The sequence below is a fragment of the Undibacterium pigrum genome (assembly GCF_003201815.1).
Taxonomy (GTDB): domain Bacteria; phylum Pseudomonadota; class Gammaproteobacteria; order Burkholderiales; family Burkholderiaceae_D; genus Undibacterium; species Undibacterium pigrum.
This window is the reverse complement of sequence record NZ_QJKB01000013.1, coordinates 2390-60060: the sequence shown is the minus strand read 5'-3', so window position 1 is coordinate 60060 and position 57671 is coordinate 2390. Positions and strand designations below refer to the sequence as shown.

Below are 57671 nucleotides of genomic sequence, written 5' to 3'. Positions count from 1 at the left end.
TCGCCTTGTCATGCACCTCAATTACCCTCGCGCGACCTGACCTTTGGATGTGAATGCAATGCTTAAAAATTCCATGTTGCGCCTGCATAGAAACTTCATCATCGCAGCCTGTGTAGCCTTGATCAGTTTTATTTTCCTGTATGCCTATATGGGGACGCCGAAGCCCTTCATTAAATGGAAGTGGATGGACATCGTCGGTGAGGGCGGCACATCGGCCATGTCTGGCCTGTGGTTGCTGATCATGCTGAGCAGTCGCCCCAAGGGGCTGGTGACACGGCTGTTTGCCTTCGGCCTGGCAGCCATCATGCTGGGCTCATGGGCAGATTGTCTGGATGAGTTTTTTGCCATACCCAAGGAAGATATCTGGGACAATCTGCTGGAATCCATGCTGGTGTTTGCCGGTATGCTGATAGTCACTGCTGGCATGTATTACTGGCGTGAAGAGCAGTTCACGCTGAATGAACATTTGCAAAAGCGTGAGCGCCTGTTCCGCGATCATCGCGCCTTTGACCGTGTCACCCAGCTCAGCAATGCGGATTATCTGCGCCTGCAAATCAAGCTGGAGCTGGAGAGTAATCCAGGCAAGTCTTGTGCCCTGGTGTTGCTGGACATAGATCAGTTCCATCTCATCAATCGTCAATATGGCCAACACGAAGGTGACAGAGTCTTGCAGGCAGTCAGCCATATGCTCTTGCTGAACCTGCATAATCAGGATGTGCTTTGCCGCTATGCCGGTGACAGATTTGCCCTGGTCTTGCATGACCGCAGCCTGGAAGAAGCCGAGGCGCTGGCACTACATCTATGCCATATGGTCAGGCAAATGCGCTATTGTGCGCAAGAGCAGACACTGACTATCAGCATGCGACATGCCTGTACCTTGGCAGATGATGTACCCGATACTTTGCTAGCAAGGCTCAGTAAAAACCTGGAAGCCAGCGCGCATCAGTTTACCGAGCCTTCATTGGCCGCGGGTGTACTGTAATGCGCTTCCATCAGGTAGCCGATACCTGCCTGCCAGCGCAATATCATGCCGCCCAGATACTGGCTTATACCCGTAGCCGCGAGGTGGATGATGCGTTTATCCTGCGCGGCAGTGCGCTTGATGCAGGGAGTATCACACAGGGACAATGCCATATCAGTCCCCAGCAATACCTGCTGTTGCTGGGTAATGCTTTGCAAGCCCTGCGTAGTGCCGACAGCAGTTTCATGCTGGGCCAGCAAATGTTGCCCGGGCATTTTGGCAGTGTCAGCCATGCCTTGTTGCAGGCGCAAAACCTGCGCCAGACACTGGATATTTTATGTCTGCATTCCACCCGCCTGTGTCCTTTGCTGAAACCCAGATACAGTGTGGGACAGGACTTCAGTATTCTGTACTGGATGGATAGCTATGGCGCTCCCAGCTTGCGACCCGCGATTGTCGAGATGCATATGACAGCCGTGGTGGCCATGTGCCGCTGGCTGAGTGGCAGGCGTTTGCCCTGGCGTTTTTGCTTCAACCGCAGCACTGCCCGGCATACCGAGCAACACGAAGTGCATCTGGGAGGCGAGTTGCGCTTCAATTGCCATCTTGATGCCATGCTCATCCCTACCGAATATCTAGACTTGCCCTGGCCGCGCGGCAATGCGCTGGCGGCAGATGTCGCCTTGCAACAGGCACAGCAAGATGCCCGGGCTGCAGATGAAACACCAGGCTTGCTGGATGCCGTCTACGACTATTTGCTGACCAATATACGATGTACCCCCAGCCTGGAACAACTGGCGGCGGCATTTGCTGTCAGCCCAGCCAGTATGAAACGCTACCTGGCCAGGCATGGCACGCACTTTCAGGCTGAACTGGATCAGGTACGTACGCATGTGGCCTTGTATTTATTCCAGAGCCGCCAGTACGACAATGAAGCCGTGGCTCAGCATCTGGGGTTTCATGACGCAAATAATTTTCGCCGCTCTTTCAAGCGCTGGACTGGACTGACCCCAAGCAGCTTGAAAGAAAACCTGATGCAAGATTTCCCAGGCCTGAATTTCAGTGTTGGAATCCAGGCTTAAGTAAGCTCACTTCAATTGCTATCCCTCATGCCGTCTACATGATTTTTCATGCTTCTATTAGTATTGACATTAATTAATTCAGCAATTAACATATTAGTTAATTATTGAATTATTGTTCTACCTTGAAGGAGTATGAAATGAGCATGGAACTTAGTTATCTGGTCTATTCAATTGTTTCTATCGTCATGACAATCTGGGTCGCAAGGACTTTGTCAAAAAACGGTGAAGTGTTCCTGGTGAAATGTTTTGGTCAGGATGAAGTGCTCGCAAAATCCACCAATCATTTACTGGTCGTCGGTTTTTATCTGATTAACATAGGTTTGATCGCGATTCGTCTGGATGGCTGGCATATCTCTCCTGGTGACGGCTTGATCCCCTTTGTTGGTAGTAAAATAGGCGTTTCTGTGCTCAGCATTGGTGCCATGCACTTTTTTAATATGGTCATGATTGCCAAATTTGGCAGAACTGTCAGTGCCTGGGTGAGAATCAACGACAGGCGTGAAGCTGAAAATTTTTCTGCCCCTGCATAAGCAATAATGAAATAGATGTTGTCTGTGCTTTAGTAGGGAACTGTCTTTAAGTTTTGGCCTGAGAGCGAGTCCTCAGAGATTGTTCTCAATGTAATTAGCAAAGTACAGATCGGTTTACGTAATGCTATTGCCGCGCTTAATTGGCGTGGCAATAGTCTTTTGAAAATGAATAATGTCGTCTGATAAGATTTTTGAGGCTTTGGCATCATCGCCACGCAGGCAGATTCTTGCTTATTTATCTGAGCAGGAACTGACTGCGGGAGACATTGCTGCGCGCTTTAAAATGAGTGCGCCAGCCATTTCCCGCCATTTGTCGGTGCTGGAAAATGCTGGCCTGATTTCTGGTGAGCGTCAGGGGCAGTTTGTGATGTACAAACTAAATGGTGACAGCCTGGTTAATACCTTGACCCAATTCGCTTTTTCTATTTGCCCGGTCGGCGCTCCTCTGAAACGCGAAAGCAAGGCAAAAGCAAAGTCGGGTGTCACCAAGGCTAATGTGGCTGATAAAACCTGATTACTTCAAACTCTTATTGCTTGCCGCAACTATAAAATTTCTTTTGCCAAATCAATCAATGTATATCTTTGATTCGTCTTTCATTCGGCACGCTAGAATCTTCCCCCCGGTTTTGCCGCACGCTCATAGAGATCATCTTCAATAATATCCTGATGAGAACAAAGGCAATAAACAAGGTAATGATCAGCGGAATAATGGTGATCAACAGTGCAATAGCAAGAATAATAACCAGGATTTTTGGCAGGGGCGTGCGCAGCAGGCGTACGCCCACTTTTTGCCCTATCTGGCGAAATTCTTGTGAAACCTGTCTGAATACTGAGTACAGGTATTGGCTGGTGCTACTTTTCATAGGTCACTCCTGAAGATGGTGCTTGCTTTAAATGAAGAAGTGTTGTCATTATCGGTATGACAGTCAAAATAGTCTACGGTAATTTTAAAATGACATTGCCGATAATTGTATCCATATCATTTCGCTCATTTGACCAGTTGTGACTCATAAAATTTCAGTGACTCTGGAAATTTGAGGCAGGTTTTATAAGTGCGTGTGCTTGCAAGCTCACGTTTATCCACTTCTTCAAGTTTTTTCCAGACAGCTGCGATAGCCGCAGGCATATCCTTTTTCGACGCACCTTTATCATTGATGAAGTGCTGTTCCAGTGTGCCGATGGAACGGGCCATTACCGCAGCATGTAGATTGCGCCATTTGGTTTGCTGTGGAATTGCCTGTATGTGCAATTTATTTTCGCAATATTCGCTTTCACTTTTTGCTGTCTGGAAGTACATGAGGTTCCTGTAGGCTTCCTTGTCATTCATTGCATTTGCACTGAAGCTGATGGCCGCAAGTGCAAAAAATAAGAGCAGGGGCGTTGGAAACTGGGACATTTTTTTAAGAAAAAGATGAGTATTGATCAAGGCTGCATTATATGAATCAGAATATGCCTGTGCTACGGTAATCCAGTGCAGGCATTACCATATATTTTTGTGGATCAATTTTTTTCGAGCACCAATAAAAAACGGCTGAAATTACTTCAGCCGTCCTTTGATTCAACAATCAATACAATTATTTTGCCTTACCCAAATGTTGCAGGAAATAGGCTTCATACTTCTTGTGCCAGGCCTTGGCTTTGACTGCACCACCCATGCCGTGTTCACCATCCGGATCAAGGAAGAGGTCGACCAGGGTTTCCTTGCCGTTTTCCAGCAGGGCGCGGTAGACATTGACTGTATCCTGATACAACACATTCGGGTCTTGCATACCGTGGACCAGCATCAGCGGTTTTTTCAGGCCAGCAGTCAAAGGTAGTAGCGAGTATTTACGCAAGTTAGGCTTGCTGCGCTCGGTCTTGCCTATGGTGCGGCCGCTATACCAGCTATTGTAGTTTTCCCATTCTGTCGGGCCAGCACCGGCGATACCGGCAGCGAAGGTGTCAGGGCTGGTGTACATGGTGTATTGAGTCTGGAAGCCGCCGAAACTCCAGCCTGTCAGGCCTATGCGCTTGCCGTCGACGCCCAGGTTTTTTTGCATGTATTTTGCCAGGTCTTCCAGGTCTTCTGTCTGTGGCTTGCCTACCTGTTCCCAATTGGCATCGCCAAACTTGCGGCCATAGTTGGAATGACCACGCGGGTCAACCGCCACAGTGACATAGCCATGTTTAGCTGCCATATACATCCCAAACATATAGGCAGTTTGCTGGAAGCTGTCAGTCTCGACGATGTGCCTGTCATTCAAAGGGCCGCCATAGGTGTAGACAATGGCAGGGCGGTGGTCGGATGAACTCAAGCCGGCTGGTTTGAAGACATAGGCCTGTATCTTGTCGCCATGGCGGTTGGTGTAGCTGAAGCGCTCAGGGCGTTGCAGGTCGATTGCATTCCATTGCGGGTCATGGCTTTGCGTCAGCGTGACGGATTTCGTTTTAGTGATATCCACCAGTTTCAATTCAGGACGGCTGGACCATTGGCCTGCCATGCTGGCCAGCTTGTCACCACTTTCCGTCACTGCGCTGTTGCGATGGAAATCACCTGCCTGACCTATCGCTTTCATGTCACCTGTAGTCAGATCGACTTTATAGGCATTCATGGCAGCAAAATCATCCTTGTTGGCAAGTACAAACATGGATTTGCTGTCTTCACTGAAGCCTATGATACTGTGCGCTTCAAAATCACCTTTCAGTATCTGTCTGGCACTACCATTGCTGACATCAATGACATAGGGCTGGCGATAACCCTGTTCATCAAGTACGGCGATCAATTGTTTGCTGTCAGGCGTAAAGCGGGGGGCCAGCACGTTGACGACTTCATGACCGACATTGCCACGTCTTTCCAAAACCATTTGTGGTTTGGCACCTTCTTCTGCCTTGCCTACATAAATGCGCAACAAGTCTTTTTCGCGTTCCCAGGTAGAGAAGGTGTAACGGCTGCCATCCTTGGCCCAACTGACCGGGCTCATTTCAAACCAGACATCACCACCGTCATTGGTGAACACTGGTTGAGGCTGGCGTGCTGAGGCGTCGCCAACGCGGCGTATGTACAGGGCCGTAGCGAGTATTTTGCGTTTGTCGTCGGATACTTCGCGCGATACTTTTTTAGCAGTGGCAAAACGTTCGCTGTAATTCATGATCTCGACCTGGCGCTCGGCTGGTGGAGTTGGCTTGCCGCTTTCTGGCTTGGCATCTGGTGCCTCGGCAGAAATCGCCATCCATTGCTTGTCTTCACTCAGCACTGTATTGGCTATGCGGTATTTTTTATCTGCATCGTCAGGATGTATCAGTTCACGGTTCAACTGGCGTATCGCGCTGCTACTAAAGCTGGCATTGAACAGGCGTTTTTCATCCATGTAGATATAGCCATTGTCGTCTGCCTGATAGGCGACGATGCGTTCGGTTTTGTCAGTCTGTGTCAGACGTTCTATCTTGCCGTCAACTGCATTCAGGCGGAACAGGTCACCGCGGTATTGGAAGATCAGTTCATTCTTTTTATTCGCCCAGACCAGTGCATCTACACCTGGATAGAGGTCGCTAGGCTTGAGTTTTTCTTTTTCCAGTTTCTTTTTCAGTTCATCACGCAGTTCCCAGATTTCCTTGGCCTTGTCGTCTTTTGCGTCTTTCTTTTCATCTTTCTTGTCGCTGTCATTTTTGGCTACACTGGCAGTGCCGGTTTTTGCTGCGGCTGCCGCGGCTTTTTCTCTGGCGGCTTCAGCATCTACTTCAGCTTTCTTGGCAGCGTCCCTGGCTTTTTTCTCGGCCAGTTCACGTTTTACTTCTTCCAGTGCTGCTTCTTCCCATTGCATCAGATTGACTTTTTCACCACGCAGATAGGCTGCATGTGCTTCTGCCTTGGCTTGACGCTCAGCTTCTTCTTTTTCTTTTTGTTTGGCTTTTTTATCGAAGCGCTCCCAGTCTTCTGGCGCATCATAGGTTTTCATCAAGGCTGGCGAAGTAATGCGTTTGGTTTCACCAGTCTGGGTGTCATGCACATATAAATCAAAACCATTTTCACCAAACGGGTTCCAGGTGTAGGCCAGGTAGCGGCCATCCTTGCTGAACTGAATATGACGGGCGGCCTGACCAGCATAGGTCTTGGCGCGGAATACCTGTTCCAGCGTCAGGTCAGCTGGCTTGATCTTGGCGACATTATTGATAGCCGGTGCAGCTTGTGCTGTTTCTTGTGGAAATAGCAAACTGGCTGCGCCGCTGAAAGCAAGTGCAATACTGACGGTGAGAATTTTCGGAGACATAGTGAAAACCTTGGTTTTAGTTTAATTAGCAGGTATGGGATTGATCAGGAGGTGATGCGCAAATACCGATGTTATCAAGCAATAGGCGGAATTAACGCATTTTCCATAGACAAATGCTAGAGAGGACAGTTCCACAGGAAAACAAATTCTACAAAAATCGGTAGAAAATTTGCTTTTGCCGTGTTAAAGCGAAGATAGGCTCAGTTTTTTACAGAAATAATCTTCAGACAGATAGTTTGCGATATTGCTGAGGGCTGAGTCCCAGCCTGGATTTGAAGGCACTGCCCATATGCGATTGATGAGCAAAACCACAATCTGCGGCGATATCTGCTATGGATAAATTGCTATCACGAATAAGCAAGCGCGCTCTTTGCAGCCGACGTTCGGTGATGTAGGCATGTGGTGTGGTGCCAGTGGCATGGGCAAAGCTGCGTAAAAAACGCAGCAGCGGCATATTTGCCATTGTTGCCAGTTCTTCCAGATTCAATGTGGCGTCGAGTTGATCTTCAATGTAATCCAGTACATGGCCATGCAAGGGTTTGTCTTGCGCATATAGGCTACCCGCTGTTGCCGGGGTACTGCTCAGTGCCAATCCACGTTGCAAAAACAGTCCAGCTTTTTCTTGCAGAAGCAGGCTATCTTTGTCTTTTTGTAAGAGCAGGCTGCGCAGTTGCCAGGCCAGCATGACGACCTGTTTGTCGCCATGGAATATTTGTCTCGGCGATGATGCATGCATGTCTGCCAGAAGATCAGGATTGCTGATGTGCATGAGCAGGTATTCACCGCCATGTGCAGATTCTGAAAACATAGTCAGTCCAGCATTGCTGATGGCAAAGTCGCCTGGCCAGGCATCAAAGTCATGGCGAATATCGCAGCCTATGGCATGTACTCCCGTCTGACGTGCAAATGCCAGACCCAGGCTGGTATGGGGCGATGTGCTGCTGATGGAATAGGGCAGGGCTGGCAATAATTCCAGTCTTGCCCAATTAATATCGATGATAGCCGTGCTCATTGCAAAAACTCTTTGCTGAAATTTCTTGATAGCCTGGAAAATGCTGTCTGCTTATTATAGAGGCATTCAAGCACCTGGCTAGTCCACTGGCCTTTAATTCACAGACGGAGTTGCAATGAAAACCATAGGCCTGATCGGCGGCATGAGCTGGGAATCAACCATCCCTTATTACAAGCAAATCAATGAAACCATCAAGGAAAAACTCGGTGGCCTGCATTCTGCAAAAATCATCCTGTATAGCGTCGATTTTCATGAGATAGAAAGACTACAGCACGCCGGTGACTGGGATGCCGCAGGTATCATCCTGGCGCAAGCAGCCCGTTCACTGGAGCTGGCAGGGGCTGATTTTCTGGTGCTGTGCACGAATACCATGCACAAGCTGGCCAATGTTATAGAAGCTGCTGTAGCGATCCACCTGTTTCATATCGCTGACCCGACTGCGCAGGCTATCAGGGATGCTGGTTATGGCAAGATAGGTTTACTCGGTACCCGCTTTACCATGGAGCAGGATTTTTACCGTGAGCGCCTGCACAGCAAACATGGCTTGCAAGTGCTGGTACCTGAACTGGCAGACCGTGACATTGTTCATCAAGTCATTTATGAAGAGCTTTGCATGGGCAAGATTAACCCTGCATCTCGCCAGCACTATCGCCGCATCATGGCAAGCTTGAAAGAGCAGGGGGCTGAAGCGATTATCCTTGGTTGTACCGAGATCAGTTTGCTGGTTGGCCAGGATGATGCCGGTGTGCCGCTGTTTGATACAACGGCGATTCATGCCCGCAGTGCCGCATTATGGGCACTGGAGCACTAGACTCAATTGACCTTGCGTAAGGCTTCTCTCAAGGCAGGCAAGAGATTTTCTTTGATCGCAGGGTCTGTGCTTTCCCTGACCGAGAAATACAGCGGCAACAAAAAGGCGCTGACATTATGTCTTTGCGCCAGCCTGGCCTGAGTATAAGGACCGGCTTGTATGCTGTTGTCCATGAGTTTGTTGAACCACAAATCCCAATCGCGCTTGTTGAAACTGGGTGTCCTCGCCAGGTAAAACACGGCTGTCATCAGTCTGACGCCTTCGCCATACTGGTAGAAATGGGAGGAGGGGGCAATCTGCGATGCGATGGCCGCCAGCATGGCTTCATGTTGCGGCTTCTCTATTGCCGGATTCATGGCCAGTTGCAGCATCAGATCAGCGCTATGGGCAATGCCATGACGCCAGCCATCTTTGGCATCGAAGCCGCGATAGTCGCGCAGGTTCGTCAGGTAATGGCTGCCTGCATTGACAATATCGACTCTCTCTTCTGCGCTGAGATAAGGTTTTTTCCTGTCTACCCGCACCAGTTCAGCCAGCGTCAATATCGCAAATGGTCTTAGAAAACTGCTTCCTTCTGCCGCAGGTGCCTGCACGGCATTCAGCATTTTGATGCGCAAGGCTGTCAACGCTGGAACACTCAGTTTCTCTGCACGCATCCAGAAAGATAGTCCTTCAAATGCCAGTTCATCACGTAATTCTGTATCCGTCACTCCGAGACAATCAGCCGCAGAGAGTGCCAGGTCTTGTCGCTTGCCATCATCGTCCAGCTTCCAGCCAGCAGATTTGGCAGACTTTAATTCTTGCCTGGTTGCTTCATCACAATCGGCAAATGCTGCTGTGCTTGTGATCATTAAAGCGAACAGGTAAAAAGAAGAGATCAGGCGATGCATGAGTGCTATCCATACAGAAGAGGAAGGGTTGATAAGTGTGCCATGCCAAATTTTTCTTGTCATGCACCACAAAAAAACTTGCACAAACCACATTGAGTTAGTGTTATAGTTAACTACAACACTAATTTACTTGTGAGATGGCGTTGCAGAAGCATTAAGCTCGCTGTCCCGGGTATTCACAGGAAGGTGCAAAGCATGAGTGTTAACTGGAATGACCAAACGCCAATTTACCGGCAATTGAAACAGCGGGTGCTGGGCATGATGCTGGATGGCTTGTTGAAGCCAGGGGATGCCTTGCCCTCGGTCAGGCAGGTGGCCGCAGAGTATCAGCTCAATCCGATTACGGTCTTAAAAGCCTATCAGGAATTGGTAGATGAAGAACTGGTCGAAAAACGAAGAGGGGTAGGCATGTATATGACCGAATCAGCGCTTGATAAATTACTGGCGAATGAACGCCAGCGTTTCATTGAAGAGGAATGGCCAGCCATGCTGGAACGCATACGCAGGCTGGGACTGGATGTGGGGCAATTGCCGGGTCTGATGACGACAGGAGGCGGCAAATGAGCAGCATTACCGATACCATAAGCAGTAGCGTAATTTCCGCCCGTGGCATCAGCAAACAATATGGCAAACAGCGGGTGCTGGATGACATCAGCTTTGAGATTGCTCCCGGTCGTATCGTAGGACTGATAGGGCCGAATGGTTCAGGTAAAACCACTGCCTTCAAAGCAATACTGGGTCTGGGTAATTTTGAAGGTGAAATGCAGGTACTGGGACTGGACCCGCGTACCCAGCGTAATGCGCTGATGAATGAGGTCTGCTTCATCGCCGATGTCGCCATTTTGCCGCGCTGGATCAAGGTGAAGCAGGCTATCGATTTCATTGCTGGAGTGCACCCCAAATTTAACCGTGCCAAGGCTGAAAAATACCTGGCGAATACCAAGTTGATGCCGGATATGAAGGTCAGGGCCATGTCCAAGGGCATGGTGGTGCAATTACATCTGGCGCTGATCATGGCCATCGATGCGAAATTACTGGTGCTTGATGAGCCTACCCTGGGCCTGGATATTTTGTATCGCAAACAGTTTTATCAAAGCTTGCTGGAAGATTATTTCGATGAAAACAAGACCATCATCATCGCCACACATCAGGTTGAAGAAGTTGAACATATTCTCAGTGACGTGATTTTTATTCAAGAGGGAAAAATCGCGCTGGAAACCAGTATGGAGCAAATGGCCGGGCGCTTTGTTGAAGTGATGGTTGCACCGGAAAACATGGAGAAGGCAGTTGCCTTGCAACCCATTGATCAACGTGCAGTATTCGGCAAAATGGTAATGCTGTTTGATGGCGTTGCGCAAGAGTTGCTGGCCAGTCTGGGAGAAACACGCATACCCGGCGTGGCAGACTTGTTCGTCGCCAGTATGAAAGGAATCGCTAAATGAAAACCATGATCAGTCTTTTAAAGCGTGAATTCTGGGAGCACAAGGGCATGCTCCTGTGGACGCCATTAAGTGTGGCTGCTGCGATGATATGTGCGTTCATTGTGCCGTTTTTATATGGCAGCAAGTGGATCAGTGCTCACACAATAAGCAGGGTTGGGCGGATGAAGGATCATACCCAACAAGTCGGGGATGCATTGGCCAATACTTATATGTTTTCGTCTGGTCCATTGTTGGCAGTCATGAGCATCATCATCTTCTTTTATTGTCTTGCCTGCCTGTACGATGACAGACGTGATCGCAGCATATTGTTTTGGAAATCTTTGCCGGTGTCAGATTTTCAAACTGTCTTGTCTAAACTGCTGGTGGCCTGCCTGCTCATACCTTTGATTTTCTTGACGATTGCAACGCTGATGTCACTTTGTATGTTGATGATAGTCAGCATTGCATTTTCTACGCAAGAAGTTTTCATCTTCAAAGATTTGCTGGCAAATGAAAAGCTGTACCTGTCTCCGTTGCAGATAATAGGGATTTTGCCAGTATATATTTTATGGGCATTGCCAAGCTTATGCTGGTTGATGCTGGTATCCAGCTGGGCTCGTTCCAAGGCATTTCTTTGGGCGGTTGGGATACCTTTACTGATCGTACTTTTAATTGGAATGCTAAAGCAGTTGATGTTTCAGGATACAGAAATGCAATGGTTTGTCGATCTCTTTTTGGGCCGTGGTATTGGTGGTTTGATTCCGGGTGCGTGGCTACGATTTGAGGATATTCCACTAAGCACTTACTTTCCCTCATCAAGAAAAGATTTCAGTTGGGGGCAAATATTTATGACTTCCTGGCAAACTTTGAGCAGTCTGCAATTGTGGGCAGGGGTGTTAGTTGCTGCATGCATGTTTTATCTGACCGTGCGTTTGCGTCGCTGGCGAGAAGCGGCCTGATGCAAGAAGAACAGGGATTGCGGCAATAAGCGCAATCCCTGCATTTCACCTTGTCGGCCTCACCACCAGCGCCACGCCCGCCAGTGCAATGACCATGCCCAGTATCGCTGTCGTCGTCAGCTTTTCACCAAACATCAGCCAGGCCATGGCCGCGGTGACGGCAGGAACCAGGTACATGTAGCTGGTAACCTTGGTCGCTTCACCATGACGTATCATGATGAACAGCACCGAGATACCAACGCCAGAAAGGACAAATACTGACCAGGCCATGGCCGCAAAAAATTGTGGTGTCCAGATGATGGTCTGGGTTTCCAGTGTCAGTGCGAATGGCAGCGTTACTAATAAGGATGCCGCAAACTGTATGACTTGCCCGGTCCTGACATCAAAGCTGGGGCAGGTTTTTTTCTGGTACAGCGTACCTATGGTCATCGCAGTCAATGCCATGACGGCCAGTGCCACACTGCTGACGGACAAACCGATGACAGAGATTTTGTTGGCGACTACCAGTGCCACACCGCAAATACCCAGTGCCAGCCCTGCCCATTGCTTGCCGTAGATACGTTCACCAATGATGGGGCCGAGGAAAGCGGTAAAGATGGGCTGGGTATTGGCAATCAGTGCTGCCACGCCAGCGGGCATGCCCAGCTTGACGGCACACCATATGCCACCCAGATACATGGCCTGCATCATGATGCCTGCGATTGCTATCGGCAGCCATACACGGCGCTCTGGCCAGGGCGCGCGCATGGCCAGCGCCAGTATCAGCATGAAGATGATCACACCCAGATAACGCAGACATAAAAAAGTCAGCGGTTCGGCGTAGGGAAGGCCATATTTGGCGACGACGTAACCGGAAGCCCAGATGAAAATGAAGATGGCGGGGAGAAAGCGTAATAGCGGTGAGGCTTTGGTCTGCATGTTGTTTAAAGGATAGGACGGTAGAGCGTGCTGGATTCTTGGGACCTGCTTACGATCTTACTGCGCGAGCGCAACAGAGTTCATGGGGGGCTCATGTGCTGCTCAAAATGCTCATGTACTCAAATACATTCCGCTTTTTGCGCTGCGTTTTTGTGGCCCTTGACCCTGCTGACGCACGCTCGCTACAGATCGTAAACAGGTTTCTGCTGCTCAGTTGAGCCCTGATCTTCGCACAAACAGCCTGGACGATGGATGAAAAAAAACCTGCGATGCTGATGCAGGCGCAGGTTTTTTTCATCTGTCACGCATATGCCATGATGAAAGCATCATGACCAGCTGGCTCAGCCCAGGTTTGCTGTTGCAAATTCCCAGTTGACCAGTGCCCAGAATGCTTCCAGGTATTTTGGACGTGCATTGCGGTAATCGATGTAGTAAGCGTGTTCCCACAGATCGCAAGTCAGCAATGGTGTGTCTTCTGTTGTCAGTGGTGTCGCTGCATTGGATGTGTTAACGATATCCAGAGAACCGTCAGCTTTTTTGACCAGCCATGTCCAGGAAGAACCGAAATTGCCTACGCAAGACTTGGTGAAGGCTTCCTTGAATGCATCGAAAGAACCCCATTTGGCATTGATAGCATCTGCCAGTTTGCCGCTTGGTGCGCCGCCGCCGTTAGGTTTCAGGCCATTCCAGTAAAAAGTGTGGTTCCAGATCTGTGCGGAGTTATTGAAAATGCCGCCAGAAGATTTCTTGGCGATTTCTTCCAGTGTGGAGTTTTCAAATTCTGTACCCTTGATCAGGTTGTTCAGATTGGTCACATAGGTTTGGTGGTGCTTGCCATAGTGGTATTCCAGCGTCTCTTGAGAGATATGCGGAGCCAAAGCATCCAGTGCATAGGGCAGTGCCGGTAAGGTATGTTCCATATCGCGTCCTTTTATCGTGAGTTTATCAATTCCGGCAATCCGGAAAAGCCAGACCAGCATTGTAAGCTGTTGTACAAAAGCTTGCACGCAAGCTGATGCAAATTACCAGCAATTACATGTATATGCGAAAAATGATGAGTTCGTAATGTAAGTCATGTTGCAACGAGGGCTGCAACATCAGTCCAGCTTGGTTTGCACACTGCTGATGCCAACTTCAGCCGTGCCGGATGCCAGCCTGACTTGCAGCAACGATTGTGGCTTAAGCTCGGCGGTATTGCGCAGGGCTTTGCCTTTGTGGTCGCTGAGGATGGCATAGCCACGTTCCAGCGTGCGTTGCGGGTTGAGCAGCTCCAGTTGGTTACGCAGGCCAGACAACTGTTGCAGATGCGCTTCCTGACGGTATCTGGATGCTTGCTGCAGGCGTCTTTGCATATCGGCCAGTAATAACCTGGGCCGGGTCAGGTCTGGTTTATGGGCTTGCCAGCTTTGTGTCAATTGCATCAGTTCATGCCTGGCCTGGCGCAAAGGCAGGCTGGCACTGTGGTTTAGATTGCGTGCCAGGTTCAGCAGTTGCAGGCGTCTGGCTGCAATCGCTGCCTTGGGGCTGAGCAGGCGGCGGCTTTGCCAGTCCAGGGTCTGGGCATGGTCATCCAGTTGCCTGTGCATGCAACGGCTGAGTATTTGTGCCTGGCGTTGCAAGAGCTGCAACCAGGCATCGCGAGGTGCGGCAGCCAGTTCTGCTGCGGCTGTCGGTGTCGCAGCACGCAAGTCAGCGGCAAAGTCAGCAATGGTAAAGTCAGTTTCATGGCCTATACCTGCAATGACAGGCATGGGACAGTTGACGATGGTACGGGCGACGACTTCTTCATTAAAGGCCCACAGGTCTTCCATGCTGCCACCACCGCGGCAGACCAGCAGGACATCGCATTCTTCACGGGCAGCAGCAGAGGCAATTGCCTGGGCGATTTTCATGCCCGCGCCTTCGCCCTGTACCGGTGTGGGGTAGAGAATGATATTGACATGGGGTGCGCGCCTGCGCAGGGCGATCAGGATATCGCGCAAGGCCGCTGCCTGCGGACTGGTGACTATGCCTATGGTTTTGACAAAGACTGGCAGGGGGCGCTTGCGTTCAGCGTCAAACAAGCCTTCCTGGGTCAATTGCGCCTTCAAGCGCAAGAATGCTTCATACAGATTGCCGACACCGGCACGGCGTATGGCTTCTACGCTTAACTGATAATCACCACGCGGTGCATATAAGGTAACCAGGGCACGTACTTCCACCTTGTCGCCTTCTTTTGGCTGGAAATCGGCATATTGCGCACGGCCACGAAACATCACAGATCTTACCTGTGCTCCACTGTCTTTCAAGGTGAAATACCAATGCCCAGATGCGGCGCGGGTAAAGTTGGAAATCTCGCCAGAAACCCAGGTCAATGGCAGGTTGCGTTCCAAAAGTTGAGCAACGGCCTGATTCAGCGCCGTAACTGTCATTACAGACGGCGTGTTTACTGGAGAATGGTAGGGCGATTCAGGATTCATAAAGCTTGGCGACGAAAAATCTGTCCACAGAAGCGTGGCGTGGTCACCAGCATGTCATTTTGCCTCTGAGATGTCAAAAGAAATGAAAGTTTACTATCTAAGTCTTTGATTTTTAATAAAAATCAATCTGCAAAAGAATGAGGCAAAATGAAAATTCCCTTTCAAATCAAGGACATTGCAGTACATCAAGCAGCTTGTGCACAAACTTATCCACAGAAATTGTGATTAAGCTGTTGAAAACTTTTGGACAGGCCTGGCTTAGCGCATTTGCCTAAAATAATGGCATGAGAGTAATTCTCAATAAAATCATATACTTAGCATATTTCCCTGCGCTTTTACACAAGCTTGTCCACATATTTTGTGCAGAATAAGAGCTTATTTGTAGAGTAAGTGATCAAAAATATAAAATTTCGATTGCAGTTGTGAATAAGCTGAGTTTGCCACTTTTTTAGGCGCGACTAAAATAACTAATAAAATCAGTAGCTTAGTAACATCCCCCATACTTTTTCACATAGTTGTCCACATATTTTGTGCAAAAGCCCTTGCACGAGGAGTTTTGTGCCCGCACATGATTGTCTTAAAGTTAATTTAACTGTGGAAAAAGTACAATTGTTCGCAAAAACCCACATTTGCCTGTTTTTCTGGCAGTGATACTTATTATTTGAAAATCAGTGACTTACAGCGTTTCTTTGCGGTAATACACAATCTTGTCCACATATTTTGTGCAAAACGCAGGGCTTTTTCTTCTGCAAAATTTTCTGATGAAATTTTGTGCAAAAATAGCTGAAATTACCGGCTTGCCTAAAATATTGGCAGCACAATAATTTTCTTTTAAATCAGTCACTTGTCATTATGTGCAAGACTTTTGCACATAGTTGTCCACAAATTATGTGTAGAAATGACGGGGCAAAAATTAGAAAAATGCTGTTTTATCCACAAAATCGCTGTGCTTAAATCTTTAGCATATCTGGAAAAATGAAATAAATCATGGACTTAGCTATATTCACTGGACTTATCCACAAGCTTGCGCACAGATTTTGTGTAAAACAGTGAATATTTTTAATCGCGATATTTGTTGTGAGCAGTGCAAACTTTATGCTTTTTGTAGAAAATTATACTTTGAAACATTTTGTGCCTAGTTTTTTGCTTTGCGCTCTTGCCCACAGGCAGACAACGCGCTACATTGCGGGCTTGGATTTAGGAACCTTCAAGGAGTTATTTTGTTCGCCATCATTCAAGCCGCAGGCTGGCCAATTTATTTTTTATTGATTGCCTCAGTTATTGCGCTGACATTAATCATAGAACGCAGCCTTTCTTTGCGTCGTAGCCGTATCTTGCCACCTACACTGGTTGACGAAGTCATCCGTGTTTATCAGGCTGGCAAAGTCAAGCCAGAAGTCATCGAGCAACTGGCAGGCAATTCGCCTCTGGGTAAAGTATTGGCAGCGGGTTTGCGCAATGTGAATGCGCCCCGTGAAGTCATGAAAGAATCCATAGAAGAAGCCGGTAGCGCAGTGGCGCATGACCTGGAGCGTTTCCTGACTACGCTGGGTACGATTGCATCCCTGGCACCTTTGATGGGCTTGTTTGGTACTGTTGTCGGTATGATAGAAATTTTCGGTTCACAAAACGCAACCGGTGCCAACCCTGCGCAACTGGCACACGGTATTTCTGTGGCCTTGTATAACACTGGCTTTGGTTTGATGATTGCCATGCCTGCGATGGTGTTCTGGCGTCATTTCCGCGCCCTGGTAGATAGCATCGTCGTCGATATGGAACAACAGGCAATCAAGTTTGTTGATGTTGTCCACAGCGCCAGGAAGTAGTCATGAATTTTCGTAAAGGAAGGGGCAGGGAAGAGCCAGAGATCAACCTGATCCCGTTTATCGACGTCTTGCTGGTGATCCTGATTTTCCTGATGGTGACAACGACGTATAGCCGTTTCACCGAATTGCAAATCACCTTGCCAACTGCAGATGCAGAAAAAGCCCAGGACAAACCAAATCAGATCGATATCGGTATTGATGCCCAGGGCCGTTACAAGATCAATAGTCAGGCCGTGTCTTTCCTCGATACCCTGACTCTGGCGGAAGATTTGAAAAAAGCGGCAGCTGCGCTGGAAGCTGGCAAGACCGGCACCCAGCCTGATCCAGTCATTATCATCAATGCAGACCGTGCTACAAGTCACCAGTCTGTGATTGATGTGCTGGAAGCGGCGCGTATTGCTGGCATGGCCAAGGTCACGTTTGCGGCCCAGGCTACAGCAAAGTAAGGGCATCATCTGACCAGTTCGTGAGCAGGAGACTGCCTCATTAATTGGCAAAGAAACCGGGGAGTGCGTAACTCCCCGGTTTCTTTTTGTAGAGAACTGCAATATGAAAACAAGAGAGTGACATGCGGGCAGTATTGGAAAAAGTCTTATTGAACACCTGGCAAAAGCGCGGGCTGCTGGCTTGCTTGCTGTGGCCAGTGTCCAGGTTATTCCAGCTTCTCGTCACCTTCCGTTTTGGCTTGTTCGTCATGGGTTATAAGGCCCAGACGAAATTGCCGGTGCCGGTTGTCGTGGTCGGCAATATCTTTATCGGCGGTACTGGCAAGACGCCACTGGTGATCTGGCTGGTGCAGCAATTAAAACAGGCGGGCTGGCATCCTGCCGTGATTTCCCGCGGTTATGGCGTGCATGCTGAGAGCGTTATTTTGCTTGATGCCATGTCGCAAGCGCAGCAAGTTGGTGATGAGCCTGTGCTGATCGCGGCGAGGGCACAATGCCCGGTCGCGGTTGGTCGTGACCGCGTTGCTGTGGCGACTTGCATACTGGCAGCCAATCCGCAAGTCGATGTCATCATCGCTGACGATGGTTTGCAGCATTACGCCCTTGGGCGAGATGTTGAACTTGTGCTGTTTGATCAGCGTGGTGCTGGGAATGGCTGGCTCTTGCCAGCCGGGCCTTTGCGTGAGCCTGTGGAAAGGCGGCGTGACTTTACTGTCTGTAACCTCGCGGGGCCGGATGCAGTATTGCCAGGCATGATGCCAGCCGATACGGTGCGCATGCATTTGCAAGCAGGGCAGGCATATCGTTTGTCTGACCGTTTGTCTGACGATAGGCAATGCAAGCCACTGGCCGGATTCTCAGGCCAGCGTTTGCTGGCAGCGGCAGGCATAGGCAATCCACAACGCTTTTTCGATATGCTGACCATGCAGGGTTTGCCATGCCAGACCAAAGCTTTTCCTGATCATCATGCCTTTGATGAACAGAGTTTTAAGGGGGTAGATGCTGATTGCATTCTGATTACTGAAAAGGATGCAGTAAAATGTAGGCAAATCCCGGCTTTACTGGACGATGCCCGCATCTGGGTAGTGCCAGTTGAAGCTCAACTTGATGCAGCTTTCGCGGCATCCCTGATACAAATGATTTCGGAGAAAAAGCATGGACGCACGTCTGCTTGATGTGTTGGTTTGTCCTTTGTGCAAAGGACCTTTGGTGCACCAAAAAGCCAGTCAGGAATTGATTTGCTATGGCGATAAACTGGCTTACCAGATACGCGACGATATCCCCATCATGTGGGCAGATCAGGCGCGTGCGCTGACAATGGAAGAAATTGACGCCAGACCCAAGGCTTAGTGTTTTATGAGTTTTATTGCCATCATTCCGGCCCGGCTGGCTTCCAGTCGTTTGCCAAATAAACCCCTGGCAGACATAGGCGGCAAGCCCATGGTGGTGCGCACGGCTGAACAGGCTTTATTGTCTGGTGCCAGCGCCATCATGGTGGCCACTGACCATGCCGATATTGTCGCTGCCTGCGAGGCCCATGGTGTCCCAGTGTGCATGACGCGGGCTGATCATCCTTCCGGTACCGACCGCATTGCCGAAGTCGCCGCCAGCATGAATCTGGCAGACGACGCCGTCATCGTCAATGTACAGGGCGATGAGCCCCTGATAGATCCTGCTCTGATCACAGCAACAGCAGCCCTGGTGAATGTGAACGTGCCTATGGCGACTGCAGCCCATCCCATTCATGCTGTAGAAGATGCTTTCAATCCCAATGTCGTCAAAGTGGTATTGGACAAGCATGGCCGCGCCCTGTATTTTTCGCGTGCCACCATACCGTGGCACAGGGATGGATTTGCCGTCAGCCGTGAACAATTCCCGCCAGCCTATGCGCCGCTGCGTCATATAGGTTTGTATGCTTACCGCAACGATTTCCTGAAAAAATATCCACAACTTGCTGTTTCCCCATTGGAACAAATTGAAGCACTGGAGCAATTAAGGGTTTTGTGGCATGGCTATGCGATTGCGGTTCATGTGACTGCTTCCAGCCCCGCACCGGGGGTGGATACAGCAGAAGATCTGGAGCGCGTCCGGCAGTTTTTTATGGATAAAAACTAAAAAAACAGGCAAATCCCCAAGTTTTCGTGGCAAAGCATCAAGAAATGCGAAAATTGTGGTAAGTTTCGTGAAAAGAAACTGTGTTATCAAGCTAAAAGAAGAAAAGCAAAAAAGAGCTGTGCCTGCAATGAAACAATGCTTGGCATGATTTGATAATACATACAGAAAAAATTCAAACTCGTCTTAGGAAATTTAACATGCGTCTTATTTTGTTGGGAGCGCCGGGAGCCGGCAAGGGTACACAAGCTACGTATATCAAAGAAAAATACAATATTCCTCAAATCTCTACTGGTGATATGTTGCGTGCCGCTATTGCTGCTGGCACGTCTTTGGGTCTGGAAGCAAAAAAAGTCATGGACACCGGTGGACTGGTATCAGATGACATCATCATCGGTCTAGTCAAGGACAGGCTGACTCAGCCGGACTGCGCCAATGGCTATCTGTTCGACGGTTTCCCACGTACCACGCCACAAGCCGATGCGATGAAAGATGCTGGCGTAACGATAGACTATGTACTGGAAATCAATGTGCCGGATGAAGCCATCATCGACCGCATGAGTGGCCGTCGCATTCACCCGGGTTCTGGCCGTACTTACCATGTCAAATACAATCCGCCAAAAGTTGAAGGCAAGGATGATGTGACAGGTGAAGAACTGGTACAACGTCCTGACGACAAGGAAGAAACCGTCAAGAAGCGTTTGTCTGTCTATCACGAGCAAACTGAAGTATTGCTGTCTTATTATGGCGACTGGGCCAAGTCTGGCCAGCCAGGCGCACCCAAGTATCGCAAGATAGCTGGCGTCGGACCGGTAGAGTCCATCCGCGACAGCGCATTTGCGGCGCTGTCCGAATAAGTAAGTAAAAAGCGGACTGTACTGTCCGCTTTTTTTATCGCTATCAAGTTACCAAGCTAGCAAGCTATTAAGTACGGCTAAGCCCCAGCCAGATTTCTCCAAAAATATGGGCTACGTAAAAGTTTCGCAGTGTGCAGGATTCATTTTTGTCATTTGATGCAAGGTAGTCTGGCATCAAAGTCTGGAAAATGAAGAATTGTCGTTGTTTCACTTTGTCGTTAAAAAAATGCATGTGCCAACAAGGCCAACATGCCTATAACATTGGAGGAGTCAACATGACAGCAAGTCTTTGGTTTGTCATTGCATGTGGAGTCATTGCCGTACTATATGGTTTGATATCGCGTAGCTGGATCCTGAAACAGGATGCTGGCAATGCGCGTATGCAGGAAATTGCCGCAGCCATTCAACAGGGCGCTGCCGCTTATCTGGCGCGACAGTACCGCACCATTGCCATCGTTGGCGTGGTGCTGTTCATCGTCGTCGCCGCAATCCCTGGTCTTGGTCTGATTACTGCCATCGGTTTCCTGATCGGTGCGGTGCTGTCAGGTGCCTGCGGCTTCATTGGCATGAATGTCTCGGTAAGGGCCAATGTCAGGACTGCACAGGCTGCGACCAAGGGCATGAATGAAGCACTCGACGTAGCCTTCCGCGGTGGCGCTATTACCGGCATGCTGGTGGTAGGCCTGGGTTTGCTGGGCGTGACTATCTTTTATTGGGTATTGGTTTGCGGTGCTACTGGCGGTAAGCTGACACAGCATGATGTCATCAAGCCCCTTATCGGTCTGGCTTTTGGTGCATCGTTGATTTCCATCTTTGCCCGTCTTGGTGGCGGTATCTTTACCAAGGGTGCGGACGTTGGCGCCGATCTGGTTGGTAAAGTCGAAGCCGGTATCCCGGAAGATGACCCGCGTAACCCGGCCGTGATTGCCGACAATGTCGGTGACAATGTCGGTGACTGCGCAGGCATGGCCGCTGACCTGTTTGAAACCTATGTAGTGACCCTGATTGCCACCATGTTGCTGGGGGCGCTGGTGATCACCAGCGATGTCACTGCTGCCATTGTTTATCCGCTGTTGCTGGGCGCAGTCTCCATCCTGGCTTCCATCGTTGGTTGCTCCATGGTGAAAGCCAAGCCAGGCAAGAAAATCATGTCTGCTCTGTACACAGGTTTGTGGTGGGCTGCCGGTTTGTCGCTGATAGGGTTTGCGGTCGTGACCTGGCAAGTCTGGCCTGATGAAGCCATGCGCATGAAGATGATGGGTTCAGCCCTGGTGGGTATCGTGCTCACTGGCCTGATGGTCTATATCACTGAATATTACACTGGCACAGACTTCGCACCCGTGCAACATGTGGCACAGGCATCGACTACTGGTCATGGCACCAACATCATTGCCGGTCTGGGGGTGTCGATGAAATCGACGGCCTGGCCAGTACTGGCTGTGTGCGTCGCCATCCTGGTTTCCTATCATCTTGCCGGCTTGTATGGCATCGCGATTGCGGCAACTTCCATGCTGTCCATGGCTGGCATTATCGTCGCGCTCGATGCCTATGGACCTATCACAGACAATGCCGGTGGTATTGCAGAGATGTCGGAAATGCCTGCATCTGTACGGGCCATTACTGATCCTCTGGATGCCGTTGGTAATACCACCAAGGCAGTCACCAAAGGTTATGCAATTGGCTCCGCAGGTCTGGCTGCACTGGTACTGTTTGCTGATTACACCCACGCACTGGATTCTGTCGGCAAGAGTACATCGTTTGACCTGTCCAATCCGCAAGTCATTGTCGGCCTGTTCATCGGCGGCCTGATTCCTTACTTGTTCGGTGCGATGGCGATGGAAGCTGTGGGTCGTGCTGCCGGTGCCGTGGTGGTCGAAGTGCGCCGTCAGTTCAAAGAGATCAAGGGCATCATGGACGGTACGGGCAAGCCTGAGTATGACAAGGCTGTCGATATGCTGACGACCTCTGCCATCAAGGAAATGATCATTCCTTCACTTTTGCCTGTTATCGTACCCATCGTGGTTGGCTTGTTGCTGGGGCCAGCAGCACTGGGTGGTTTGTTGATGGGGACTATCGTGACTGGTTTGTTTGTCGCCATTTCCATGACTACCGGCGGTGGTGCCTGGGACAATGCCAAGAAATATATAGAAGATGGTCATTTTGGTGGCAAGGGTTCGGAAGCACACAAGGCTGCTGTAACTGGCGATACTGTCGGTGACCCCTACAAGGACACGGCTGGCCCCGCAGTCAACCCGCTCATCAAGATTATCAATATCGTGGCACTATTGCTGGTGCCCTTGCTGCCAGCAGCAGGACCGACAAGCGCAGCCGGTAGTCATCTTAGCCAGCCTGTACAGACTGCTGCTCCGCCAGCATCAGCATCCTCTGCCTCAGCCAAAGTTGCCGCACCCGTCGCATCTGCAGTGTCAAGTCCGGCAGAGGTGCCACCGCCTCCGGCCATGGCTGATCCGGCATCTGCTACTTCGTCCACGTCGGCCAGCAAATAAGCAGCAGCCTGTCTGAAAGAAAGTAATACAGAAGTGGCAGCGAATATATATCGCTGCCACTTTTTTATTTTTGCCCGGACATGAATATTCGCTACAATAGAAGGATGTGACGTTTACGTAAACGTCATAGCGTAATGATGTAGTGACGTAATAGTGGGGTAGGTAATGCCACCCTTACAATCCGATTAATGTGCTTATAGACAATAGCTTGGAGAGACAAACATGCAAATTCAAAATCATGTATTTATTATTACTGGCGGTGCTTCCGGTCTGGGCGCAGCTACTGCAAAAATGATCGTTGCCAATGGCGGCAAGGTCGTGCTGGCTGATGTGCAGGTAGAAGCAGGTGAGGCGCTGGCCGCTGAGCTGGGTGGCAAGTTTGTCAAATGCGATGTGACTGCCGAGGCCGATGGCAAAGCAGTCGTCGAGGCGGCAGCTTCTCTGGGTACTCTGCGCGGCCTGGTCAATTGCGCCGGTGTTGCTCCTGCCATCAAGACAGTGGGCAAAGATGGCCCGCATCCACTGGATGTATTCCAGCGCGTGGTCAATATCAACCTCATCGGTACTTTCAATATGTGCCGTCTGGCAGCAGATGCCATGGGCAAGACAGAAGCTGCGGAACATGGTGAACGCGGCGTCATCATCAATACAGCATCGGTTGCTGCTTATGATGGCCAGATTGGTCAGGCAGCTTATGCATCCTCCAAGGCTGCAGTGGTTGGCCTGACTTTGCCTATGGCACGTGATCTGTCACGCAGCGGCATCCGCGTCATGACGATTGCGCCTGGCATTTTTGAAACACCCATGCTACTGGGCATGCCGCAAGAAGTGCAGGATGCGCTGGGCAAGATGGTGCCGTTTCCTCCTCGCCTGGGCAAACCGGATGAGTATGCGAATCTGGCCAAGTCGATTATTGAGAATGTGATGTTGAATGGGGAAACTATCCGCTTAGACGGAGCCATACGCATGCAACCCAAGTGAAGTGTTGATAAAGCTACTGCGCGACCTTATTTTTAGCCTGCGATGCTCACCGTACTAAAGTACGGTTGCGCTTCTTAACTAAAACTAAGGCCGCTCGCTACGCTTTCTCAACGCTTCACGCGCCTCAGTATGTTGAGAGCAGAACATGCGATTCAGGATGGTTGTTGTATTTGCAGAGCATGATTCTTTCACTGTGCCGTGCAGCATGACAAATTGCTAGGGGGCTACTACACTAGGGCAAATCTGGATTTGCCCTTTTTTTATGCCTACACAAACGAGTAATAATGCGGGAACAGGATTGATCTTGACTGGCGGTGGGGCGCGTGCGGCCTATCAGGTTGGTGTGCTTCATGAAATCTCGGCGATACTGGTGGAGTCTGGCTGGCATCCTGCCAGCAATCCTTTTGGCATTATCTGCGGTACTTCGGCTGGGGCGATCAATGCCACCTCGCTCGCTTGTGGCGCTGATAATTTTGCTGATGCAGTCGGGCGCATGCTGCATATCTGGGAAAATTTCGAAGCGGCGCAAGTGTACCGGGCGGATTCTCTGGGGGTCATGCGTAGTGGCGCACGCTGGCTAACGCTGTGGTCATTTGGCTGGCTGCTGAATAAATGGCGCAAGGCGCCACCCAACTCATTGCTTGATAATTCTCCGCTGGAAGCACTGCTGACCCGCATGCTGGACTTGAGTAGTCTGGATGCTGCATTCAGCAATGGCAGCCTGCATGCACTGGCAGTCACGGCATCTTCTTATACCGCTGGCCAGCATCTGACCTTTTACCAGACCCTGGCGGATATTGAGCCCTGGGTCAGGAGCCAGCGCCTTGCGCAGCGTGATTTTATTGGTGTCCAACATTTGCTGGCATCCGCTGCCATCCCTTTTATCTTTCCGGCCGTGCCACTGAACTGGGGCGGGCGTATGGAGTATTGCGGTGATGGTTCCATGCGCCAGCTCGCACCCATCTCACCAGCCATTCATCTGGGAGCACAAAAAGTCTTGATCGTAGGCGCAGGGCGCTTGACTGAGCCACCCAGCGTCAATACCGAGACGGCCAGATACCCCAGTCTGGCGCAAATTGCCGGTCATGCCTTGTCCAGCATTTTCCTTGACAGCCTGGCTGTGGATATAGAGAGGCTGATGCGCATCAACAAGACCTTGTCCATGCTGCCGCCAGAGTTGCTGGAAAAAACACCATTGCGGCCAGTGGACTTGCTGGTCATTGCGCCATCTGAGCGCCTGGATGAAATTGCCAGCCGTCATACCAATAGCCTGCCTTTGCCTGTGCGCACCATGCTGGGTGGCATAGGCGCGACCGAGGCACGTGGGTCGGCACTGGCTTCTTATCTGTTGTTTGAATCTACCTATACCAAGGAATTAATCGCTCTTGGGCGGCGCGATACCCGTGCCAGAATGGATGATGTCCTGCATTTCTTTGGCGTTGATACGGCGGTGCGACCTGCCTGATGCTCAGGAATTATTGCTGGATAGCATCTTTGTTGTGAATGAAACAGCTAGCTGACTTGCTACATTGTAACATCTGCAACAGTGGTTGATTCATCATCGACAAACCGTTAATCTATGCCCTGTTCAAGCATGTGCGGATAGACAAAATAATGATAAATCCAACATTTTTCAAAAAATGGCTGGTATTCCTGGCGCTTGCTTTTCTGGCTGTAAGCAGTTTTGCCAAAGACACTAATAATCTGGGCAAGATTGCTGTTACCGAATTGCCTAAAGAAGCACAAACTACCTTGAAACTGATCAAGCAGGGCGGGCCATTTCCTTATGACAAGGATGGTGTGGTGTTCGGTAATTATGAATCCAGATTACCGAAGCAAAAGCGTGGTTATTATCATGAGTATACAGTGAAAACACCGCGCGCCCGTAATCGTGGCGTGCGCCGCATTATTGCCGGAGCAGACCCTCAGACTTCAGGTGAATACTATTACACCGAAGACCACTATGAGAGTTTTCGCAGGATTAAAGAATAGATCTTAAAGAGTAAATTATTAAAGAGTAAATATGATCTCAGCAATCGAGGGGGAAATGGATTTATTGGCAACGGTGCCGTCAAACCTGGTGCAATCCATACGGGCTTTTCGCGTTCAGGATTTGCAGGCTGAGGCGAACAAGCTCGGCCAGCATTTCCTGTATGCCTATTGCCTGGAAGCGGCCACCAAACAGCAGGTGGTGGGCAAGATCGCCCTGTCTTTTGGCTTCCCCAAACCCATGTGCCGCAATCTGGATGCCTTGTCAGACTGCCTGACCGACATGATTTATAAGGCAGGGCCACAGCCCGGCTTTCTGATTGTGCTTGAGCAATTGCCAAATACGCAAAAATTTGACAAGGAAGCGCGTGAAACCCTGCTCGACGTTTTCCGCGACGCGGCAGATTTCTGGGCGGACAGAAAAGTCGCTTTCCGCGTGTTTTACTCTTTCGAATAGTATTTCGATGGTGTTTTAATAGTCTGTATAATAGGTGCCGGTAAGTAATTATCGGCATTTTTATTTGGGGCTAGACCCCTGTCAGCGGTACAATGCCGCCATGAAAAAGATTGTTATCCTCATTTCTGGTCGTGGCAGCAATATGCAAGCCATCGTTGAAGCCGCTGCAAAGCAGCAATGGCCTGCGCAAATCGCGGCTGTCATCAGTAACCGTGCTGATGCTGGTGGTCTGGAATATGCCGCCAGTCGCGGTATTCCAACTGCAGTCGTAGTCAGCAAGCAATTTGCCACGCGTGAGGCATTTGATGCCGCATTGCAGGCAAAGATAGATGAATTTACCCCTGATCTGGTGGTTTTGGCTGGTTTCATGCGCATACTGACGGCAGGGTTTGTCGAGCATTATGCGGGCAGGATGTTGAATATCCATCCATCCCTGTTACCTAGTTTTGTCGGTCTGGCAACGCATCAGCAGGCGATTGATGCTGGTGTCAAAGTGCATGGCGTCACCGTGCATTTTGTGACTGCCGAACTGGATCATGGCCCTATCGTCGCCCAGGCAGTCGTGCCTGTGCTTGGCGATGATACCGAAGACACGCTGTCACACCGCGTACTTGAACAAGAACATCAGATTTATCCGCGCGCCGTATTGCAATTTGTCGAAGGTAAATTGCGTATCGATGGCAACCGTGTTCATATCAGTAACTGATAAGCCAGGTTAGCCAGCATCAGTAAAACCGCTCAAGCGGTTTTTATCCGTATTACATAGTAAAAATAGTAACAAGGCCCGTCCGGGCCATATCAGCATATTAGAAGGAAGCAGCATGAGATTACCTCCAGCCATACTCGTCAATACCGAAGAAGTATTACGTGAGATTTTGCGTTTTACCGGCCCGGCAGATGGCACTTTGTCGCGTTATTTCCGTGATCACCCACGCCTGGGCTCACGTGAACGTGGCGTGGTTGCGGAGGCTGTCTATGGATTGCTGCGCAATAAAGCGGTCTACACCAATTTTTCTGAGTCTGGCATAGGTTCACCTATGCGCCGCCTCAGCCTGCTGGGCCTGGCTGATGCGGTTGGTGTCGATTCCCTGGGTGGTTTGACGGAAGATGAAACCGCCTGGCTGCAACGCGTCATGGAAATTGACCGCACGCACCTGCCTTTGATGATGAAGGCCAATTTGCCAGAATGGCTGTGGACAAAATTGCTGGAGCGCTTTGGTGAAGAAGATGCCCTGGCACTGGCCATGTCGCTCAACACTCCGGCACCGCTGGATTTGCGCGTCAACACTATCAAAGGTGATCGCGAAACCGTCATCACGACATTGGCACAGGCTCCTATCATCGCCGAGCCTACACCGTATTCAAGCACGGGTTTGCGCGTACGCAAAAAACCATCCATCCAGAATCTGCCTTTGTTTAAAGACGGCACGATAGAAGTGCAGGATGAAGGCAGTCAGTTGCTGGCCCAGTTGGTTGGTGCCAAGCGCGGTGAAATGGTGGCGGATTTCTGCGCCGGTGCTGGTGGTAAGACCCTGGCGCTGGGCGCATTGATGCGTAACACTGGCCGTTTGTACGCTTTTGATATTTCTGAAAAACGCCTGGCCAAACTGAAGCCACGTATGGCGCGCAGTGGCTTGTCGAATGTACATCCTGTCGTCATCGCGCATGAAAAAGATGCCAAGATCAAACGTCTGGCAGGCAAGCTGGACCGCGTACTGGTCGATGCTCCTTGCAGCGGACTGGGTACCTTGCGCCGCAATCCTGATGTCAAATGGCGTCAGACACCAGAAGGCGTGGCAGAGTTGAATGTCAAACAGGCTTCCATCCTGGCCAGTGCTGCGCGCATGGTGAAACCGGGTGGTCGTCTGGTATATGCAACCTGCAGTATTCTCGATGAAGAAAATGAAGGCATAGTCCAGGCATTCCTGGCTGAGCATGCAGACTATGCACTGGTGCCAGCTTCACAAGTGTTGGCTGAACAAAAAGTGGATCTGGAAATGGGTGACTATCTGAAGCTATACCCGCATCTGCACCAGACTGATGGTTTCTTTGCCGCGATACTGGAACGCAAAAAAGCGCCAGCCAAAGTTGTTGTGGAAGAAGTCGCTACAGAAGCCGAAGAAGATTAATTCTGGCGCTGACCTGAGCTGAAGACCAACTTTTATTTCCTTATCCACGAGTACGCACTATAAGTACCCCCTATGAGTACGCCCTTACTTGCCAGTTTATTGTCTGACTTATCGAAGGATTTAGGACAGCCGGATTTTTACTGGCAAATAGGGGCAGTCGCCTTGTGCTTTAGCCTGGCATGGGTCTTGTCGCGTGCGCTCAGGCGCAGCTTCAGCACTACTGACGCTAATTCTGGCGTCGTCAGGCTGGGTGTGGAAAGTTTTACCCGCGTGCTTTCGCCCGCGCTGGCCCTGATTTTTATTCTGATTGCAAAAATGATTTTAGGTAAATGGCAGCATACGCATTTGCTGTCCTTGCTATTTCCGATTATTGGCTCGCTGGCCCTGATACGCTTTGGTTTCTATGTGGTGCGCCAGACCTTTGCCCGCAATGGTTCCATCGGTAATTTCCTCGCTGTATTTGAAAAACTGTTCGCCGGCCTGGTCTGGCTGGGCGTGGTATTGCATTTCACCGGCTTGGGCCAGGAGTTGTATACCGGGCTGGATGAGGTATTTTTACCAATAGGTAAAAACAAGGTATCCATACTGACCATACTCCAGGCGGTGGCTTCGGTTGTCGTGACCCTGGTTGTCGCCATGTGGGCCAGTGCAGCTCTGGAAACGCGTTTGATGCTCTTGCCAAATGCGCACACTTCCCTGAAAGTTGTATTGTCCCGTGTCGGCAGGGCTGTGCTGATCTTGCTGGCCATTCTTATCAGTCTGACCCTGGTTGGCATAGACCTGACAGTATTGTCGGTATTTGGTGGCGCCCTTGGTGTAGGTCTGGGCTTTGGCTTGCAAAAAATTACCAGCAGCTATGTGTCTGGTTTCATCATCCTGCTTGATCGCAGCATGTCCATAGGCGATATGATCACGGTCGATAAATTCAGTGGCCGGGTTACCCAGATCAATACCCGTTATACAGTGTTGCAGGGCCAGGACGGTGGGGAAGCCGTCATCCCGAATGAGATGCTGGTATCTTCGCCAGTGCAAAATTATTCTTTGAGCGACCGTACGGTGGCAATGTGGACAGATTTGACTGTCGGCTACGAGACTGACCTGAACACGGTACTGCCTTTGCTCGGCCAGGCTGCAGCGACAGTAGAACGCGTTTGCGCCGACCCGGCACCATCAGCTTATTTATTGAAATTTGGCACAGATGGTTTTGATTTGCGGGTAGGCTTCTGGATATCTGATCCTGAAAACGGCCGCTCCAGCGTCATGTCTGCGGTCAACCTCGCTTTGTGGCAGGTTTTACAAGAGCAAAAGGTGAATTTACCCTACGCGAACAGGGTTGTGACCTTAATTAACAGTCCAGCTAAAGAAACTTGAAGCCAGGCAATAATTTTAGTTCTAAAATTGGTGGAAATCCTCTAAAACCGCGTACAATGCCGTCCGAAGTCTATAATGAACACAGTTGATAGCGTATTTGCGAAATCAACCAAGATGCCGTCAATAACAATGGAGTACATGTCATTTTGAGCACTTTTATCGATACCGCTGTTGATTTTCTGTCCAATGGCCTGACCCGTGCCACTGGCTGGCAAGTCTTTATCTTCACGATGGTCGTGACACATATCACGATTGCCAGCGTGACCATTTTCCTGCACCGCTGCCAGGCGCATCGTGCCCTGGAATTGCATGCCATCCCCAGCCATTTTTTCCGTTTCTGGTTGTGGCTGACAACTGGCCAGGTCACCAAGGAATGGGCTGCCATCCATCGCAAGCACCATGCTAAATGCGAAACAGAAGAAGATCCGCATAGCCCGGTGACCCGTGGTATCAAAAAAGTTTTGTTTGAAGGCGCTGAGCTGTATCGCGCAGAATGCAAAAACATGGAAACCATGGAGAAATATGGCCATGGCACACCCGATGACTGGATGGAGCGCAATGTCTATACCCGCTTTAGCTGGCAGGGCGTAGCACTGATGCTGATTATTGACCTCATGCTGTTCGGCGTGATTGGCGCAACAGTCTGGGCTGTGCAAATGGCGTGGATACCAATTACCGCTGCTGGCATCATCAATGGCATAGGTCACTACTGGGGTTATCGCAATTATGATTGCACCGATGCCTCGCGCAATATCCTGCCGATTGGTATCTTGATTGGTGGCGAAGAGCTGCATAACAATCACCACACATTTGGTACATCAGCCAAGCTGTCATCCAAATGGTATGAGTTCGATATAGGCTGGATGTACATCCGCTGTATGGAAATTGTCGGTCTGGCCAAGGTCAAGAAAGTGGCACCAGAACCCAAGTTCAAGGAAATCAAGGCTGTCGTCGACCTGGAAACCCTGCAGGCTGTCATTACCAATCGTTACGATGTAATGGCAAAATACACAAAATCCCTGCGTCGTACCTGGCGTGATGAAGTGGCAAACCTGCGTGAAAAAGCCATGTTTGAAGCGCAGATGTTGAAATCAACGAAGAAATTGCTGCAACGTGAACCTACCAAACTGGAAGCCCCGCAGCAACAGCAATTGTCTGAAGTGCTGGCCCATAGCCGCGCCCTGAAGACTATGCATGACATGCGTGTGGAACTGGGCCTGATCTGGGAACGTTCTACAGTCAGTCGCGAGCAACTGGTACAGCAATTGCAGGACTGGTGTGTGCGTGCCGAGGCATCTGGCATCCAGACCTTGCGTGAATTCTCGCTGAGATTACGGACTTACGCTTAAGACTGATTTGTTTCTAAAAAAACGGTGCTGATGCGCCGTTTTTTTTATGCGCTTTTACAATTTCTCAGTTACACAGTTACGTGTGATGGTTAACAATTGTGGCAGCGTAAGGAAAGTTGCTATCCAGCTTAACTAAGTGTTTTCGCCTCGCATATTTGTTGATACAGTAAAGCTGTGCCATGCAAGTCTCACGATCTGCCTGACATTTGTGCTGAAGATTAATTAACCAGAAAGGTCCTGCATGGTTGCCAGTGTTAATACAAAAAGCAGGATACTGCTGGTCGATGATGATCAGGTCACGCTAACTCTGCTCAGCAAAATTCTTGAGAAGGCTGATTACGAAGTCACTCAGGCACATAGCGGTGAAGATGCATTGAATGTCATCTTGATGCAGGAACCAGATATTGCCTTGCTTGATATTAATATGCCGGGCATGTCGGGTCTGGACTTGGCATCACGTCTGCGTACAGATACTTCCGTGCCCTTTATGTTTCTGTCGGCCACTTCAGACGCCGAAATCGTCAGACGGGCGGTTGAATATGGTGCGGTAGGTTATATGGTCAAACCAGTCGACGTATTGAACATTGTTCCTACCGTTGAAGCTAGTCTGGCGCGCGCCAATGAAATCAAGAAACTGAAAAAGAGTGAAATCAATCTCACGTCCGCTTTGGCTTCCGGGCGTGAAACCAGCATGGCTGTGGGTTTGTTGATGACTAAGTTTCAGTCCTCCCGGCAAGTTGCTTTCGACGTCTTGCGCAACCATGCGCGTTCTAACCGCAGGCCCATCCATGAAGTCGCGAATGAGTTGTTGCGGGCTGAAGAAACCATCAACCAATTCAGAGTTTTGTTCAACGGCAAATAAATAATCTGGTCTAAAAGAATGGTTAAATCTTGTTTCACTTGATTGCCTGATGGAAATTTTTGGCTATTATTCTTCCTGGGCAATCTGACCTGAAAGTTAAAGCGCCTGTTCCATAACCATTCCCCCGTTATGGAAAGTCTCATCAAATACCGTCTGTAGTCGCCATCCCATTGCGGCAAATTGACGGTTTCACCGGCCCAGAACCGCCGTCTTCCCTAATCGTATAGTTTCTGTTTTTTCGTTGGCTACCCGCCTCGTGATTACATGAATCTTGTTCTTGTCTTGCGCTTGAATGCGCGAGCAGATCGAAAGGAGCAGATATGTTCACAAATATCATCCCGCAGGATACTGCAAATGTGAATTGCCTTAGCCATGAATTTCTTTGCTTTGGACTTGGTGCCGAAGAGTTTGGTATCGATATTCATAAGATACAGGAAATCCGCAATTATGAAATCACAACGACGATAGCAAATACGCCGGACTACCTGAAAGGCGTGATTAATCTCCGTGGGATTATCGTTCCCATCATTGATATGCGTATCAAATTCAAGTTTGGCCAAGCCATCTATAACGACTTTACCGTCGTCATTATTCTTCATTTAACAGACCGCACAGTAGGCATAGTAGTCGATAGGGTTGCTGACGTAGTGACTCTTGGTAGCAGCGATATACGCCAGATCCAGCATCAGGATATCGCCGATGCCGCTTCTTATTTATTGGGCATAGGTACGCTAGATCAGCGAATGCTGATTTTGATCGATATTGATCACTTACTTGCCAATGAACTGGAATTGCTGACTAGTGCATCGATCAATTGATTGCTGCTGCGACTAATCTTATCTGAAGGAATGAAAATGAATATCAAGAATATGAAAATTGCTCAAAAACTAGGTTTGAGTTTCACCGTAGTTATCTGTTTATTGCTTGTCCTTACTGGCCTGTCATTTGTGCGGGTCACCCAGTTGAGCACTGACATAGACATTATGTCCAATGACCGTTATCCAAAAATCGTACAGGCCCAGACGATCAAGGATGAATTAAATGAAGTCGCAAGAAACATGCGTAATATCCTGCTCATGACAGACGCGTCGGCACTGGAAAAAGAATATGCCAATATTGAGGAACGTACAGGCATCATCAGCAAGTCTATGGCTACATTGGATAAAAGTATCGGCACGACTAAAGGCAGGGAATTGCTCCAGGCAGCAATTAATGCAAGAGAAAAATTTAATCCCTTGCGTGCTGGCTTCCTGGCTTTGACGCAAGATGGGAAAAAGGAACAGGCATTAGACTTGCTGTATGCTCAAGTCAGGCCAGCGCAACGTGAATTTATGGCTGCCCTGGAAAAGCTCATTGAATTTCAATCCTCACTGATGGCCGCAACAGCAGAAGAGACCGAGCAATTGGCTTCCAGTACAAAGGCCATGATTTTAATACTTGCTGTGGTGGCAAGTGTTATCAGCATATTGTTAGCTTATTTTTCCTCTCGCAGCATTACCCGTCCATTGGAAGAAGCAGTGATGCTTGCCCGTAAAGTTGCAGATGGTGATTTGAGTAGTCAGATCTCAGTGACGAGCAAAGATGAAACTGGTCTGCTGCTAAAGGCACTGTTTGACATGAATCAAGGGCTGATGAATATTGTCAGCAACGTCCGCTCAGGTACTGACACAATAGCCAATGCTTCTGGTGAAATTGCAAATGGCAATCTTGACCTGTCTTCGCGTACTGAGCAGCAGGCCAGTTCGCTGGAAGAGACCGCCGCATCCCTGGAAGAGCTGACCTCCACTGTCAAACAGAATTCAGAAAATGCGCGCCAGGCTAACCAGTTGGCAAAGACTGCCTCAGAGACTGCGATTAAAGGTGGGCAAGTCGTGGCCGACGTCGTGCACACAATGGACTCCATCAGTGAAGCCTCTAAAAAGATAGTTGATATCATCAGTGTTATTGACGGCATTGCTTTCCAGACCAATATTCTGGCACTGAATGCCGCAGTCGAGGCTGCACGTGCGGGTGAACAAGGGCGTGGTTTTGCAGTTGTTGCCTCAGAGGTCCGCAATCTTGCACATCGCTCTGCCAGCGCAGCCAAAGAAATCAAAATATTGATCAACGACACGGTCGGCAAGGTGGATGCTGGCAGCAAGCAGGTCCTGCAAGCAGGTACAACCATGGAAGGGATACTTACCAGTGTTCGCCATGTGACGGACATCATGGAAGAAATCAGCGCAGCCAGTCACGAACAAGAGCAGGGTATTGAGCAGATCAATCAGGCTGTCACTGAAATGGATACAGTAACGCAGCAAAATGCCGCATTGGTTGAGGAAGCTGCCGCAGCAGCGGGGACCATGCAGGAGCAGGCTGCGCATTTGGCACAACTTGTCAGCGTCTTCAAATTGAATGAAGTAGCTTGGACAGGGCCGTCGAACGTGGTGGATATAAAAAATGTCAGCAATCTCAAGATAATTCGCCTGGATAAGATTGGCAAAACGACTAAAGTACAAGCTGTGACACACATGCCCAAAAAACGCTTTGCTGCTGCGGGCATCAAGTCAGAGGAATGGGCTGAATTCTGATCTGGTTTTCAATGCTGGCTGAACAAGGAAAAGGATGACTGTGAAACCTATAGTATTGATTGTTGACGATAATGCCGTCAATCTGTTGTTACTGGCGACATTGACCGAGTCGGTCAGTGGTGTTCCTGCAGTCAGTTTTGATGATCCAGTAACAGCCGCAGAATGGTGTCAGTCAAATACGCCGGATCTTATTCTTGTCGACTACATGATGCCAGGACTTGACGGGCATGACTTTATCCGTATTGTCAGAAAGTTGCCCCATTGTGTCGATGTTCCCATCGTCATGGTAACGACAGAAAATGAGAAAACTGTCCGGCATGAAGCCCTCTCACTGGGGGCCACCGAATTTCTGGCAAAGCCGGTGGACGTTCCAGAATGCCGTAGCCGCATACGAAACTTGCTTGCCTTGCGGCATTCGCAGAATTTGATCAAGGATAAAGCCAAGTTGCTTGAGCACGAAGTAAGGCAAGCGACTGCTGCAATTATAGACAGGGAACGCGAATTGATAGTGCGTTTGTCCAAGGCCGCAGAGTTTCGTGATCCCGAGACCGGTGCGCATGTGCAGAGAATGGCGCACTACTCACGGATTATTGCAAAAAAACTCAATTTATCCGTCGAATTTCAGCAACTATTGCTCGATGCAGCACCTATGCATGATGTTGGCAAGATGGGTATTCCAGATCATATCTTATTGAAGCCAGGCAGGTTGAATGAAGAAGAAATGATCATCATGCGGAGACATGCAGAGATAGGAGCAGTGATACTGGCGGGTAGTTCTGCCCCGTTGATACAACTGGGAGAGGAAATTGCCAGAACACACCATGAAAAATACGATGGTACGGGGTATCCAAACAAGCTGGTGGGTGAAAGTATTCCTCTATCCGGGCGCATCGTGGCCGTCGCAGATGTCTTTGATGCCTTGACTTCAGAACGCCCCTACAAGAAAGCCTGGTCTGATGAAAGTGCTCAGCAATTTTTGCAGGATAACGCAGGTAGTCATTTTTGCCCTGTATGTGTTGCCGCATTTATCGAATCCTGGGATGAGGTCATGGAGGTGAAGGCAAAACTACTGGATTGATGTCTGTCTGTTTTTCGTGCCTGGGTGCTATTCGAATGCTAGACAATTCTTTGTCTGGAAAATTTAACATGTCTATTTCTGCGGATAAAACGAATGAAAACGGCTAGAAAACAATTTCGCCGACAGTTGATATTGATGGTCGTGCTGACACTGTTGCTGACGTGGAGTTTCGTCGTCTATGAGCTGTTTCGCAGCCGTACCCATTATCTGCAAGAAGCCAACGTTCGTACTTATGTACAGTCTCAGGTTTTCGCAGAATATTCACAGTCTGTCGTCAAGCGCCTCAATGAAATTTTGCTGGATATGCGCAGTGACTGGAATGGTAACTGGGCAGAATTTGCCGATGTGGTGCGCCGTCGTCAGGAAAACATGCAAGATATTTCCTTCCAGGTAGCAGTCATTGATAAAGACGGCATGATGCAGTTTTCAAACCTGTCTAAACCTAACGAAAAGGTGGATTTGAGCCAGCGCGAACATTTTCGTGTTCATAGTGATATGCCTGAGCGCGATACGCTTTTTATCAGCAAACCTGTGAAAGGCAAGGTGTCAGGAAAATGGTCTTTACAATTTACCCGTCCCATTTTCAGACAGGGTAAGTTTGATGGGGTACTGGTCGTTTCTGTCAGCCCGGATCAATTCACCGCACTGGCAAAAAAACTCAATGTATCAGATGAGGGCGCTGTCACTGTCTTGCGCGACAGTGGTGAGATCATGGCACGCTATCCTGCCATGGAATCCATGCTGGGCAAGGTCGTTGACACCAGTTTCCTAAAATCATCACCCACCCCAGGGTTGTCGGGAAACTTTCGGCGCGTTGCCAATATTGATGGCGTTGAACGGATTTACGGCTATTTCCGTATGCCAGAGCATAAATTGACCTTTCTGATTGGCGAATCGGTAAAAAATGTCCTGCTACCCTACGAAGCACACAGAAATATGGTGCTGAGTGTCGCCTCTGTCATCAGCCTGTGCGCCATGTTCCTGTTCAGTCTTTTGTTCAAGGCATTGAATGCCAAAGATGGGGTACAGCAGCAACTGATGGAGCGCGAAGCTATTTTGCGTCAATCGCAAGAAATAGGTCAGATCGGCAGCTATTCGCTTGATATAGCGAATAAGACATTTGAGTGTTCTGACACTATGGATGCTATCTTTGGCTTACCGGCAGATTTTGAAAAAACCTATGCCAATTGGTTGAAGATGATTTCACCTGCAGACAGAGAAAACGTGAATGTTGCCATGTCTGATTCCATAGAACTACGCACCAGATTCAGCTACGAATACAAGATCGTGAGGCCATTGGATGGGCGTGAATGCTGGATACAAACGGTAGGTGAAATAAAACAAGGCCAAGCGTATCAATCGAATCGCATGGTAGGTATCGTACTCGACGTCACGGAACGCAGGCAACATGAGGAGGAATTGCTGACCGCAAAAGAAATGGCAGAGGCAGCCAATGTTGCGAAAAGTCTGTTTCTTGCATCCATGTCGCATGAAATCCGTACCCCAATGAATGGAATTCTGGGTATGACTGAATTGGCGCTCGACACTAGTCTGAACCGGGAGCAGCGACAATATCTCAATCTGATCAAGTCATCTGCTGATTCCTTGCTAACCATTATCGACGATATACTTGACTCGTCCAAGATTGAAGCAGGCAAACTGGTATTGGAAAAAGTGGCGTTCGATCTACCTGACATGCTTGACGATGCGGTGAGGACATTAGTCATCCCTGCCGAGCAAAAGGGGCTGGAACTGGTGGCTGATACTGATGTGGACAGTCGTAGTAAGCTGATTGGCGACCCGGTTCGTATTCGACAAATTTTGTTCAATATTGTCGGTAATGCCATCAAATTCACAGACAGTGGGGAGATAGTTGTTCAAGTAAGGCAGGAAACTTTATCTGGCGGAGATGTGCAGTTGCATTTTAAAGTTACTGATACCGGCATTGGCATACCAAAAGACAAGATCGCCAGTATTTTTGATTCATTCTCTCAGGCAGACAATTCCATCACTAGAAAATATGGTGGTACTGGTTTGGGACTTTCTATTTCATCGCGTCTGGTGAAGATGATGCAGGGACGTATTTGGGTCGAGAGCGAACTCGGGCATGGCAGTACTTTTCATTTTGTTATACGTCTGACGACGGATGGAATGAACACCTTGCCTCAGAGTATCATCCTGCCGGAAGGCAAGGTGCTTATTGTGGACGACAGCACTGCTAACCGTCAGTTTTTAGCAGATTCTTTGCTTAAAATGGGCATACATCCAGTATGTGCTGAAACTGGTCAGGAAGCATTGGAAGAGATGCAGCGCGCCCAGCATAGCGGCAATGCTTATGATCTGGTATTGCTGGATGCCCACATGACGGGTATGGATGGATTTTTGGTGCAAAAGAGTATGACCGAATGTACTCCACCGCTTTCGCCAAAAGTTATTATGATGGTATCTGCAGGCATACGTGGTGATGCTGACCGTTGTCGCATGGCAGGTATTGAGTTGTATTTAAATAAACCTATTCGCTTACCTGAGCTGAAAGACGCTCTTCTTAGCGCATTTGGATTGCAGAAAGCGATGGTTTCTAAACCATCGCCACTTGCAGACAGTGCAGCGTTATCTGCGAAAAAACTCTCAATCTTGCTTGCGGAAGATAATTTAATCAATCAGCAACTTGCTGTAAAGCTTCTCGAGAAAGCTGGTCATAGCGTGAAGGTTTGCGACAATGGCAAAGATGCCGTGAATTTAATTGCAGTAGAGAAATTTGATCTCGTGCTCATGGATATACAAATGCCTGTCATGGATGGCATAGAAGCAAGCATGGCCATACGTGCGCATGAAGCGCAGTTTGGTGGTCACTTACCAATCATTGCAATGACTGCTAACGTCATGGAAGGCGATCGGGAACGATGCCTGGCTGCTGGCATGGATGATTATCTGTCCAAACCCATACAATCGACGAAGCTGATGCATAGCATTTCCTCTATGTTCAGAGATAAGTTGATCAGCATTGTTGAAACTGACCGGCAAGAAGATTTCCTGCAAATTTTGCCAGAGTTTGATTATGCCCGGGCATTGGAAAAGACAGACGTTGAGGTGTTGGACATTGTTGGCGCTTTGGCGCTTCACAATATTCCTGCTCAGATAGCAGAGATTGGCCTCAATTTGAAAGCTTGCCAATTGCCAGACCTTCAAAGAGCTGCTCATACCTTAAAAGGTGTTATCGGGTATTTTGGTGCTACGCCAATAGTGGAATATGCCAAAAGAATTGAACTATGTGCAAAGGAGGGCCAATTGGAATTGGCCAGCCGACATTTCCAGTTACTGGAATTGGAGTCGGGCAAATTTCTAGAGCATTTGTTTCATAAACTGGAAGCTCGCAAATGCTAATGAAATTGCGCGTTTATTAGTATCCGGGCATAAAAAAACCCTGCAATGCAGGGTTTTTTTATTTCTACAAAACTCACCAGAATTACTTGATTTTGGTTTCTTTGTAGATGACGTGCTTACGTGCTTTAGGATCGAACTTCATGATCTCCATTTTTTCAGGCATAGTGCGCTTGTTTTTGGAGGTTGTGTAGAAGTGACCTGTACCAGCAGTCGATTCCAGCTTGATTTTGTCGCGACCAGATTTAGCCATGATATTTTCCTAACAATAGTTTAGCTTAAACTTTTTCGCCGCGAGCACGCATGTCAGTCAAAACGGCATCGATGCCAATTTTGTCAATGACGCGCAGACCAGCATTGGACAAACGCAGAGAAACCCAACGGTTTTCTGATTCTACGAAAAAGCGACGATTTTGCAGATTAGGCAAAAAGCGGCGTTTTGTTTTGTTGTTAGCGTGGGATACGTTGTTGCCAACCATTGGCCCCTTCCCAGTCACTTGGCAGACACGTGCCATGTTTAACTCCTTAGACGATTCCGAAATTGGAAAAACGCAAGTATAAACAAAATCTCATGAAATATCAACGACTTGCGAAAAACAAGTGTGTCTTATTTGAAAAATTGATTTAACAATTTGATTTTCTGGGTTTTTCAGCTGGTAAACACTGGCGTAAACCCTGCCTCACATAAGATCAGGCCAGTGTGCCGGATTTGCCTCATCGCAAAAATTGTCATGGGGGAAAATCAAAAAAACTCACATCAGCCCATGCTCTGCAAAGGAATACACATTGGGATTGGCAACAATGAAATGATCCAGTACACGTACATCGACCAGCGCAAGGGCTTGTTTCAGTGTTTGCGTGAGGCTGATATCTGCCTGACTGGGTTCGCAAGAGCCTGAAGGGTGGTTATGCGCAAGTATGATGGCAGCAGCATTTTGTTGCAGGGCAGATTTCACAACTTCACGAGGATATACGCTGGCATGATTCAAAGTGCCGCGAAATAATTCCTCAGCCTTGATAAGCCGGTTTTTAATATCGAGGAACAGGATGGCAAAAGATTCATGGGGTTTATTGCCTATCATCAGTTGCAGATAGTTTTTGACCGCCTGCGGCGAGGACAGTGAGGCATTTTCCTGTAGTTCTTCAGAAATAGCGCGTTTGGCCAGCTCCAGCACAGCGTGAAACTGTGCATATTTGGCTGCTCCCAGCCCGTGTATGGACGAAAAATCCTTCATATTGGCAGCGAACAGGCCAGAAAGAGAGCCAAAGTGCTTGATCATATCGCGCCCCAGGTCGACTGCGCTTTTGCCCTTGACGCCAACCCGGAGAAAAACAGCCAGTAATTCAGCGTCCGATAAAGCGCTGGCCCCATGCTTGATCAGTCGCTCCCGCGGTCGCTGATCTTCCGGCCATTCCTTGATTGCCATCTAAGTTTTCTCCATAGAATTGTGAGCTTGCCTCTTAATAAGTTAAAGCTGGCTTACAATATCGAATTATCAGCCTTATTTGCACTGCATCATATTATGTCTGCCAATGCCATCCCTACCGTGACACCAAACGCTTACCTGACTCTGCATTATCGCCTTGCGACGCTGGGTGGTGAAGATATACTCAGCACCTTCAACGAACGTCCTGCGACACTGCAACTGGGGACCGGGCAACTGGCTCCAGAACTGGAGGCATCGTTGATGGGCCTGGAAGAAGGATCGCATACTACGCAAGAGCTGGCACCTGAAAAAGCCTTTGGTCCACGCAACCCGGAATTGATACAAAAAGTATCACTGGCTACACTAAAAGAAAATTCTGCTTTTGGCGAGCAATATGTGATCGGTGACCTGGTTGAATTTGCTGCACCCGCAGGCGGCAAGTTTGCCGGCATCTTGCGTGCTCTTGATGATGACGGTGCATTATTCGATTTTAACCATCCTCTGGCCGGGCAAACCGTGCTGTTTGAAACAAAAATTATCGGGATTCTTTAATCAAAGCTTATGGACAAAGAAATCTTATTAGCCCAGCCCCGCGGATTTTGCGCAGGTGTTGACCGTGCCATTGAAATAGTCGAGCGTGCCCTGCAACAATTTGGCGCGCCGATTTATGTCAGGCATGAAATTGTGCATAACGCCTACGTCGTCAATGACTTGAAAACCAAGGGCGCGATTTTTATTGAAGAGCTGGAAGACGTCCCGCCGGGCAATACCCTGATATTTTCAGCGCATGGCGTGTCACAAAGCGTGCGCCAGGATGCTGAGGCACGCGGTCTGACGATCTTTGATGCAACCTGTCCACTGGTCACCAAGGTGCATATAGAAGTAGCCAAGATGCGCAAGGAAGGCCGTGAAATCATCATGATAGGTCACCACGGCCATCCTGAGGTCGAAGGCACGATGGGGCAGGCAGAAGAGGGCATGTACCTGGTCGAAACAGTCGCTGATGTCGCCAGCTTGCAAGTAAAAAATGCCGACATGCTGGCCTATGTATCGCAGACGACATTGTCCGTCGACGACACCACCGAAATTATAAATGCCTTAAAAGCGCGCTTTCCCTTAATTAGTGAACCAAAAAAGGGCGATATTTGTTACGCTACCACCAATCGCCAGGAGGCCGTCAAATTCATGGCGCCGCAAGTCGATCTGGTATTAGTGGTTGGCAGCCCCAACAGTTCCAATTCCAACCGCCTGCGTGAAGTCGCTGAGAAAAAAGGTGTGACCGCCTATATGGTCGACAACGCCACCCAGATCAAGCCTGAGTGGCTGGAAAATAGCCTGCGTATTGGTGTCACTGCAGGTGCATCCGCACCAGAAGTGCTGGTGCAGGAAGTGATAGCCAGTTTGCGTCAGCTCGGCGCGCGCAGTGTGCGGGCACTCGATGGCGTGGAGGAATCAGTGACTTTTCCCATGCCCAAGGGCCTGGCTGCACCGAAGATTTGATGTTTGTTACTCTCTTAAGTAAGTGTATTTGATTAAAAAATTGTTTTGGCTGTTGTTTTCGATATTTTATTTTGCAAAAACGTGTTTAAGATGGCGGCACAATCAAGTTCGGTATTTGCCGGATTTGGCAAAACGTGTATGCTGGTATTCGGCACTTGTGGAAAGTACGTAGCTTGCGGTGGCTTTTTTACCACTGGGAAAACGCGCAAACTAGGTATAATCCGGCCGACTTTACTGGGATAACCTTTAAGTCAAAATATATTACAAAAACTTTTACCAAAAGTTGCTGAGGAGAGTTCTATCATGTGTATCGATTACGCCATTACTGCTTCTACTTTGATGACGCGCCTGTTCGGATAGCGCGCGTTCGAATTCCGGCGGCACCCACACAGGGTGCCGCTTTTATTATCAGGAATGATTTTTGCTGAAACCTGCTTGTTGCCACGTGCCTTTACGGGGTGGTAAGAGGGTGGCAAAACGCAAACAGTTCATCTCCTGTTTTTTCAGAAATTCGTTTCGTTCTTAAAGTGAGAAGCAAAATATGGATACCTTTATCCAACAAATTATCAACGGTCTCGTGCTGGGCAGCATGTATGCCCTGGTCGCACTTGGTTACACCATGGTCTATGGTGTGCTCAATCTGATTAACTTTGCGCATGGCGACGTACTGATGGTTGGTGCGATGGCAGGCCTGAGTATCATCAAGGTATTGCAAGTTGTCGCGCCTGATTTGCCTGGCATCATCAAACTTATCATCGCTATCCTGGGTGCCATCCCTGTCTGTATCGCAGTCAACTTGTTGATCGAACGCGTGGCTTACAGGCGATTACGGAACGCGCCGCGACTAGCTCCCTTGATCACGGCGATCGGTGTATCCATCCTGGTGCAGACTTTCGCGATGATGATCTGGGGCCGTAGTCCAATTTCCTTCCCGTCCGTGATGTCCTTCATCCCTGTGCAAATCGGTGGTGCAGTGATCTCCCAAACCCAGATCGTCTTGCTGATACTGGCAACGCTGGCGATGGTAGGCCTGGTCTTGCTGGTTGAAAAAACCAAGATGGGCAGGGCCATGCGTGCTACTGCTGAAAATCCACGCGTCGCTGGTTTGATGGGCGTTGATTCCAACAAGGTGATTGTTGCTACCTTCGCCATCGGTGCCGCGCTGGCTGCGATTGCTGGTGTGATGTGGGCCGCCAACTACTCGTCCGCACAGTTTGCCATGGGCTTTGTACCTGGCCTGAAAGCCTTTTCGGCTGCGGTACTGGGGGGGATCGGTAATATTTATGGCGCGATGGTAGGTGGTATCGTGCTGGGTCTGATTGAAAGCCTGGGTGCCGGTTATATCGGTGACCTGACTGGTGGTGTACTGGGTAGTCACTATCAGGATATCTTTGCTTTCGTCGTTTTGATTATCGTACTGACCTTGCGTCCATCCGGCATCATGGGTGAGCGTGTTGCTGACCGTGCGTAAGGAGAAAATCAATGTCAACCATATTTGATGTAAAAGCTAATCCAGCCAAGGGCTACACCAGTTTTGCGATACTGGGCCTGGTTATGGTCTTGTTCCCTTTCGTGGCGGCCAATTTTGGTAATTCCTGGGTCAGGATTATTGACTTCGCGCTCTTGTATATCATGCTGGCGCTGGGCCTCAATATCGTGGTCGGTTTTGCCGGTCTGCTGGATCTGGGTTATATCGCTTTCTATGCAGTTGGTGCTTATCTGGCGGCGATTTTTGGATCACAACAGTTTGCAACTATCCTTGAATCCTTCGTCAATAATTATCCTGTCGTGGGCGAATTCCTGGTTTCTGTTTTCGGTCCTGAGATCACCAAGAACGGTATCCACTTGTCTGTCTGGGTCATCGTGCCGTTTGCGGCAGCGATTGCAGGATTGTTTGGTGCCTTGCTGGGCGCGCCTACCCTGAAACTGCGTGGTGATTATCTGGCGATCGTGACCCTGGGCTTTGGTGAAATCATCCGTATTTTCATGAACAACATGAATGCACCGATCAATTTCACGAATGGTCCACAAGGGATCAACATGATTGACCCTATCCGTATCTTCGGTGTCTCTCTTGGTGGTGAAGAAGGTTCGAACGCGACTGTGCATTTCCTGGGCATGAGCATGCCTTCGGTGAATGCGTATTACTTCCTGTTCCTGTTCCTTTGTATCGCGATTGTTATCGTCTCCCTGCGTTTGCAAGACTCCCGTCTGGGCCGTGCCTGGGTAGCGATACGTGAAGATGAAATTGCTGCAAAAGCCATGGGTATCAATACCCGTAACGTCAAATTGCTGGCCTTCTCCATGGGTGCTTCTTTTGGCGGTGTTTCCGGTGCGATGTTTGCCAGCTTCCAGGGCTTCGTGTCTCCCGAGTCTTTCTCCCTGATGGAATCCATTGTGATTCTGGCGATGGTGGTGCTGGGCGGTATCGGCCACATTCCTGGCGTTATCCTGGGTGCGGTATTGCTGGCTGCTTTGCCAGAAGTATTGCGTCACGTGGTTGAACCAGTGCAAAACCTGATCTTCGGTAAAGTCTGGATCGAAGCCGAAGTATTGCGTCAGTTGTTGTACGGCTTCGCCATGGTTGCTGTCATGCTTAATCGTCCTGCCGGCTTGTGGCCAGCACCGAAGCATGAAGATCGTATGGCCAAGAATAACGAAGCGGCAGCATAAGGAAGATCAAGATGATTGAACAGACTATCTTAAAAATCGAAGGCGCCAATAAACGTTTTGGCGGCTTGCAGGCGCTGTCGAATGTCGGCATCAATATCAAGAAAGGCCAGATTTATGGCCTGATAGGTCCGAACGGCGCAGGTAAAACAACCTTCTTCAATGTCATTACTGGCTTGTATCAGCCTGACACTGGCACATTTGAACTGGATGGCAAACCTTACTCACCATCGGCTCCGCATGAAGTTGCCAAGGCGGGTATCGCCAGGACTTTCCAGAACATCCGCCTGTTTGGCGAAATGACTGCGCTGGAAAACGTCATGGTAGGCCGCCATATCCGTACCCATCAGGGTGTGTTTGGTGCGGTGTTCCGTCACTCAGCAGCGCGCAAGGAAGAAGCAGACATTCGCAAACGTGCACAGGAATTGCTGGATTTCGTCGGTATAGGCCAGTTCGCCAGCCGTACATCCAAATTCCTGTCCTATGGCGATCAACGTCGTCTGGAAATTGCCCGCGCTCTGGCAACCGACCCTAAACTGCTGGCACTGGATGAGCCTGCAGCAGGTATGAATGCGACTGAAAAACTTGCCCTGCGCGAGTTGTTGGTCAAGATCAAGGCAGAAGGCAAGACGATCTTGCTGATCGAGCACGACGTTAAATTGATGATGGGATTATGTGACAGGATGACTGTTCTGGATTATGGCAAACCGATTGCAGAAGGTTTGCCAGCAGACATACAGAAAAATCCGGCAGTTATCGAAGCGTATTTGGGAGGTGGTCACTAATGGCTGAGAACGTATTAAAGATAAGCAATCTGAAAGTTGCTTACGGCGGCATCAAGGCCGTTAAAGGTATAGACCTGGAAGTCAACAAGGGTGAACTGATTACCCTGATCGGTGCCAATGGTGCTGGCAAGACCACGACATTGAAAGCCATCACCGGCACGCTGCCTGCTTGTAAAGTGGAAGGCGAGATCAATTATCTTGGTGCTTCCATCCGTAACGTCAATTCTTTCGAGATGGTGAAAAACCATCTGGCTATGGTGCCGGAAGGCCGTGGTGTGTTCACTCGCATGACGATTTTGGAAAACCTGATGATGGGCGCGTATATCCGCAACGATAAAGCGGGTATCAATGCCGACGTGGAAAAATGGTTTACGGTTTTCCCTCGCCTGAAAGAACGTGCTTCCCAATTGGCAGGTACTTTGTCCGGTGGTGAGCAGCAGATGCTGGCCATGGCACGTGCCTTGATGAGTCATCCAAACTTGCTGTTGCTGGATGAACCATCCATGGGGCTGTCACCTATCATGGTGGAAAAGATTTTTGAAGTCGTGCGTAATGTGTCGGCCCAGGGTATTACCATCCTGCTGGTTGAGCAAAACGCCAAACTGGCTTTGCAGGCAGCCCACCGTGGTTATGTCATGGATTCTGGTGCGATTACCATGAGTGGCAATGCCAAGGATATGCTGAATGATCCTAAAGTCCAGGCCGCTTATCTGGGTGAAGGCTGATACGATTTACGAAGTAAGGTAAGCCCGGCACAGCGCATTCCAGTGTCAGGGCATTTCAAATACCTGCAAGTAATTGCAGGTATTTTTTTGTCTGCTGCTTTCCTGCGGAAGCTGTTGATCGTGATATCAAGAAATCGAATTCTTCCCTCATTTAAGAGGCTTGATTAGCCATAAATTCTTCATTTATTCGCCACTGATTTGTCCCGGAATAGCCGCTGATGAGCCATTAAATAGTGCATGGAAAATCGTCCTTAAAACGCTTGTTTCATAGCTGAAAAATTGCAGACGTAGTGTATTTTTATGTAGATTTTCCACTATTTTTTGCAAGCACATGTTTCCAAACTTGACCTTGATTTACATCAAGATATATACCCTTTATTTTTTATTCATTCACATAAAACAACAAAGGGAAAGCGCATGGGGATTTCTGATAAATTAAATGCAGCACTGAGCAAAGAGGCCGCTACTGCAGCCCCTGGATACAGTCGCTGGTTGATGGCCGCAGCTGCCTTGTTGATACACTTCCCTCTGGGGCAGGCTTATGGGTTTTCCGTCTTCAACGGACCATTAGCCAAAGTGCTGGGAGCCAGTCTGACCAGCGTGGGCTGGATATTTTCAGTGGCTATTATTTTCCTTGGTTTGTCGGCGGCTATCTTTGGTAAGTGGGTAGAGCGGGTAGGGCCGCGCAAGGCCATGCTGGCATCTGCCCTGTGCTTCTTTGCCGGTTTTCTGGTATCTGCGTTAGGCGTGGTTGCAGGCTCTTTGCCTATCGTGATTCTTGGTTACGGCGTGATTGGTGGTACCGGCCTTGGCATAGGTTATATCTCGCCAGTATCGACACTGATCAAATGGTTCCCGGACAGGCGCGGTATGGCCACAGGTCTTGCCATCATGGGCTTTGGTGGCGGTGCACTGGTTGGTTCACCGCTGGCTGTGAACCTGATGAAATATTTCAGTGAAGGTTCGCAATATGCCGGTATCCCGGCTACCTTCGTGACGATGGCTGTTCTGTATTTGTGCTTCCAGCTTGCAGCTGTCAGAATTGCACGACTGCCTTTTGCTGGCTATCAACCAGCTGGCTGGGTGCCCAGCAAGCTGGAAGCTGCGCATATTGCCTCCCAGGGAGCAGATGATTTCTCTGTCGCACAAGCTATACGCAAGCCACAATTCTGGCTGTTGTGGGGCATACTTTTGCTGAATGTCTCTGCAGGTATAGGCATACTTGGCCAAGCTTCACTGATGGCACAAAAGATGGTGGGTATTTCTGCTGCGGCTGCTGCTGGCTTTGTCGGCTTGCTATCGCTGTGCAATATGGCGGGTCGTTTTATCTGGTCAAGTTTCTCAGACAAAATAGGCCGCAAATGGGCTTATGCCATGTATTCCGGCGTTGGTGCGCTTGCCTATTGGGCGATACCCGGTGCTGCTGCGGCTGGCAATATGCTGTTGTTTGTTGCCCTGTTTGCCCTGGTCATGAGTTTTTATGGTGCAGGCTTTGCCACTATCCCTGCTTATCTGGCCGATATGTTTGGCAAAAAAGAAGTGGGTGCGATTCATGGTCGTTTGTTGACTGCATGGTCCATGGCCGGAGTCGTTGGCCCGCTGGTTGTCAATGCCGGGCGTGATTATCTGGTCAAGACACAAGGTCTGGCTGATGCAGCCGCATATTCGACCGTCGTATATGTACTGGGTGGTTTGCTGGTAGCTGAATTTGTCTTGAATCTTTTTGTTAAAGCCCCTGAAACAACGAGCAATCAACAAATGCCAGCGCAACTGGCAACACAGTAAATAATCGGCACCGGAATTAAAAACAATCAAGAACAGTAAGGAATAATCATGGAAGATGTGAATCAGCATATTGATCCCAGTATGACAGGGAAAATCATTTTTTACTGGACTCTGGCCTGCATTCCGCTGGGCTGGGGCGTATGGCAAACCACCATGAAGGTCATGGCCATGTTTGCCTGAGTTGCTCTTGCAAAAGCAAAAGCCCCGGGTCTTAAGAGCCGGGGCTTTTTTACTTTTCAAGTGATCAGACAGGGAGGGGGAGCTCCCTGCGATCCTTAATTGTCTGCTTTTGTGTTACTTACTTTTTTGCGACTTTAGGTGTTGCTGCTTTTGCTGCTGTAGACACGGCATTGTTCAGATTGGCTTCCAGTGCTTCTACTGCTTGCTTGGTAGATTTGCTGATGTGGTCGTAGCTGGCATTTGCGTTGTCTATCGATGTTTTGAAGAAGGAAACAAATTGCTCGGAACCAGCAGGTGCATTTTTGGATACTTCATCGATCAGTGACAAGACTTTACGATTGGTTTCGGCAATTTGTGCCTCAGCCGCATGCGTGAATTCTGCTTGTGTGGTGGAGGCGATATTGGCCAGATGACGGCTGTAAGCCAATACTTTTTCAGCTGTAGGCTGGGCTTGTGCAGCGGACAGATTGAAGAATTCCTGTGGATCTTTAGCAGCCAGCAATTGCTTGGTCGCTGCAGAGCTTTCTTCCAGTGAAGACTTGGCGGCATTCAAATTCAATTCGATGAATTTTTCTACGCCTTCAAACGCTTTGCCTGTCAGATTTGTAAACAGGGCAAGTTGTGCATCGAAATTGGCTTTGGTTGCGGCAGAAAGTTGTTCAGGTGCAGTAAACATGGAAATCTCCTAAGTAGGAAAGTGAAATACAAGAAACCTGGCGATTGCTAAGTGGAATGTTGCAGCGTTAAACTTAATTTATAAACCATGGAATTGTGCGATGCAATAAGCCACATTCTATTGATTCATTAATTGAAGTCAAGACAAATTTGTGCGTCGCAATATAATAATTATGCATTTCAAAATACTTGTTACAAATACGCAAACAGGAAAATAGAAATGAATAAACACTTTTCCTGTGGCAATTATGTATGGTAATTATGACCAGAAAATGAAGTGGCCGGGCTATGGTAGACTTTCGTTCGTAGATTTACCTCAGGGCAATTCATTTTTTTGAACATCCATAGGGCAAGCGATGGCGATAACAGCAAAAACAAGAAAAGACTTTAAGCATTTCCATACCATCACGACCCGCTGGATGGATAACGATGCATATGGCCACGTCAATAACGTCGTTTACTACAGCTGGTTTGACACGGTGGTGAACCAGTTTTTGATCGTCAATGGCGTGCTGGATATAGAAAACAGCCCCGTCATCGGCCTGGTCATAGAAACCCAGTGCAATTATCTGGCATCTGTCGCCTTCCCTGATGTGATAGAGGCTGGTGTCAGCGTCAGCAAGCTGGGTAATTCCAGCGTCCGTTATGAAGTCGGTATTTTCAAGAATGGCGAAGACAGTGCAGCGGCACAGGGGCATTTCGTACATGTCTATGTCGACAGGGAAAATCGCCGCCCGACCGCCATTCCTGCTGCCATGCGCCAGCTTTTGCAAACCATAGAGGCGTAGTCTCATGATCACTTCGACAATACAACAGGCGGTGGATGATGCCATCACTTCTCGCCGCTCCATCCGTGCATTTTTGCCTCAACCGGTGGCACGTGAAGATATCCAGCAAATACTGGAAGTGGCGGCTCGTTCACCTTCAGGCAGCAATACCCAGCCATGGAAGGTTTATGTGCTGACCGGTGCCCGCCTGCATGCACTTTCTGACGCCATCCTGGCTGCACATAATACTGAAGGGCAGGGTGGGCATGAGCAGGAATATAACTATTACCCGGTCAAATGGGTGACCCCATATCTTGAGCGCCGCCGCAAGGTTGGCTGGGATTTATATGCCCTGTTAGGTCTGGGCCGTGAAAACAAGGCTGGCATGCATGCCCAGCATGGCCGCAATTATGCATTCTTCGATGCACCTGTTGGCATGATATTTACTATAGACAGAGTGATGGAGCAAGGTTCCTGGCTGGACTATGGCATGTTTTTACAAAGCATCATGGTGGCAGCGCGTGGCCGTGGCCTCGACACCTGTCCGCAGGCAGCATTCACTCAGTATCACAAGATCATCGCGGAGCAATTGCAACTCCCAGAGGATGAAATGCTGGTATGTGGGATGTCGCTGGGTTATGGCGATTACAGCAAGATAGAAAACACCCTGGTGACTGAGCGTGCTGCCGTTGCAGAATTCACACGCTTTCTGGATGAATAAATTATTTATTCAATATGCACGTGCATGTGTGAGTAAAATTCAGTCAAAAATTTAACGAAATTTTGCAAATTTGTTTAAGGCGCTGAATGAATAAGCGTCTGTAACTCCTTATTTTCCTTGCGGAATTTCCGAATTTTGCTACACTGCACTATCTTTTTGGCATATCTAATCTGGAGTAATGAATGGTGAAATTTGCCCGACATGCAGTGGTTTTTTCGCTCATCGCACTCTTGCCCATGGCTAGCGTGCTGGCTGCCAACCACTCAAACAAGCACTCCTCCAAAAAACATGCTGCCCATGGCAAGACGCATGTGGCATCCCAAAAGAAAATTATCATTCACACAGCATCTGGCAAACTGGTCAAGCGTACCGTCATGGTGCACGGCAAGCGTAAAGTCATTACCGAACGCATTGCTGCTGTCCGTGAAATGCCGGAAAAACCAAGCATAGGTGACAGCGTAGGCCTGAAATATACCCAGGATCCGCTGGAATTGAAGTCGAACGTCGCCTATGTTGTTGACCAGGACAGCTCCAAAGTTCTGTTTGAAAAAAATTCTGATGTCTCCCTGCCTATCGCTTCGATCACCAAATTGATGACCAGCCTGGTTGTGGTAGAAGCTCATCAGGATATGGAAGAGCAAATCGAAGTCACCAATGATGACATCGACAAGGAAAAAAATACCAGCTCACGCCTGAAGATAGGTGCCAAACTGTCACGCTCGGATATGCTGCATATCGCGCTGATGAGTTCTGAAAACCGTGCCGCTTCTGCCTTGGGCCGTAATTATCCAGGTGGCTTGTCTGCGTTTGTCACTGCCATGAATGCCAAGGCCAAGCAACTGGGCATGTCAGATACACATTATGTTGATTCCAGCGGGCTTTCCAGTCAAAATCGCGCCAGCGCGCGTGATCTGGTCAAGCTGGTCAATGCGGCATACCAGCATCCTGTGATCAGGCAGTATTCTACTGATTCGAAATACGTTGTTGCCCCAGGTGGCAAGCCACTGGAATATGGCACATCGAACAAACTCGTTATCAACCCCGCCTGGGAAATTGGCTTGCAAAAAACCGGTTATATCTCCGAAGCGGGTCGTTGCCTGGTCATGCAAGCGATTATCGAAGGACGCAACATCGTGATGGTTTTTCTAGATTCCAAGGGTAAGTATTCACGCCTGGCGGATGCGGACCGCATGAAAAAATGGCTGGAGACGATTAAGCCGCACGTCTGAACAGTATTAAATGCAGCTTGCAATTAATATAGTACGCAAGAAAAAATCTTATTATGCCCGCCTTAACAGGCGGCTTTTTTTTGCCAATAAACATTAAGTCTGGGCAAAAGCTGGAATCAGCAGTCTTACGAGGTTCTTACGATGCTTGATTACAATAAGTAATTTAGTTGATGAATTTTCGGTATTTGCCATTCGCTGGATATGAGCCCATGTCTTCAGGTGCGACCTGATTCTGTGTAAGTAGCTGCATTTCCCCGAAATGTGGCAAGCCTTGCCGTCACTTCCTTTTAAGAAATACGCTAAGGTTTGCCGACTTGGATGGGCAAGTTTGTTGGGAAAATACAGCGACTTTTCATTAACGAGGCAATTACTGGGTGGCTTTAACTATATTTCACATTTTGCTTTTTCTGAAAATAAATATTTAAATCCTTTTGGGGTATTGTCTTGCATTTTGCCTATCTTTTAATCAAGAGACTGTTTCTCAAAGCTAGCGATGGCAAGGATTGAAAACAGTAGTTGGATTTTCTTTGATCAATGCTTCGATGTTATTTTAATATTGCGATCGTTTGCTCAGTTTTTTTGAGAACTTCATTCAAACAGTAGTAGTTTTATCTGCCTCAAATAATGACGACACCGACTTATCACTTTATCTCAGGCCTGCCACGTTCCGGCTCTACCTTATTGGCCGCTTTGTTACTGCAAAACCCGCGCTTTCATGCTGGCATGACCAGTCCAGTAGGTACTTTATATACCAGCATGTTGCATCAGTTTGGCGCAGGAACAGAATTTGGCCCGGTGATTACCAAGGCAGAACGCAAGCGTCTGGTTCGCGGACTGTTTGATTCTTACTATGCCGAGCACGCGGATAAAAGCGTGGTGTTTGATACCAATCGCATGTGGACTGCCCATTTACCCATGCTCATGGATCAGTTTCCCGGTTCCAAGGTGATTGCCTGTGTGCGCAATGTCGCCTGGGTGATGGACAGCATAGAACGTAAATACGCGGCTGACCCATACGAAATCACACGCCTGTTCAATGACGACAATGAGCGTGCAACGGTCTACAGCCGGGTAGAGACCCTGGCACAGCGTAACCGCATGGTGGGTTACCCCTGGGCTGCACTGAAGAGTGCTTTTTACAGCGAACATGCAGCGTCCATGCTGCTCATCGATTATGACTTGCTGGCGCAGGCACCGCAAAAAGTGCTGCCTCTGATTTATGACTTTATCGGTGCGGAACCATTCGAGCACGACTTTCAGAATATCCAGTATGACGCCCCAGAATTTGATGCGCCTTTAGGCATGCGTGGCCTGCACAAGGTCAGGCCAGCAGTTAGCTTTCAAGCCCGCGACACCATACTGCCTCCCGATTTGTTTCAGCAATACAGCCAGCTATCGTTCTGGAAAGATACGACCGGTAGCCGTGCCAATGTAATCACCGCCAAATTTGTTCCAAATTCTACTGAAAAATGAAGATGACACCGTCTAATTCCTTGAATCCAGCCACTTCTGAAGCCAGTTCATCTTCAAGTTTTGCATTTCACCCTCTACATCCAAGTCTGACAGATGGTTTGCCATCTGTCGCTACTGCAGTTGTTGCGCCAGCAGTTCCCGTCATTACCCAAACGGCAGCCGCACCATCCATTGCCGCACCTGCGCCTGTCGCTGCCGCAACGCCCCATGAAGTGGTGTTTGTTGATACCACGCTACAAAACTGGCAAGGCCTGGTTGGCAATCTCAAACCAGGTACCGAAGTTGTTACGCTTGATCCGTTAAAGAACGGCGTACAGCAAATGGCCGATGCCTTGCAAGGCAAGGCCGATATCACTGCTGTCCATATTGTGTCACATGGTGGTGAAGGCTATCTGGTGCTTGGCAATACCATGCTGTCTTCGTATAACCTTGCAGACTATCAATCCAGCCTTGCGACGATACAAAAAGCCATGGCACCAGGGGCTGATATTTTGCTGTATGGCTGTGATGTTGCCAAAGGCGATACTGGCACCAGCTTTGTGAATCAACTGGCTAAAGCGACAGGTGCAGATGTCGCTGCATCGACCAATGACACGGGTGTACATGGTGATTGGGTGCTGGAATATCATAGTGGCGTGGTAGAGACTACTGCAATAGCTGCCCAACAATATCATTACGACCTCGCGACCATTACCGTTACTAATTTGAACGATAGTGGCACAGGCTCGTTACGAGACGCCGTGCTGAACGCGACTGGCAACGGTGCTGCCGATACCATCGTATTTGATCCAGCCCTGTTTGCCAATGGTGCTGGCACCATTACCCTGACCAGTGGAGCGCTAGAGGTCGGTGGCACCAGTGATGCCGATGCCTTCAGTATTATTGGCCCAGGCAGTAATTTGCTGACCATTAGCGGCAACAATAGCTCACAGATTTTTCGGGCGGATAATTACGCTGCGGCCAATACTTCGGCATTGAATATTTCAGGTATGACGCTGACCAACGCGAGCAATACCACCGCAACTGGTTACTCTCTCTCCCGTGGTGGCGGTGCCATCATCGTGTCCAGTACTGGTGCCGTAGTCATCGATCACGTAGTCATTAAAAATTCCAGTTCTTCTGGGTACGGTGGTGGTCTTTCTTCTTACGGCAATTACAATAGTAGTATCATCGTTAGCAATTCGAGTTTTCAATCCAATACTACTACCGGCGCGGGTGGCGGCATTAATCTGTCTGCCCATTCGGTCACATTGCTGAATAACACTTTTGAAGGCAATACTGCAGCTACAGGCGGTGGTGGGGCAGCACTCGGAATCATTGGTGCCGGTAACTTTACGATCACCAATAACACCTTCTCCAATAACACCAGTGGCACAAGCAATGTGGTGGCAGGCAAGGGAGGTGGTTTGCAGATTTCTTCCTTCTCTGGAAGCGCTGGCAGCATCATCAATAACACCATTGTTGGCAACCATTTCGTCGGCAAATCAACGGTCAATGCAGACCTGGTATCTGCGGATGGTGGTGGCCTGCATGTAGACGGCTCGCCTGGTGTGATTACGCTGTCGAACAATCTGATTGCGAACAATACAAGTACCGGTGCAGTTGGCAATAATGGCGCCGATCTGGTCCTTGGGCGCAACCTGACTGTCAATGGCGCCAATAATATTTTTGGTACCACGGCTGGCACTTACACCGCGTCTAATAGTGGCGGCAATACCATCAGTAACCTGACCGGTACTATTTCCACCGTCCCGAGCATGGGTACGTTGGCCTACAATGGCGGGCCGGTAAAAACCATTTCGATTGCTGGCGGCAGTAGTGCCGTAGGTGCCGGCACCACAACTGGTGCGCCTACGACGGATGCACGTGGATTTAACCGAGGTGGCACAATTGATATTGGTGCCTATGAATCTTCCGATAATGGCAGCTTCAATTTTGGTGGAGTGGTTTCCCCCGCAAATGGCGTTATTGATGTACCCATCAACTATGATCTGGTGATCGATTTTGGTACGGCGGTTACAGCAGTTGCCGCCAAGAATATCGTCATTTACCGCCAGTCAGACAATGCGGTGCTTGAAACCATCGCTGCCAACGATACCAGCAAGGTGACTTTTAGCAGCGGTACGGGTGGTGCCAATAGCAAGGTTACGATTAATCCTGCTGCCAATTTCCTTGGCAAGACAGGCTACTATGTATTGATAGACAGCGGTTCGTTCCTGGACAGTAGCAGCAAGTCATTTACCGGCATCAGTTCCAGTTCCACCTGGGCCTTTACTTCTGCCGGTTTGCCATCGACCATCACCAGTGCCACCTACGATGCCAGCACTGGCATTCTGTCTGTCACCGGCACCAATATGGCGAGCGGCGACACCATTGATGTTTCCAAACTATCGCTGACAGGGCAGGGCGGTTCTTACACGCTGACGACGGCGAATGTGACGACCAGCAGCGCGACAGCTTTTTCAATAACATTGAACGCGGCTGATAAGCTGGCCATCAACGGTGTCTTGAACAATAACGGTACAACGGCTGTTGATACCACTGCATTCAATCTGGCCGCTGCTGCTGGCTGGGATGCTTCGCAGGGACCATTAGCCGACACATCAAACCCTGTCACTGTCGCGAACGTCACAGCGCCAACGATAACATCAGCAACCTACGATGGCACCACCCACGTCTTCACCATCACCGGCACCAACCTGGTCAAGACCATAGGTGCCACGAATGACGTCACGATTTCCAAACTGACCATCACTGGTGAAGGCGGAGCCACCCGCACCCTGTCCACGACAGGCAACGTTGAAGTCACATCAGACACCAGCTTTACCTTTACTTTGGCCGGTGCGGATATTGCTGCCGTCGATAGCCTGCTCAATAAAAACGGCACGTCTTCCGCCAGCAGTTCCACCACCTACAATCTCTCTGCGGCCGATGACTGGAACAGCGTCATCACCGGCGGCAACATCGCTGACTTGACTGGCAATGGCATTACGGTATTGAATGCCGCACCAAGCATCCTGAGTTCCACCTACGATGCAGCAACTGGCGTTTTATCGGTCTCCGCCGTCAACATCGTCGGTGGCGACACCATTGATGTATCGAAACTGTCCCTGACTGGTCAGGCGGGTTCTTATACTCTCACCACTGCCAATGTCACCGCCAGCAGTTCGACCGCCTTCTCCGTCACGCTGAACGCCGCCGACAAGCTCGCCATCAACGGCATACTGAACAACAACGGCACAGCAGCGGTTGATACCACCACCTTCAACCTCGCAGCCGCCGCATCCTGGGATCAGACAACAACATCCAGTGCCGATCTGACCGGCAATGCTGTCACCGTATCCAACGTCACCGCCCCAACGATCACCTCAGCGACCTACGACGGTACGACCCACGTCTTCACCATCACCGGCGCCAACCTCGTCAAGACTATAGGTGCCACCAACGACGTCACGATATCCAAACTGACTATCACTGGTGAAGGCGGCGCCACCCGTACTTTGTCCACGACTGGCAATGTCGAAATCACCAGCGCCACCAGCTTTACCTTTACGTTGGCTGGTGCTGATATTGCCGCTGTCGATAACCTGCTCAATAAAAACGGCACTTCTTCAGCCAGCAGTTCGACGACATACAACCTCGCCGCAGCCGATGACTGGAACAGCGTCATCACCGGCGGCAATATTCAGGATTTAACTGGCAACGGCATCACCGTTTCCAATGCTGCCCCCAGTATCCTGAGTTCCACCTACGATGCAGCAACTGGCGTTTTATCAGTCTCCGCTGTCAACATCGTCGGTGGCGACACCATCGATGTGAGTAAGTTATCCATCACAGGCCAGGGTGGTTCCTACACCCTGACCACTGCTAACGTCACTGCCAGCAGTTCGACTGCCTTTGCTGTCACCCTCAATGCCGCCGACAAACTGGCCATCAACGGCATCCTGAACAATAACGGCACGACAGCAGTTGATACCACCACCTTCAATCTCGCCGCTGCTGCTTCCTGGGACGCCACCACCACATCCAGTGCAGATTTGACCGGCAATGGCGTGACCGTTTCCAACGTCACAGCCCCAACGATCACATCCGCAACGTACGATGGTACAACCCACGTCTTTACTGTCACCGGCACCAACCTGGTTAAAACCATCGGTGCGACGAATGACGTCACGATCTCGACATTAACAATTACAGGTGAAGGCGGCGCAACCCGTACTCTTTCCACCACCGGCAATGTTGAAGTCACCTCCGCCAACAGCTTTACCTTTACACTGGCGGGTGCGGATATTGCTGCAGTGGATGCTCTGTTGAACAAAAACGGTACGTCCTCAGTCAGTAGCACTGTCTACAATCTTTCTGCAGCAGATGACTGGAACAGCGTCATTACCGGCGGCAACATTCAGGATCTGACAGGCAACGGCATCACCGTTTCCAATGCTGCCCCCAGCATATTGAGTTCCACCTACGATGCAGCGACTGGCGTTTTATCAGTCTCCGCCGTCAACATCGTCGGTGGTGACACCATT

At 49.3% G+C, this 57671-nt stretch carries 52 protein-coding genes and 1 pseudogene; 41 read left to right on the top strand and 12 right to left on the bottom strand.

The annotated features are described in order from the left end of the window. Positions 1-58: 58 nt before the first annotated feature. The 4 genes from DFR42_RS24970 (at position 59) to DFR42_RS24955 (ending at position 3087) form a co-directional block, all read left to right on the top strand. Positions 59-982 carry a GGDEF domain-containing protein gene (locus DFR42_RS24970; RefSeq protein ID WP_245937077.1) on the top strand — a complete coding sequence of 308 codons (924 nt, stop codon included), beginning with the start codon at positions 59-61 and terminating at the stop codon, positions 980-982. Further along, a complete protein-coding gene (locus DFR42_RS24965) occupies positions 982-2043 on the top strand; it encodes an AraC family transcriptional regulator (RefSeq protein WP_110257783.1) in 1062 nt (353 codons plus the stop codon). The genes DFR42_RS24970 and DFR42_RS24965 overlap by 1 nt, the downstream gene beginning before the upstream one ends. Before the next feature lie 137 nt (positions 2044-2180). Continuing rightward, positions 2181-2573: a hypothetical protein gene (locus tag DFR42_RS24960; RefSeq protein ID WP_110257782.1), complete on the top strand. Its 393-nt coding sequence runs from the start codon at positions 2181-2183 to the stop codon at positions 2571-2573. A 172-nt stretch (positions 2574-2745) separates the two neighbouring features. Beyond that, entirely contained in the window at positions 2746-3087 is a 342-nt protein-coding gene (locus DFR42_RS24955) for a metalloregulator ArsR/SmtB family transcription factor (protein ID WP_110257781.1), read from the top strand. A gap of 55 nt (positions 3088-3142) precedes the next feature. Here the strand turns inward: DFR42_RS24955 and DFR42_RS24950 are convergent, their stop codons facing one another. From DFR42_RS24950 to DFR42_RS24935, 4 genes are all read right to left on the bottom strand, one after another. Further along, positions 3143-3436: a hypothetical protein gene (locus DFR42_RS24950; protein ID WP_110257780.1), complete on the bottom strand. Its 294-nt coding sequence runs from the start codon at positions 3434-3436 to the stop codon at positions 3143-3145. A gap of 125 nt (positions 3437-3561) precedes the next feature. Then, a complete protein-coding gene (locus tag DFR42_RS24945) occupies positions 3562-3969 on the bottom strand; it encodes a hypothetical protein (RefSeq protein ID WP_110257779.1) in 408 nt (135 codons plus the stop codon). A gap of 178 nt (positions 3970-4147) precedes the next feature. Next, on the bottom strand, positions 4148-6820 hold the full coding sequence (locus tag DFR42_RS24940) for a S9 family peptidase (RefSeq protein WP_110257778.1): 2673 nt from the start codon (positions 6818-6820) through the stop codon (positions 4148-4150). A gap of 223 nt (positions 6821-7043) precedes the next feature. Beyond that, positions 7044-7832, bottom strand: coding sequence for an AraC family transcriptional regulator (locus DFR42_RS24935; protein ID WP_110257777.1), 789 nt, complete (start codon positions 7830-7832; stop codon positions 7044-7046). Positions 7833-7947: 115 nt separating this feature from the next. On the opposite strand from DFR42_RS24935, the gene DFR42_RS24930 reads away from it, so the two are divergent. Continuing rightward, positions 7948-8643: an aspartate/glutamate racemase family protein gene (locus DFR42_RS24930; protein ID WP_110257776.1), complete on the top strand. Its 696-nt coding sequence runs from the start codon at positions 7948-7950 to the stop codon at positions 8641-8643. 2 nt (positions 8644-8645) lie between these two features. Here DFR42_RS24930 and DFR42_RS24925 read toward each other — a convergent pair whose 3' ends face one another. Then, positions 8646-9533 carry a DUF2785 domain-containing protein gene (locus DFR42_RS24925; RefSeq protein WP_170133672.1) on the bottom strand — a complete coding sequence of 296 codons (888 nt, stop codon included), beginning with the start codon at positions 9531-9533 and terminating at the stop codon, positions 8646-8648. 195 nt (positions 9534-9728) lie between these two features. Between DFR42_RS24925 and DFR42_RS24920 the strand changes: the two genes are divergently transcribed. Genes DFR42_RS24920 through DFR42_RS24910 form a run of 3 tightly spaced genes read left to right on the top strand, consistent with a single transcriptional unit; the run spans position 9729 to position 11913 of the window. Further along, positions 9729-10097, top strand: coding sequence for a GntR family transcriptional regulator (locus DFR42_RS24920; protein WP_110257774.1), 369 nt, complete (start codon positions 9729-9731; stop codon positions 10095-10097). Continuing rightward, positions 10094-10975, top strand: a complete 882-nt coding sequence (locus DFR42_RS24915; RefSeq protein WP_110257773.1) for an ABC transporter ATP-binding protein — start codon at positions 10094-10096, stop codon at positions 10973-10975. Before DFR42_RS24920 ends, DFR42_RS24915 begins: the two co-directional genes overlap by 4 nt. Further along, positions 10972-11913 carry a hypothetical protein gene (locus DFR42_RS24910; protein ID WP_110257772.1) on the top strand — a complete coding sequence of 314 codons (942 nt, stop codon included), beginning with the start codon at positions 10972-10974 and terminating at the stop codon, positions 11911-11913. Before DFR42_RS24915 ends, DFR42_RS24910 begins: the two co-directional genes overlap by 4 nt. 45 nt (positions 11914-11958) lie before the next feature. Here the strand turns inward: DFR42_RS24910 and DFR42_RS24905 are convergent, their stop codons facing one another. The 3 genes from DFR42_RS24905 to xseA form a co-directional block, all read right to left on the bottom strand. Further along, positions 11959-12831, bottom strand: coding sequence for a DMT family transporter (locus DFR42_RS24905; RefSeq protein WP_110257771.1), 873 nt, complete (start codon positions 12829-12831; stop codon positions 11959-11961). Positions 12832-13172: 341 nt separating this feature from the next. After that, positions 13173-13751, bottom strand: coding sequence for a superoxide dismutase [Fe] (gene sodB / locus DFR42_RS24900; RefSeq protein WP_110257806.1), 579 nt, complete (start codon positions 13749-13751; stop codon positions 13173-13175). Positions 13752-13928: 177 nt separating this feature from the next. Then, positions 13929-15290: an exodeoxyribonuclease VII large subunit gene (gene xseA / locus DFR42_RS24895; RefSeq protein ID WP_110257770.1), complete on the bottom strand. Its 1362-nt coding sequence runs from the start codon at positions 15288-15290 to the stop codon at positions 13929-13931. A gap of 1220 nt (positions 15291-16510) precedes the next feature. Here xseA and DFR42_RS24890 point away from each other — a divergent pair. The 20 genes and pseudogenes from DFR42_RS24890 (at position 16511) to DFR42_RS24795 (ending at position 39208) form a co-directional block, all read left to right on the top strand. Beyond that, complete coding sequence (locus DFR42_RS24890) at positions 16511-17116, top strand: MotA/TolQ/ExbB proton channel family protein (RefSeq protein ID WP_110257769.1); 606 nt, start codon at positions 16511-16513, stop codon at positions 17114-17116. 2 nt (positions 17117-17118) lie between these two features. Further along, a complete protein-coding gene (locus DFR42_RS24885; RefSeq protein WP_110257768.1) occupies positions 17119-17562 on the top strand; it encodes an ExbD/TolR family protein in 444 nt (147 codons plus the stop codon). Between the two features lie 122 nt (positions 17563-17684). Next, on the top strand, positions 17685-18737 hold the full coding sequence (gene lpxK / locus DFR42_RS24880) for a tetraacyldisaccharide 4'-kinase (protein ID WP_110257767.1): 1053 nt from the start codon (positions 17685-17687) through the stop codon (positions 18735-18737). Next, complete coding sequence (locus tag DFR42_RS24875; RefSeq protein WP_110257766.1) at positions 18718-18912, top strand: Trm112 family protein; 195 nt, start codon at positions 18718-18720, stop codon at positions 18910-18912. The genes lpxK and DFR42_RS24875 overlap by 20 nt, the downstream gene beginning before the upstream one ends. A gap of 6 nt (positions 18913-18918) precedes the next feature. Beyond that, positions 18919-19677 carry a 3-deoxy-manno-octulosonate cytidylyltransferase gene (gene kdsB / locus DFR42_RS24870; protein ID WP_110257765.1) on the top strand — a complete coding sequence of 253 codons (759 nt, stop codon included), beginning with the start codon at positions 18919-18921 and terminating at the stop codon, positions 19675-19677. Positions 19678-19874: 197 nt separating this feature from the next. Then, the gene (adk, locus tag DFR42_RS24865; RefSeq protein WP_110257764.1) at positions 19875-20531 is read left to right on the top strand and encodes an adenylate kinase; all 657 of its coding nucleotides are present in this window, start codon (positions 19875-19877) and stop codon (positions 20529-20531) included. A 275-nt stretch (positions 20532-20806) separates the two neighbouring features. Continuing rightward, the gene (locus DFR42_RS24860) at positions 20807-23038 is read left to right on the top strand and encodes a sodium-translocating pyrophosphatase (protein ID WP_110257763.1); all 2232 of its coding nucleotides are present in this window, start codon (positions 20807-20809) and stop codon (positions 23036-23038) included. 222 nt (positions 23039-23260) lie between these two features. After that, entirely contained in the window at positions 23261-24019 is a 759-nt protein-coding gene (locus tag DFR42_RS24855; RefSeq protein ID WP_110257762.1) for a 3-hydroxyacyl-CoA dehydrogenase, read from the top strand. Positions 24020-24281: 262 nt separating this feature from the next. Then, complete coding sequence (locus tag DFR42_RS24850) at positions 24282-25484, top strand: patatin-like phospholipase family protein (RefSeq protein WP_110257761.1); 1203 nt, start codon at positions 24282-24284, stop codon at positions 25482-25484. A gap of 152 nt (positions 25485-25636) precedes the next feature. Beyond that, entirely contained in the window at positions 25637-26011 is a 375-nt protein-coding gene (locus DFR42_RS24845; protein WP_425450905.1) for a guanyl-specific ribonuclease, read from the top strand. Positions 26012-26045: 34 nt separating this feature from the next. Next, positions 26046-26465 (top strand): annotated as a pseudogene (locus tag DFR42_RS24840) (barstar family protein); the annotation flags it as partial. 100 nt (positions 26466-26565) lie between these two features. Then, positions 26566-27171, top strand: a complete 606-nt coding sequence (gene purN / locus DFR42_RS24835) for a phosphoribosylglycinamide formyltransferase (RefSeq protein WP_110257758.1) — start codon at positions 26566-26568, stop codon at positions 27169-27171. A 115-nt stretch (positions 27172-27286) separates the two neighbouring features. After that, on the top strand, positions 27287-28594 hold the full coding sequence (locus DFR42_RS24830) for an RsmB/NOP family class I SAM-dependent RNA methyltransferase (RefSeq protein WP_110257757.1): 1308 nt from the start codon (positions 27287-27289) through the stop codon (positions 28592-28594). 72 nt (positions 28595-28666) lie between these two features. Next, positions 28667-29965 (top strand): mechanosensitive ion channel family protein, encoded by a 1299-nt coding sequence (locus DFR42_RS24825; RefSeq protein WP_110257756.1) that lies wholly within the window; start codon positions 28667-28669, stop codon positions 29963-29965. Positions 29966-30111: 146 nt separating this feature from the next. Then, a complete protein-coding gene (locus DFR42_RS24820; protein WP_110257755.1) occupies positions 30112-31314 on the top strand; it encodes a DesA family fatty acid desaturase in 1203 nt (400 codons plus the stop codon). Positions 31315-31555: 241 nt separating this feature from the next. After that, entirely contained in the window at positions 31556-32176 is a 621-nt protein-coding gene (locus tag DFR42_RS24815) for an ANTAR domain-containing response regulator (RefSeq protein ID WP_110257754.1), read from the top strand. 320 nt (positions 32177-32496) lie between these two features. Further along, positions 32497-32994 (top strand): chemotaxis protein CheW, encoded by a 498-nt coding sequence (locus DFR42_RS24810; RefSeq protein WP_110257753.1) that lies wholly within the window; start codon positions 32497-32499, stop codon positions 32992-32994. Positions 32995-33030: 36 nt separating this feature from the next. Continuing rightward, complete coding sequence (locus DFR42_RS29940) at positions 33031-34746, top strand: methyl-accepting chemotaxis protein (protein ID WP_211324416.1); 1716 nt, start codon at positions 33031-33033, stop codon at positions 34744-34746. Positions 34747-34786: 40 nt separating this feature from the next. Continuing rightward, complete coding sequence (locus DFR42_RS24800) at positions 34787-35824, top strand: HD domain-containing phosphohydrolase (RefSeq protein ID WP_245937076.1); 1038 nt, start codon at positions 34787-34789, stop codon at positions 35822-35824. A 93-nt stretch (positions 35825-35917) separates the two neighbouring features. Then, entirely contained in the window at positions 35918-39208 is a 3291-nt protein-coding gene (locus DFR42_RS24795; protein ID WP_110257751.1) for a response regulator, read from the top strand. Positions 39209-39290: 82 nt separating this feature from the next. Here DFR42_RS24795 and rpmG read toward each other — a convergent pair whose 3' ends face one another. From rpmG to radC, 3 genes are all read right to left on the bottom strand, one after another. After that, positions 39291-39458 (bottom strand): 50S ribosomal protein L33, encoded by a 168-nt coding sequence (gene rpmG, locus DFR42_RS24790; protein ID WP_110257750.1) that lies wholly within the window; start codon positions 39456-39458, stop codon positions 39291-39293. Positions 39459-39483: 25 nt separating this feature from the next. Beyond that, a complete protein-coding gene (rpmB, locus tag DFR42_RS24785; protein ID WP_110257749.1) occupies positions 39484-39720 on the bottom strand; it encodes a 50S ribosomal protein L28 in 237 nt (78 codons plus the stop codon). Positions 39721-39957: 237 nt separating this feature from the next. Next, the gene (radC, locus tag DFR42_RS24780; protein ID WP_110257748.1) at positions 39958-40632 is read right to left on the bottom strand and encodes a RadC family protein; all 675 of its coding nucleotides are present in this window, start codon (positions 40630-40632) and stop codon (positions 39958-39960) included. Positions 40633-40728: 96 nt separating this feature from the next. Between radC and DFR42_RS24775 the strand changes: the two genes are divergently transcribed. The 8 genes from DFR42_RS24775 to DFR42_RS29565 all read left to right on the top strand — a co-directional run bounded on the left by DFR42_RS24775 (position 40729) and on the right by DFR42_RS29565 (position 48277). Continuing rightward, positions 40729-41184 carry an FKBP-type peptidyl-prolyl cis-trans isomerase gene (locus tag DFR42_RS24775; protein WP_110257804.1) on the top strand — a complete coding sequence of 152 codons (456 nt, stop codon included), beginning with the start codon at positions 40729-40731 and terminating at the stop codon, positions 41182-41184. A 9-nt stretch (positions 41185-41193) separates the two neighbouring features. Continuing rightward, on the top strand, positions 41194-42132 hold the full coding sequence (gene ispH / locus DFR42_RS24770; protein WP_110257747.1) for a 4-hydroxy-3-methylbut-2-enyl diphosphate reductase: 939 nt from the start codon (positions 41194-41196) through the stop codon (positions 42130-42132). 541 nt (positions 42133-42673) lie between these two features. Beyond that, a complete protein-coding gene (locus DFR42_RS24765) occupies positions 42674-43603 on the top strand; it encodes a branched-chain amino acid ABC transporter permease (RefSeq protein ID WP_110257746.1) in 930 nt (309 codons plus the stop codon). Between the two features lie 11 nt (positions 43604-43614). Continuing rightward, positions 43615-44805, top strand: coding sequence for an ABC transporter permease subunit (locus tag DFR42_RS24760; RefSeq protein ID WP_110257745.1), 1191 nt, complete (start codon positions 43615-43617; stop codon positions 44803-44805). A gap of 11 nt (positions 44806-44816) precedes the next feature. Further along, positions 44817-45587, top strand: a complete 771-nt coding sequence (locus tag DFR42_RS24755; RefSeq protein ID WP_110257744.1) for an ABC transporter ATP-binding protein — start codon at positions 44817-44819, stop codon at positions 45585-45587. After that, on the top strand, positions 45587-46312 hold the full coding sequence (locus DFR42_RS24750) for an ABC transporter ATP-binding protein (protein ID WP_110257743.1): 726 nt from the start codon (positions 45587-45589) through the stop codon (positions 46310-46312). Before DFR42_RS24755 ends, DFR42_RS24750 begins: the two co-directional genes overlap by 1 nt. A 417-nt stretch (positions 46313-46729) precedes the next feature. After that, a complete protein-coding gene (locus DFR42_RS24745; RefSeq protein WP_110257742.1) occupies positions 46730-48097 on the top strand; it encodes an OFA family MFS transporter in 1368 nt (455 codons plus the stop codon). A 48-nt stretch (positions 48098-48145) separates the two neighbouring features. Further along, the gene (locus DFR42_RS29565; RefSeq protein ID WP_211324415.1) at positions 48146-48277 is read left to right on the top strand and encodes an MFS transporter small subunit; all 132 of its coding nucleotides are present in this window, start codon (positions 48146-48148) and stop codon (positions 48275-48277) included. Positions 48278-48395: 118 nt separating this feature from the next. On the opposite strand, the gene DFR42_RS24740 is transcribed toward DFR42_RS29565, so the two are convergent. Then, positions 48396-48953, bottom strand: a complete 558-nt coding sequence (locus DFR42_RS24740; RefSeq protein ID WP_110257741.1) for a phasin family protein — start codon at positions 48951-48953, stop codon at positions 48396-48398. A gap of 355 nt (positions 48954-49308) precedes the next feature. Here DFR42_RS24740 and DFR42_RS24735 point away from each other — a divergent pair, with 355 nt between their 5' ends. The 5 genes from DFR42_RS24735 to DFR42_RS24715 all read left to right on the top strand — a co-directional run. Continuing rightward, positions 49309-49740 carry an acyl-CoA thioesterase gene (locus tag DFR42_RS24735; RefSeq protein ID WP_110257740.1) on the top strand — a complete coding sequence of 144 codons (432 nt, stop codon included), beginning with the start codon at positions 49309-49311 and terminating at the stop codon, positions 49738-49740. Positions 49741-49744: 4 nt separating this feature from the next. After that, on the top strand, positions 49745-50440 hold the full coding sequence (locus tag DFR42_RS24730) for a nitroreductase (protein WP_110257739.1): 696 nt from the start codon (positions 49745-49747) through the stop codon (positions 50438-50440). A gap of 182 nt (positions 50441-50622) precedes the next feature. Continuing rightward, positions 50623-51669, top strand: a complete 1047-nt coding sequence (pbpG, locus tag DFR42_RS24725; protein ID WP_110257738.1) for a D-alanyl-D-alanine endopeptidase — start codon at positions 50623-50625, stop codon at positions 51667-51669. A gap of 624 nt (positions 51670-52293) precedes the next feature. Next, positions 52294-53142 (top strand): sulfotransferase, encoded by an 849-nt coding sequence (locus DFR42_RS24720; protein WP_110257737.1) that lies wholly within the window; start codon positions 52294-52296, stop codon positions 53140-53142. Between the two features lie 2 nt (positions 53143-53144). After that, positions 53145-57671, top strand: a 4527-nt coding sequence (locus DFR42_RS24715; RefSeq protein WP_170133671.1) for a DUF4347 domain-containing protein, incomplete at its 3' end; no start/stop codon positions are given.

Bases quoted from the DNA above. Each gene is read 5' to 3' on its own strand.
- lpxK (WP_110257767.1), top strand. From the start codon at position 17,685: ATGCGGGCAGTATTGGAAAAAGTCTTATTGAACACCTGGCAAAAGCGC.
- purN (WP_110257758.1), top strand. From the start codon at position 26,566: ATGAAAAAGATTGTTATCCTCATTTCTGGTCGTGGCAGCAATATGCAA.
- DFR42_RS24830 (WP_110257757.1), top strand. From the start codon at position 27,287: ATGAGATTACCTCCAGCCATACTCGTCAATACCGAAGAAGTATTACGT.
- DFR42_RS24945 (WP_110257779.1), bottom strand. From the start codon at position 3,969: ATGTCCCAGTTTCCAACGCCCCTGCTCTTATTTTTTGCACTTGCGGCC.
- DFR42_RS24760 (WP_110257745.1), top strand. From the start codon at position 43,615: ATGTCAACCATATTTGATGTAAAAGCTAATCCAGCCAAGGGCTACACC.
- DFR42_RS24795 (WP_110257751.1), top strand. From the start codon at position 35,918: ATGAAAACGGCTAGAAAACAATTTCGCCGACAGTTGATATTGATGGTC.
- DFR42_RS24855 (WP_110257762.1), top strand. From the start codon at position 23,261: ATGCAAATTCAAAATCATGTATTTATTATTACTGGCGGTGCTTCCGGT.
- DFR42_RS24810 (WP_110257753.1), top strand. From the start codon at position 32,497: ATGTTCACAAATATCATCCCGCAGGATACTGCAAATGTGAATTGCCTT.
- DFR42_RS24910 (WP_110257772.1), top strand. From the start codon at position 10,972: ATGAAAACCATGATCAGTCTTTTAAAGCGTGAATTCTGGGAGCACAAG.
- DFR42_RS24925 (WP_170133672.1), bottom strand. From the start codon at position 9,533: ATGCATCGCCTGATCTCTTCTTTTTACCTGTTCGCTTTAATGATCACA.
- DFR42_RS29940 (WP_211324416.1), top strand. From the start codon at position 33,031: ATGAATATCAAGAATATGAAAATTGCTCAAAAACTAGGTTTGAGTTTC.
- DFR42_RS24720 (WP_110257737.1), top strand. From the start codon at position 52,294: ATGACGACACCGACTTATCACTTTATCTCAGGCCTGCCACGTTCCGGC.
- DFR42_RS24970 (WP_245937077.1), top strand. From the start codon at position 59: ATGCTTAAAAATTCCATGTTGCGCCTGCATAGAAACTTCATCATCGCA.
- kdsB (WP_110257765.1), top strand. From the start codon at position 18,919: ATGAGTTTTATTGCCATCATTCCGGCCCGGCTGGCTTCCAGTCGTTTG.
- DFR42_RS24875 (WP_110257766.1), top strand. From the start codon at position 18,718: ATGGACGCACGTCTGCTTGATGTGTTGGTTTGTCCTTTGTGCAAAGGA.
- DFR42_RS24750 (WP_110257743.1), top strand. From the start codon at position 45,587: ATGGCTGAGAACGTATTAAAGATAAGCAATCTGAAAGTTGCTTACGGC.
- DFR42_RS24860 (WP_110257763.1), top strand. From the start codon at position 20,807: ATGACAGCAAGTCTTTGGTTTGTCATTGCATGTGGAGTCATTGCCGTA.
- DFR42_RS24730 (WP_110257739.1), top strand. From the start codon at position 49,745: ATGATCACTTCGACAATACAACAGGCGGTGGATGATGCCATCACTTCT.
- DFR42_RS24815 (WP_110257754.1), top strand. From the start codon at position 31,556: ATGGTTGCCAGTGTTAATACAAAAAGCAGGATACTGCTGGTCGATGAT.
- DFR42_RS24775 (WP_110257804.1), top strand. From the start codon at position 40,729: ATGTCTGCCAATGCCATCCCTACCGTGACACCAAACGCTTACCTGACT.
- DFR42_RS24930 (WP_110257776.1), top strand. From the start codon at position 7,948: ATGAAAACCATAGGCCTGATCGGCGGCATGAGCTGGGAATCAACCATC.
- DFR42_RS24920 (WP_110257774.1), top strand. From the start codon at position 9,729: ATGAGTGTTAACTGGAATGACCAAACGCCAATTTACCGGCAATTGAAA.
- radC (WP_110257748.1), bottom strand. From the start codon at position 40,632: ATGGCAATCAAGGAATGGCCGGAAGATCAGCGACCGCGGGAGCGACTG.
- xseA (WP_110257770.1), bottom strand. From the start codon at position 15,290: ATGAATCCTGAATCGCCCTACCATTCTCCAGTAAACACGCCGTCTGTA.
- DFR42_RS24905 (WP_110257771.1), bottom strand. From the start codon at position 12,831: ATGCAGACCAAAGCCTCACCGCTATTACGCTTTCTCCCCGCCATCTTC.
- DFR42_RS24965 (WP_110257783.1), top strand. From the start codon at position 982: ATGCGCTTCCATCAGGTAGCCGATACCTGCCTGCCAGCGCAATATCAT.
- DFR42_RS24935 (WP_110257777.1), bottom strand. From the start codon at position 7,832: ATGAGCACGGCTATCATCGATATTAATTGGGCAAGACTGGAATTATTG.
- DFR42_RS24950 (WP_110257780.1), bottom strand. From the start codon at position 3,436: ATGAAAAGTAGCACCAGCCAATACCTGTACTCAGTATTCAGACAGGTT.
- DFR42_RS24940 (WP_110257778.1), bottom strand. From the start codon at position 6,820: ATGTCTCCGAAAATTCTCACCGTCAGTATTGCACTTGCTTTCAGCGGC.
- adk (WP_110257764.1), top strand. From the start codon at position 19,875: ATGCGTCTTATTTTGTTGGGAGCGCCGGGAGCCGGCAAGGGTACACAA.
- DFR42_RS29565 (WP_211324415.1), top strand. From the start codon at position 48,146: ATGGAAGATGTGAATCAGCATATTGATCCCAGTATGACAGGGAAAATC.
- DFR42_RS24745 (WP_110257742.1), top strand. From the start codon at position 46,730: ATGGGGATTTCTGATAAATTAAATGCAGCACTGAGCAAAGAGGCCGCT.
- DFR42_RS24955 (WP_110257781.1), top strand. From the start codon at position 2,746: ATGTCGTCTGATAAGATTTTTGAGGCTTTGGCATCATCGCCACGCAGG.
- rpmG (WP_110257750.1), bottom strand. From the start codon at position 39,458: ATGGCTAAATCTGGTCGCGACAAAATCAAGCTGGAATCGACTGCTGGT.
- DFR42_RS24825 (WP_110257756.1), top strand. From the start codon at position 28,667: ATGAGTACGCCCTTACTTGCCAGTTTATTGTCTGACTTATCGAAGGAT.
- DFR42_RS24850 (WP_110257761.1), top strand. From the start codon at position 24,282: ATGCCTACACAAACGAGTAATAATGCGGGAACAGGATTGATCTTGACT.
- DFR42_RS24755 (WP_110257744.1), top strand. From the start codon at position 44,817: ATGATTGAACAGACTATCTTAAAAATCGAAGGCGCCAATAAACGTTTT.
- DFR42_RS24960 (WP_110257782.1), top strand. From the start codon at position 2,181: ATGAGCATGGAACTTAGTTATCTGGTCTATTCAATTGTTTCTATCGTC.
- DFR42_RS24885 (WP_110257768.1), top strand. From the start codon at position 17,119: ATGAATTTTCGTAAAGGAAGGGGCAGGGAAGAGCCAGAGATCAACCTG.
- DFR42_RS24740 (WP_110257741.1), bottom strand. From the start codon at position 48,953: ATGTTTACTGCACCTGAACAACTTTCTGCCGCAACCAAAGCCAATTTC.
- rpmB (WP_110257749.1), bottom strand. From the start codon at position 39,720: ATGGCACGTGTCTGCCAAGTGACTGGGAAGGGGCCAATGGTTGGCAAC.
- DFR42_RS24735 (WP_110257740.1), top strand. From the start codon at position 49,309: ATGGCGATAACAGCAAAAACAAGAAAAGACTTTAAGCATTTCCATACC.
- ispH (WP_110257747.1), top strand. From the start codon at position 41,194: ATGGACAAAGAAATCTTATTAGCCCAGCCCCGCGGATTTTGCGCAGGT.
- pbpG (WP_110257738.1), top strand. From the start codon at position 50,623: ATGGTGAAATTTGCCCGACATGCAGTGGTTTTTTCGCTCATCGCACTC.
- sodB (WP_110257806.1), bottom strand. From the start codon at position 13,751: ATGGAACATACCTTACCGGCACTGCCCTATGCACTGGATGCTTTGGCT.
- DFR42_RS24915 (WP_110257773.1), top strand. From the start codon at position 10,094: ATGAGCAGCATTACCGATACCATAAGCAGTAGCGTAATTTCCGCCCGT.
- DFR42_RS24765 (WP_110257746.1), top strand. From the start codon at position 42,674: ATGGATACCTTTATCCAACAAATTATCAACGGTCTCGTGCTGGGCAGC.